The organism is Mycobacterium scrofulaceum, from assembly GCF_001667885.1.
GTDB classification, from domain to species: domain Bacteria; phylum Actinomycetota; class Actinomycetes; order Mycobacteriales; family Mycobacteriaceae; genus Mycobacterium; species Mycobacterium scrofulaceum_C.
This window is the reverse complement of sequence record NZ_LZJW01000058.1, coordinates 1-56,401: the sequence shown is the minus strand read 5'-3', so window position 1 is coordinate 56,401 and position 56,401 is coordinate 1. Positions and strand designations below refer to the sequence as shown.

56 protein-coding genes and 1 pseudogene (1 of these 57 cut by a window edge) are annotated in these 56,401 nt (G+C 67.9%); 25 read left to right on the top strand and 32 right to left on the bottom strand.

Annotated features, from left to right (window positions below; translation table 11 throughout):
- Nucleotides 1–196, top strand: the final stretch of a protein-coding gene (locus A5681_RS08080; protein WP_231996245.1) for a DUF3533 domain-containing protein. The gene continues 857 nt to the left of window position 1, outside the view; the window shows 196 of its 1,053 coding nt (coding positions 858–1,053); its start codon lies off the left edge, out of view; the stop codon is at nt 194–196.
- An 8-nt stretch (nt 197–204) separates the two neighbouring features.
- Here the strand turns inward: A5681_RS08080 and A5681_RS08075 are convergent, their stop codons facing one another.
- Nucleotides 205–1,242, bottom strand: coding sequence for an LLM class F420-dependent oxidoreductase (locus tag A5681_RS08075; protein ID WP_067271839.1), 1,038 nt, complete (start codon nt 1,240–1,242; stop codon nt 205–207).
- Between the two features lie 11 nt (nt 1,243–1,253).
- The gene (locus tag A5681_RS08070; RefSeq protein ID WP_067271836.1) at nt 1,254–1,676 is read right to left on the bottom strand and encodes a nuclear transport factor 2 family protein; all 423 of its coding nucleotides are present in this window, start codon (nt 1,674–1,676) and stop codon (nt 1,254–1,256) included.
- Between the two features lie 119 nt (nt 1,677–1,795).
- Between A5681_RS08070 and A5681_RS08065 the strand changes: the two genes are divergently transcribed.
- Nucleotides 1,796–2,446: a PadR family transcriptional regulator gene (locus A5681_RS08065; protein WP_067271833.1), complete on the top strand. Its 651-nt coding sequence runs from the start codon at nt 1,796–1,798 to the stop codon at nt 2,444–2,446.
- On the opposite strand, the gene A5681_RS08060 is transcribed toward A5681_RS08065, so the two are convergent.
- Together A5681_RS08060 and A5681_RS08055 are read right to left on the bottom strand one after the other, a co-directional pair.
- Nucleotides 2,355–5,270, bottom strand: a complete 2,916-nt coding sequence (locus tag A5681_RS08060) for an aminotransferase class I/II-fold pyridoxal phosphate-dependent enzyme (protein ID WP_067271827.1) — start codon at nt 5,268–5,270, stop codon at nt 2,355–2,357. The genes A5681_RS08065 and A5681_RS08060 overlap by 92 nt on opposite strands.
- 153 nt (nt 5,271–5,423) lie before the next feature.
- Complete coding sequence (locus A5681_RS08055; RefSeq protein WP_067271825.1) at nt 5,424–6,143, bottom strand: NUDIX hydrolase; 720 nt, start codon at nt 6,141–6,143, stop codon at nt 5,424–5,426.
- Nucleotides 6,144–6,369: 226 nt separating this feature from the next.
- Here A5681_RS08055 and A5681_RS08050 point away from each other — a divergent pair, with 226 nt between their 5' ends.
- From A5681_RS08050 to A5681_RS08020, 7 genes are all read left to right on the top strand, one after another.
- Nucleotides 6,370–7,704, top strand: coding sequence for an MFS transporter (locus A5681_RS08050; protein ID WP_231996244.1), 1,335 nt, complete (start codon nt 6,370–6,372; stop codon nt 7,702–7,704).
- 89 nt (nt 7,705–7,793) lie between these two features.
- Nucleotides 7,794–8,837, top strand: coding sequence for an amidohydrolase family protein (locus tag A5681_RS08045; protein WP_067271822.1), 1,044 nt, complete (start codon nt 7,794–7,796; stop codon nt 8,835–8,837).
- Between the two features lie 50 nt (nt 8,838–8,887).
- On the top strand, nt 8,888–11,101 hold the full coding sequence (locus tag A5681_RS08040) for a xanthine dehydrogenase family protein molybdopterin-binding subunit (protein ID WP_082968249.1): 2,214 nt from the start codon (nt 8,888–8,890) through the stop codon (nt 11,099–11,101).
- Nucleotides 11,098–11,949 (top strand): FAD binding domain-containing protein, encoded by an 852-nt coding sequence (locus A5681_RS08035; RefSeq protein WP_067271820.1) that lies wholly within the window; start codon nt 11,098–11,100, stop codon nt 11,947–11,949. Before A5681_RS08040 ends, A5681_RS08035 begins: the two co-directional genes overlap by 4 nt.
- A 4-nt stretch (nt 11,950–11,953) precedes the next feature.
- A complete protein-coding gene (locus A5681_RS08030; protein WP_067271817.1) occupies nt 11,954–12,430 on the top strand; it encodes a (2Fe-2S)-binding protein in 477 nt (158 codons plus the stop codon).
- 8 nt (nt 12,431–12,438) lie between these two features.
- Nucleotides 12,439–13,329, top strand: coding sequence for an SCO6745 family protein (locus tag A5681_RS08025; protein ID WP_067271814.1), 891 nt, complete (start codon nt 12,439–12,441; stop codon nt 13,327–13,329).
- 155 nt (nt 13,330–13,484) lie between these two features.
- Nucleotides 13,485–13,751 carry a YdeI/OmpD-associated family protein gene (locus A5681_RS08020; protein ID WP_067271811.1) on the top strand — a complete coding sequence of 89 codons (267 nt, stop codon included), beginning with the start codon at nt 13,485–13,487 and terminating at the stop codon, nt 13,749–13,751.
- Between the two features lie 6 nt (nt 13,752–13,757).
- Here the strand turns inward: A5681_RS08020 and A5681_RS08015 are convergent, their stop codons facing one another.
- The 3 genes from A5681_RS08015 to A5681_RS08005 form a co-directional block, all read right to left on the bottom strand.
- A complete protein-coding gene (locus A5681_RS08015; RefSeq protein ID WP_067271808.1) occupies nt 13,758–14,111 on the bottom strand; it encodes a VOC family protein in 354 nt (117 codons plus the stop codon).
- A gap of 122 nt (nt 14,112–14,233) precedes the next feature.
- Entirely contained in the window at nt 14,234–14,629 is a 396-nt protein-coding gene (locus A5681_RS08010) for a hypothetical protein (protein WP_231996243.1), read from the bottom strand.
- Nucleotides 14,630–14,882: 253 nt separating this feature from the next.
- Nucleotides 14,883–15,779, bottom strand: coding sequence for a cyclopropane mycolic acid synthase family methyltransferase (locus tag A5681_RS08005; protein WP_197498542.1), 897 nt, complete (start codon nt 15,777–15,779; stop codon nt 14,883–14,885).
- A 170-nt stretch (nt 15,780–15,949) separates the two neighbouring features.
- Here A5681_RS08005 and A5681_RS08000 point away from each other — a divergent pair, with 170 nt between their 5' ends.
- From A5681_RS08000 to A5681_RS07985, 4 genes are all read left to right on the top strand, one after another.
- Nucleotides 15,950–16,534 carry a hemerythrin domain-containing protein gene (locus tag A5681_RS08000; RefSeq protein WP_067271795.1) on the top strand — a complete coding sequence of 195 codons (585 nt, stop codon included), beginning with the start codon at nt 15,950–15,952 and terminating at the stop codon, nt 16,532–16,534.
- Between the two features lie 177 nt (nt 16,535–16,711).
- A complete protein-coding gene (locus A5681_RS07995) occupies nt 16,712–18,037 on the top strand; it encodes an MFS transporter (RefSeq protein ID WP_067271929.1) in 1,326 nt (441 codons plus the stop codon).
- An 87-nt stretch (nt 18,038–18,124) separates the two neighbouring features.
- Nucleotides 18,125–18,760, top strand: coding sequence for a phosphate signaling complex protein PhoU (phoU, locus tag A5681_RS07990; RefSeq protein WP_067271793.1), 636 nt, complete (start codon nt 18,125–18,127; stop codon nt 18,758–18,760).
- Between the two features lie 133 nt (nt 18,761–18,893).
- Entirely contained in the window at nt 18,894–20,879 is a 1,986-nt protein-coding gene (locus tag A5681_RS07985; RefSeq protein WP_067271790.1) for a 4-alpha-glucanotransferase, read from the top strand.
- Nucleotides 20,880–20,902: 23 nt separating this feature from the next.
- On the opposite strand, the gene A5681_RS07980 is transcribed toward A5681_RS07985, so the two are convergent.
- Both A5681_RS07980 and A5681_RS07975 read right to left on the bottom strand, forming a co-directional pair.
- Nucleotides 20,903–21,658 carry a methyltransferase domain-containing protein gene (locus A5681_RS07980; RefSeq protein ID WP_067271787.1) on the bottom strand — a complete coding sequence of 252 codons (756 nt, stop codon included), beginning with the start codon at nt 21,656–21,658 and terminating at the stop codon, nt 20,903–20,905.
- A complete protein-coding gene (locus tag A5681_RS07975) occupies nt 21,655–22,635 on the bottom strand; it encodes a methylenetetrahydrofolate reductase (protein WP_067271784.1) in 981 nt (326 codons plus the stop codon). Before A5681_RS07975 ends, A5681_RS07980 begins: the two co-directional genes overlap by 4 nt.
- Nucleotides 22,636–22,810: 175 nt before the next feature.
- On the opposite strand from A5681_RS07975, the gene A5681_RS07970 reads away from it, so the two are divergent.
- Nucleotides 22,811–24,169, top strand: coding sequence for a WS/DGAT/MGAT family O-acyltransferase (locus A5681_RS07970; RefSeq protein ID WP_067271780.1), 1,359 nt, complete (start codon nt 22,811–22,813; stop codon nt 24,167–24,169).
- Between the two features lie 7 nt (nt 24,170–24,176).
- Here the strand turns inward: A5681_RS07970 and A5681_RS07965 are convergent, their stop codons facing one another.
- Nucleotides 24,177–24,614, bottom strand: a complete 438-nt coding sequence (locus tag A5681_RS07965) for an ATP-binding protein (RefSeq protein WP_067271777.1) — start codon at nt 24,612–24,614, stop codon at nt 24,177–24,179.
- A gap of 116 nt (nt 24,615–24,730) precedes the next feature.
- Here A5681_RS07965 and A5681_RS07960 point away from each other — a divergent pair, with 116 nt between their 5' ends.
- Nucleotides 24,731–25,663, top strand: coding sequence for an LLM class F420-dependent oxidoreductase (locus tag A5681_RS07960; protein WP_067271773.1), 933 nt, complete (start codon nt 24,731–24,733; stop codon nt 25,661–25,663).
- A gap of 6 nt (nt 25,664–25,669) precedes the next feature.
- Here the strand turns inward: A5681_RS07960 and A5681_RS07955 are convergent, their stop codons facing one another.
- Together A5681_RS07955 and A5681_RS07950 are read right to left on the bottom strand one after the other, a co-directional pair.
- On the bottom strand, nt 25,670–26,488 hold the full coding sequence (locus A5681_RS07955; RefSeq protein WP_067271770.1) for a formate/nitrite transporter family protein: 819 nt from the start codon (nt 26,486–26,488) through the stop codon (nt 25,670–25,672).
- Nucleotides 26,489–26,553: 65 nt separating this feature from the next.
- Entirely contained in the window at nt 26,554–27,591 is a 1,038-nt protein-coding gene (locus tag A5681_RS07950; protein ID WP_197498541.1) for a 2-hydroxyacid dehydrogenase, read from the bottom strand.
- A gap of 129 nt (nt 27,592–27,720) precedes the next feature.
- On the opposite strand from A5681_RS07950, the gene A5681_RS07945 reads away from it, so the two are divergent.
- Nucleotides 27,721–28,578 (top strand): LLM class F420-dependent oxidoreductase, encoded by an 858-nt coding sequence (locus A5681_RS07945; protein ID WP_067271766.1) that lies wholly within the window; start codon nt 27,721–27,723, stop codon nt 28,576–28,578.
- Between the two features lie 22 nt (nt 28,579–28,600).
- On the opposite strand, the gene A5681_RS07940 is transcribed toward A5681_RS07945, so the two are convergent.
- Both A5681_RS07940 and A5681_RS07935 read right to left on the bottom strand, forming a co-directional pair.
- Complete coding sequence (locus tag A5681_RS07940) at nt 28,601–30,160, bottom strand: SulP family inorganic anion transporter (RefSeq protein ID WP_067271762.1); 1,560 nt, start codon at nt 30,158–30,160, stop codon at nt 28,601–28,603.
- 291 nt (nt 30,161–30,451) lie between these two features.
- A complete protein-coding gene (locus tag A5681_RS07935; RefSeq protein WP_067271758.1) occupies nt 30,452–30,874 on the bottom strand; it encodes a nitroreductase family deazaflavin-dependent oxidoreductase in 423 nt (140 codons plus the stop codon).
- 118 nt (nt 30,875–30,992) lie between these two features.
- Between A5681_RS07935 and A5681_RS07930 the strand changes: the two genes are divergently transcribed.
- The 3 genes from A5681_RS07930 (at nt 30,993) to A5681_RS27390 (ending at nt 32,893) form a co-directional block, all read left to right on the top strand.
- Nucleotides 30,993–31,892: a class I SAM-dependent methyltransferase gene (locus tag A5681_RS07930; RefSeq protein WP_067271755.1), complete on the top strand. Its 900-nt coding sequence runs from the start codon at nt 30,993–30,995 to the stop codon at nt 31,890–31,892.
- 59 nt (nt 31,893–31,951) lie between these two features.
- Nucleotides 31,952–32,641 (top strand): class I SAM-dependent methyltransferase, encoded by a 690-nt coding sequence (locus A5681_RS07925; RefSeq protein ID WP_067271752.1) that lies wholly within the window; start codon nt 31,952–31,954, stop codon nt 32,639–32,641.
- Between the two features lie 84 nt (nt 32,642–32,725).
- Nucleotides 32,726–32,893 (top strand): hypothetical protein, encoded by a 168-nt coding sequence (locus A5681_RS27390; protein ID WP_197498540.1) that lies wholly within the window; start codon nt 32,726–32,728, stop codon nt 32,891–32,893.
- A 171-nt stretch (nt 32,894–33,064) separates the two neighbouring features.
- Here the strand turns inward: A5681_RS27390 and A5681_RS07920 are convergent, their stop codons facing one another.
- From A5681_RS07920 to A5681_RS07910, 3 genes are all read right to left on the bottom strand, one after another.
- Nucleotides 33,065–33,289 carry a hypothetical protein gene (locus tag A5681_RS07920; protein WP_067271750.1) on the bottom strand — a complete coding sequence of 75 codons (225 nt, stop codon included), beginning with the start codon at nt 33,287–33,289 and terminating at the stop codon, nt 33,065–33,067.
- A 212-nt stretch (nt 33,290–33,501) separates the two neighbouring features.
- The gene (locus A5681_RS07915; protein ID WP_197498544.1) at nt 33,502–34,716 is read right to left on the bottom strand and encodes a TetR/AcrR family transcriptional regulator; all 1,215 of its coding nucleotides are present in this window, start codon (nt 34,714–34,716) and stop codon (nt 33,502–33,504) included.
- Between the two features lie 129 nt (nt 34,717–34,845).
- On the bottom strand, nt 34,846–35,808 hold the full coding sequence (locus tag A5681_RS07910) for a DMT family transporter (protein WP_082968253.1): 963 nt from the start codon (nt 35,806–35,808) through the stop codon (nt 34,846–34,848).
- A gap of 171 nt (nt 35,809–35,979) precedes the next feature.
- On the opposite strand from A5681_RS07910, the gene A5681_RS07905 reads away from it, so the two are divergent.
- Together A5681_RS07905 and A5681_RS07900 are read left to right on the top strand one after the other, a co-directional pair.
- Nucleotides 35,980–36,831 (top strand): LysR family transcriptional regulator, encoded by an 852-nt coding sequence (locus tag A5681_RS07905; protein ID WP_067271744.1) that lies wholly within the window; start codon nt 35,980–35,982, stop codon nt 36,829–36,831.
- Between the two features lie 148 nt (nt 36,832–36,979).
- On the top strand, nt 36,980–37,807 hold the full coding sequence (locus A5681_RS07900; RefSeq protein ID WP_067271741.1) for a mycofactocin-coupled SDR family oxidoreductase: 828 nt from the start codon (nt 36,980–36,982) through the stop codon (nt 37,805–37,807).
- A gap of 15 nt (nt 37,808–37,822) precedes the next feature.
- On the opposite strand, the gene A5681_RS07895 is transcribed toward A5681_RS07900, so the two are convergent.
- From A5681_RS07895 to A5681_RS07885, 3 genes are all read right to left on the bottom strand, one after another.
- Entirely contained in the window at nt 37,823–38,677 is an 855-nt protein-coding gene (locus tag A5681_RS07895) for a transglutaminase-like domain-containing protein (RefSeq protein ID WP_067271738.1), read from the bottom strand.
- Nucleotides 38,678–38,791: 114 nt separating this feature from the next.
- On the bottom strand, nt 38,792–39,784 hold the full coding sequence (locus A5681_RS07890) for a glycoside hydrolase family 6 protein (protein ID WP_067271922.1): 993 nt from the start codon (nt 39,782–39,784) through the stop codon (nt 38,792–38,794).
- A gap of 167 nt (nt 39,785–39,951) precedes the next feature.
- Nucleotides 39,952–40,278, bottom strand: coding sequence for a DUF1330 domain-containing protein (locus A5681_RS07885; protein ID WP_067271735.1), 327 nt, complete (start codon nt 40,276–40,278; stop codon nt 39,952–39,954).
- Nucleotides 40,279–40,393: 115 nt separating this feature from the next.
- Here A5681_RS07885 and A5681_RS07880 point away from each other — a divergent pair, with 115 nt between their 5' ends.
- The 3 genes and pseudogenes from A5681_RS07880 to A5681_RS26390 all read left to right on the top strand — a co-directional run.
- Nucleotides 40,394–41,425 carry a fused (3R)-hydroxyacyl-ACP dehydratase subunits HadA/HadB gene (locus A5681_RS07880; protein ID WP_067271732.1) on the top strand — a complete coding sequence of 344 codons (1,032 nt, stop codon included), beginning with the start codon at nt 40,394–40,396 and terminating at the stop codon, nt 41,423–41,425.
- 175 nt (nt 41,426–41,600) lie between these two features.
- Nucleotides 41,601–42,545: an NADP-dependent oxidoreductase gene (locus A5681_RS07875; protein WP_067271920.1), complete on the top strand. Its 945-nt coding sequence runs from the start codon at nt 41,601–41,603 to the stop codon at nt 42,543–42,545.
- Between the two features lie 41 nt (nt 42,546–42,586).
- Nucleotides 42,587–42,769: pseudogene (locus A5681_RS26390) on the top strand (aldo/keto reductase); the annotation flags it as partial.
- A gap of 92 nt (nt 42,770–42,861) precedes the next feature.
- Here the strand turns inward: A5681_RS26390 and A5681_RS07870 are convergent.
- The 12 genes from A5681_RS07870 to A5681_RS07815 form a co-directional block, all read right to left on the bottom strand.
- A complete protein-coding gene (locus A5681_RS07870; RefSeq protein WP_067271730.1) occupies nt 42,862–43,356 on the bottom strand; it encodes a MarR family winged helix-turn-helix transcriptional regulator in 495 nt (164 codons plus the stop codon).
- A gap of 72 nt (nt 43,357–43,428) precedes the next feature.
- Nucleotides 43,429–44,322: a helix-turn-helix domain-containing protein gene (locus A5681_RS07865; RefSeq protein ID WP_067271728.1), complete on the bottom strand. Its 894-nt coding sequence runs from the start codon at nt 44,320–44,322 to the stop codon at nt 43,429–43,431.
- Between the two features lie 102 nt (nt 44,323–44,424).
- Nucleotides 44,425–45,228, bottom strand: a complete 804-nt coding sequence (locus A5681_RS07860; RefSeq protein ID WP_067271725.1) for an SDR family oxidoreductase — start codon at nt 45,226–45,228, stop codon at nt 44,425–44,427.
- A gap of 364 nt (nt 45,229–45,592) precedes the next feature.
- Nucleotides 45,593–48,220, bottom strand: a complete 2,628-nt coding sequence (gene dnaB / locus A5681_RS07855; protein ID WP_067271722.1) for a replicative DNA helicase — start codon at nt 48,218–48,220, stop codon at nt 45,593–45,595.
- Nucleotides 48,221–48,749: 529 nt separating this feature from the next.
- Nucleotides 48,750–49,208: a 50S ribosomal protein L9 gene (gene rplI, locus A5681_RS07850; protein WP_067271719.1), complete on the bottom strand. Its 459-nt coding sequence runs from the start codon at nt 49,206–49,208 to the stop codon at nt 48,750–48,752.
- Between the two features lie 33 nt (nt 49,209–49,241).
- Nucleotides 49,242–49,496 (bottom strand): 30S ribosomal protein S18, encoded by a 255-nt coding sequence (gene rpsR, locus A5681_RS07845; protein ID WP_046182476.1) that lies wholly within the window; start codon nt 49,494–49,496, stop codon nt 49,242–49,244.
- A gap of 37 nt (nt 49,497–49,533) precedes the next feature.
- A complete protein-coding gene (locus tag A5681_RS07840) occupies nt 49,534–50,049 on the bottom strand; it encodes a single-stranded DNA-binding protein (RefSeq protein ID WP_067271716.1) in 516 nt (171 codons plus the stop codon).
- Nucleotides 50,050–50,162: 113 nt separating this feature from the next.
- The gene (rpsF, locus tag A5681_RS07835) at nt 50,163–50,453 is read right to left on the bottom strand and encodes a 30S ribosomal protein S6 (protein ID WP_067271713.1); all 291 of its coding nucleotides are present in this window, start codon (nt 50,451–50,453) and stop codon (nt 50,163–50,165) included.
- Nucleotides 50,454–50,597: 144 nt separating this feature from the next.
- Nucleotides 50,598–51,239: a DJ-1/PfpI family protein gene (locus A5681_RS07830; RefSeq protein WP_067271711.1), complete on the bottom strand. Its 642-nt coding sequence runs from the start codon at nt 51,237–51,239 to the stop codon at nt 50,598–50,600.
- Between the two features lie 52 nt (nt 51,240–51,291).
- Nucleotides 51,292–52,941, bottom strand: coding sequence for a glycosyltransferase family 87 protein (locus A5681_RS07825; protein ID WP_067271709.1), 1,650 nt, complete (start codon nt 52,939–52,941; stop codon nt 51,292–51,294).
- A complete protein-coding gene (locus A5681_RS07820; RefSeq protein ID WP_156737893.1) occupies nt 52,938–55,508 on the bottom strand; it encodes a transglycosylase domain-containing protein in 2,571 nt (856 codons plus the stop codon). The genes A5681_RS07825 and A5681_RS07820 overlap by 4 nt, the downstream gene beginning before the upstream one ends.
- Nucleotides 55,501–55,926: a DUF5318 family protein gene (locus A5681_RS07815; protein WP_067271917.1), complete on the bottom strand. Its 426-nt coding sequence runs from the start codon at nt 55,924–55,926 to the stop codon at nt 55,501–55,503. The genes A5681_RS07820 and A5681_RS07815 overlap by 8 nt, the downstream gene beginning before the upstream one ends.
- Nucleotides 55,927–56,047: 121 nt before the next feature.
- Here A5681_RS07815 and A5681_RS07810 point away from each other — a divergent pair.
- On the top strand, nt 56,048–56,401 hold a 354-nt coding region (locus A5681_RS07810; protein WP_156737892.1), incomplete at its 3' end, for a DUF1707 SHOCT-like domain-containing protein.

Here is a 56,401-nt window from a genome sequence, read left to right as displayed (position 1 = left end):
CCTGCCGCAGCCGTTCGCGTTCCTCAACCACGCCCTGCCGAGCGGCGCCACGGTCACCGCCATCCACACCGCGACCTACTTTCCGCATTATCAGCGCGCGCTGCCGTTCGTCGTTCTGGCCGCGTGGTTTTCGGTCACGTTGGTCGCGTTCGTGACGTGTTCCCGCGTGTTGGGTCGGTCACCCGCGGAGGGTTAGCCGGGCGTTCAGAGGAGTTCGCGCAGGGTCTCGATCAGCTTGACCCGCTCGCCCGTTGTGGACGCGATGGGTGCGACGTTGAGCGTGGTGACCCCCGCTTCTCGGAACGCGGCCAGCCGATCCCGGACGAACTCGCGGCTGCCGATCAGGTTCACGTCCCGCACCAGGTCGTCGGGCACGACCTTGGCGGCGCCGTCCTTGTCGCCCGCCAGGTAAAGCTCTTGGATCCGATCGGCCTGCGGGCCGTAGCCGTACTTGGTGGCCAGGGCGTGGTAGAAGTTCTTGCCCTTGGCGCCCATGCCGCCGATGTAGAGGGCCAGGTGGGGCTTGACGAATTCCCTTAGCGATTCCACGTTTTCACCGATGGCGAGCACTGGGCCGGCGTAGATGTCCAGATCACCCAGGGCGGCGTCCCGCTTGGCGCGGCCGACGGCCAGCGCCTCGCCCCACACCTCCTGCGCCTTCTCCGGCAGGTAGAAGATGGGCTGCCAGCCCTCGGCGATCTCTGCGGCGAGCTCGACATTCTTGGGGCCCAGCGCCGCGACCAGTATTGGAATGCGTTCTCGCACAGGCTGGTTGATCAGCTTGAGGGGCTTTCCGAGCCCGGTGCCCTGCCCGGCGGGCAGCGGAATCGTGTAGTACTTGCCCTGGTGTTTGACGGGCTCGCGCCGCCACACCTGGCGGCAGATGTCGATCACCTCGCGGGTCCGGCCGATCGGCGCGTCGTAAGGCACGCCGTGGAAGCCCTCGATGACTTGCGGGCCCGAAGCCCCCAGCCCGAGGGTGAACCGGCCATCGGAGACGTAGTCGAGTCCGGCGGCGGTCATCGCCGTCAGCGTGGGCGTTCGGGTGTAGAGCTGCAGGATCCCCGAAGCGAGTCCGACCCGTTGGGTGCTGGCGGCCAGATAGCCCAGCGCGCTCACCGCATCGAACGAATAAGCCTCGGGGACAAAGACGATGTCGAGCCCGGCACGCTCGAGGTCGGCCACTTCGGCGGCGACGTCCTTGAAGCCGCCCGCGTAGTTGATGCCCAATCCGATTCGCATGTTCGCTCTTCCTAAGCGGTGGTGAACTGGTCGGCCAGCTCGAGCGCCTCGCGCTGGATCCGCTCGAACTGGGCGCCCATCGCCTCGGACAACGCCTTCGCGCCCGAAAGCGGCCGCACCATCACCATGAACTCGTCGATGAGGCCGTCGTCGTTGAAATGCAGGAAGTCGCAGCCGGTGATCTTGACCCCGGGCGCTCCGGCTATTCCCGTCTCGAACACCAGCGCATGGTCGCGCCCGTTGCCGTCGTGAATCTCACGGACGTAACGGAAGTCTTCGAATATGCGCAACACGCCGCGCAGGATCGCCGCGGTGATCGGCTTGCCGACGTAGGGCTTGAACGCGACCGGGCTGGTGAACACGACGTCGTCGGCCAGCAGCGCGTGGATGCCGCTCTCGTCGCGGTCTTCGACCGCCTTGCGGAAGGGATGCATCCGACACCTCGACTTGGATTCGCTGGAGAAGTGCCGTTGACGCTATGCGGTCCGCCCGTTCGTGTCCATAGTGCGATTAATCACTTTGTTGAATACTCCTATTGTTGTACTCTTCTTCGATGTCGCTGCGTGACGCTGTCTTGGCGGCCCTCCTAGAGGGCGAGTCGTCCGGGTACGACCTGGCCAAAGACTTCGACGCCTCCGTGGCGAACTTCTGGATGGCCACCCCTCAGCAGCTGTACCGAGAGCTCGACCGCCTCGCCGAGCAGGGGCTCATCGAGGCACGCGTCGTGCAGCAGGAGCGCCGGCCCAACAAGCGCCTGTTCGCACTGACCGACGCCGGCCACGACGCGATCCGGGAATTCACCGGGAGGGCGCCGAAGCCGTCCGCTATCCGCGACGAGCTGCTGATCAAGGTCCAGGCCGCGGACGCCGGGGACACCCGCGCCGTGCGGGAGTCCATCGTCGAGCGCCTGCAGTGGGCGACGGCAAAACTGCAACGCTACGAACGCTTGCGGGCTCGCATACTCGACGGACGCGCCGAGGAGGAATTCCTGGCGCACGCCGAGCGAATCGGCCCCTATCTGACCCTGTTGCGCGGAATCGCGTTCGAGGAAGAGAACGTTCGATGGGCCGAGCGCGCGCTGGACGTCATCGACCGCCGGCTGTCCGCGCGCGCTAAGCAGACCCCGAACTCACCGCGTCGCCGGGCTGCTGTTGGCCGAGCAACTCATCCTGACCGACCTCGGGAACGTTCCCCTCGCCGCTGAGCCTCGCGCGCTTGCCCGGCTTCTTCGGCGTCTGCTTCGCCGCATCCGAAGGCCCGAGCGGGCGGTGGCCGTTGGACGACAGGCCGACGGACCGGCCGGCCATCTCGATGGCCTTCTCGGTGTACACGCGGTAGCCGAAGTTCGGTAGATAGCCGTGGATTTCGGGGGTGTCCAGGTCGCGCATGAACTGCAGGATCCCGCGACTGAACAGCTGACCGGGCACCAGCACCGGAAAGCCCGGCGGGTAGGGCGTCACGTACGTCGCCGACACGACGTCGAATCCGGCGTCGAGCCGTTCATCGATCTGGTCGCCGGTGAGGTATTCACAGTTGGTGTCGTCGTAGGAGAGGTAGAAGCCGCGGCGGACGTCCCCCTCGGGCGTCGGCTCGGCTCCGCTGTGGTCCAGGAAGGCGGGATGGAACCCGCTGAAATCGGGCAGCGGCAAGGACATTTCGGTGAGCCGGTAGACCGCCCGCTCGAAGTGCTCTCGTTCACCAAGGCTCATCTCGGAAATGTTCTGGTCGAGTTCGGTGGCGATGTTGACCAGAACCTCCACCAGGAACGCGACCGAGCTGCGCGTGGTGCCGATGTTGGTCATGAACAGCACGCTGTTGCGCGACGTCTTGTTGATCTGAATTCCGTACCGGTCCATCAACTGCTGGCGCTTGAAGGTGTCGCCGTCGTAACCGGTCGGGCCGATGAACAACGTGATCCGCGATGGGTCGAGCACGAATTCGTCCTGGTCCCAAGCCGCCATCATGTTGCGCAGGCCCGAGCGCAGGGGCTGGGCGATGGCCGAGGGCCGAAACGGCTCCGGGATCAGATCCGACGTGCGCAGGCAACGCATGTACTTGCTGAGCAACGGATGGTTGTCGATCGCGTCGCGCAACTGCATCGCGTTCTCGATCTGGCGTTGCACCAGCTCGACCCCCTCGAGCGCGACCTGCCGGCGGCCCAGGTCCAGAGACGCGAGGATCTGATAGTTGGGGGAGGTCGACGTGTGCGCCATGTAGGCCTCGTGGAACGGCTCGGCGACCTTCTGGTCGAAGTCCTGATCGAAGACGTGGATCATCGATCCCTGCCGCAGCGCGGTCAGCGTCTTGTGCGTCGACTGCGTGGCGTAGACCCGCACCCGGGCGCGCGCGGGGTCTGGGAGTAGCCGACGATCCAAAAGCTCGTCGTCGCTGGGCGTTTCGCCGCCGTCGGCCGCAAGGTATTCCTCGTAACGACGTCGGTAGCCGCTGTCCTGCAGCCGTTCGCGCATCGCGCGCGCCGCGGCCATCGCGGTGCGCGTGCGGTAGACGGGGTGGAACCGGGCGAACGCGAACCAGGCCTCGTCCCACAGGAAAACCAGGTCTCCCTTGATCGCCAGGCACTCCTCCATCACGCGCTCGACGTCGTAGACGATCCCGTCGAAGGTGCAGTTCGTCAGCGACATCATCTTGACGCGGTCGAGCTTGCCGGCCCGCTTGAGCGCCAACAACTTCGACTTGATCTCGCGCAGCGGGACCGCGCCGTACATCGAATACTCGTTGAGCGGGTAGGCCTCCAGGTACACCACGTTCGCGCCGGCCAGCATCATCCCGTAGTGGTGCGACTGGTGGCAGTTGCGGTCCAGCAGGACGATGTCGCCGGGCGCCACCAGCGCCTGCGTGACGATCTTGTTGGCCGTGGAGGTTCCGTTGGTGACGAAGTACGTGTGCCGCGAGCCGTAGGCCTGCGCGGCGAGTTGTTGGGCCTCGCGCAGCGGGCCGGTCGGTTCGAGCAACGAGTCGAGGCCACCGCACGTCGCCGACGTCTCGGCCATGAACACGTCCAGGCCGTAGAACCCCACCATGTCCCGGATCCAGTGTGAGTTGACGATCGACTTGCCCTGCGAAATCGGCAGCGCGTGAAAGACACCCGTGGGCCGGTGGCTGTATTGCTTGAGCGCGCTGAAGAACGGTGTGCGGTAGCGCGCTGCGACGCCCTGCAGGATCGACAGGTGCAGCTCCAGCATGCCCTCACGGGCGTGGAATACCCTGCGGAAGTACTGGCCCAGCCGCCCGGCGATGTCTTCGACCTCGATCTCGGTCATCAGGTAAAGGTCGAGCTCCGGCCGCAGTTCGGCCAGCGAGATCGCCAGGATCTGCGCGCGTTCCTCGGGAGTTTGATGGTCGTTCAGCTCGTCGGATACGGCCGTGTCGACGAACTCCGACAGCGCCGACAGGTCCCGCGTCGACTGGTGCGAGAAGCGGCGGCGGATCACGACCGCCTGCAGGTTGACGTTGAGCCGCGCCGCGATGAGGGCCTCGTCCCCGCTGGAGACAACCACCAGTTCGTAGACGAATTCGTCGTCCGGGCGCCGCCATTTGCGGACCTCGCTGCGCAGGGCCCGCTCCTGGTCTTCGGTCATTTTTTCGACGACGAGCACCTCGAAGTACGGGCGGTCGCGCTGCGACGCCGGCTGGTGCTCGATGAGCTGACGCGGATCGGACGGGAACATGTCCAATTCGTCGGCGCCGGCGTTGTCCACGTCCCCCGAGCGGTAGGACTCGGTGGTCAGCGCCCGGTTGACCTGCGCGACGGCCTGCGCGAACTTGTCGTAGCTGCCGGCGGCGAAAAGCCTTTGGATGCGCGCGAACTGAGGCGCCCCGGGGTACGCCCAGTAGGGCTCGAGGGTGCTCAGGCGCGTCAGCAACTCCTGGCAGGCCCCCGCCCATTTGTCCCTCAGCGTCCCGGTGGTGGTCGGCCGCGTCAGCCGGTCCGCGGCTTCTTCCAACCGGCACCACGAGTCGCTGCGGACCTGCCACAGGCTGTTGTATGCACGCAGATGTTCTGTCATGGCCGCCCTTTCTGGGATCACGGCGGCTCCTTGCGTCCCGGAGCGTCGGTCCAGGCTTGCAGAGTCAATCCGCCCGCCGGTGACCAGAAGGCGAACACCGAGCGTCCGTCGCGTGACAGCCGCCGCTCGCGCCGCGGGGTCTGTCGTCGATCGCTACCGCCAGGCGAAGACCGGTTGCTCCAACTCGTCGACCGCGTCCGGTCGGCCTTCCAGACAGAGCCACCTCAGCTGCAGCAGCACTGCGCCGGTCGGCGCGTGAATCAGGTCGTTCCCCAGCGGAATCTGCACGACCGGGCGCGGGCTCTCCGGGATGGTGATGAATCGCGGCGAGTCGTCGCGCTGCAATTGGTGCAGTCCCACCCGGTACACCGCCACCACCTCGTCGGGCGCCGGGCGGGGATCGAGGCGTCCGCCACCCCAAACCACGACCGGGGTGATGACATACCCGGACCGGGTCGGGTAATCGTCGAGGAGGCCCAACACGGTCGAATCGGTCAGGGCGATGCCCAGCTCCTCGCGCAATTCCCGCAGCGCCGCGTCGACGGCGCTTTCGCCCGGGTCCAGCCGGCCCCCGGGCAGCGCCCATTGCGCTGCGTGCGAGGTGAGCCGAGAAGCCCTGCGGCACAACAGGAACGCCGCCCCTCCGGACACGCCGACCATGCGTCCGTCCAGCCCGGGCGCTGGAATCGGGCGGTCACCGTTCCACTCTTCAACCGGTATGGGGTCCACCCGGTCCTCCCCGACGGTCGAGTCGACCAGCGCCACGGCGACCGCCGCCTGCCGCTTCTCCGGATCGGTCACGACGCGACGCCGGTATCCGGCCAGGTGGTTGCGGATTCGCTCACGCAGCGCGTCGTCATACGGGATGGTCACGGATCGAGACTATGCGGGGGTGACCCGCTCTTGGGACTCGCCGCCGAGTATGGGTGTGACGCATCGAACCGTGACTGCGGCATCCGCACCATCCCGCGTCTGGGTATAGTTTGCTATATCTAGAGGCCGCGGTCTGGCCTCGCCGGTGGATGACGGAACGCGAGGCGGGCGGGTGCGGGTGGTGATGCGGGAATCGGCGACGCGCCCAGCGGCAACGGTTCTCGTGGTGTCCAGCGCCGCCTTCCTGGCCAGCCTGGACCTGTTCATCGTCAACATCGCCTTTCCCGAGATCCGGCGGGCTTTCGATTCGGCCGACCTCGGCTCGACGTCCTGGGTCCTCAACGGCTACACCCTGGTCTTTGCGGCCTTCATGAATCCGGCCGGCCGGCTGGGCGATCGGTACGGGCATCGCCGGCTTTTCCTCTGGGGCCTCGCGGTCTTCATGCTGGCCTCGGCCGCCTGCGGGTTTGCCGCGTCTTTGGTCATGCTGATCGCGTCCCGCGTGGTTCAGGCGGTCGGCGCCGCCATGCTGATGCCGAGCTCGCTGGCGCTGTTGCTGGCCGCCGTTCCGGCTGCACGCCGCGCGGTGGCGGTCAGCACATGGTCGGCGGTGGCCGCCATGGCCGCGGCGCTGGGCCCGCCGGTTGGCGGTCTGCTTGTCGAAATGTCGTGGCGCTGGATCTTTTTCGTCAATCTTCCGTTGGGCCTGCTGGCCCTTGCCCTAGGTCCGATGGTGCTCGCCAAGACCAGCACCACCGGAGCCGGCATTCCCGATCTCTTCGGCGCGCTGAGCCTGGTGGTCGGCGTGGGGGCGCTGGTGTGGGCGCTGATCGAACTGCCCGCGGCGGGCTGGGGTGCCACGAAGATTGTCCTCGCGACGACCGGAGCCGCGTGCGCGCTCGCGCTGGCGGTGTGGCGATCCCTGCGTCATCCCTCGCCGGCATTGGACCTCGTCGTGGTCCGGCTGGTTCCAATGTGGTCGAGCTGCCTGGCGCTATTGCTGTTCGCGGCGGCCTTCGCCGCGATGCTGCTCGGCAGCGTCATGCTGCTCACCGTCGTCTGGGGTAAGGCGCCCGACGAAGCGGGGCTGTGTCTTTCCCCGGGTCCCGCCGTCGTGGTGCTCGTCTCCCTCACGCTCGCCGGCCGGCTGATCGACAAAGCAGGCGTGGGCGCCGTCGCCGCGCTCGGCGCCGGCCTGTACGTGGTGGGAATCTTGATCTGGCTGTTGCGCATCACTCCCGAGCCCAACTACCTCGCGGATTTCCTCCCCGGACAGGTGTTCACCGGCGCGGGCGTCGGCCTGGTCATGCCCAGCCTGTCGGCGGTCGCGGGCCTCGCGCTTCCGTCCCACAGGTGGGGCGCCGGGTCGGCGCTGACGAATACCGCGCGGCAACTGGGCACCGTGCTGGGCACCGCGGTGCTGACCATGCTCTACCAACCCGGCATCGACCTGACCGCGATCCGTCGGGGCTGGGGATTCGTCGTCACGGCCGCGGGCGCCGCGGCGCTCATCGCGGCCGTCCTGGCGATTCGGTGGAGGGTAGCGGGCGAAAAGGCTTAGCGGCCGCCATGGCAAACCCGCCTCCGGCCGGGTACCCGGTGAACGCCGGTCGGTCCGGATTCGTGGGTGTCATGGATGAGAGGAAACGAATGAAGGTCATCGGATTCGAAGAGCATTACAAGCTCCCTGCCATAGGCGAAGCACACCGCAACGACAGGCCGGACCCGGCGACCCAACTCCTGCAGAACGCGGACTACGGCTCACCCGGCGCGGAAGGAGAATGGCCACCCGGCATCAACGACCTGGGCGAGGGCCGGATCGCCGCGATGGACGCCGCGGGCATCGACATGCAGATCCTTTCGCACTCCGTACCGGGACCCGAGACGCTGGCCCCCTCGACGGCGGTCGAGCTGGCCAGGCGGGCCAACGACGCGGTGGTGGCCGCGATCGGCCGGCATCCTGACCGGTTCCGCGGCTTCGCCACCCTCCCGATGCGCGACCCCGGCGCGGCCGCCGCCGAACTCGAACGCACCGTCCGCGATCACGGCTTCGTGGGCGCCCTGATCAACGGCCACGTCAACGGGCGCTATCTGGACGACACCTTCTTCTGGCCGGTCTTCGAATCCGCCGAAACCCTCGGTGTGCCAATCTATTTGCATCCGACCATCCCGCCGCAGCCGGTCATCGACGCCTACTACACCGGCTTCGACCCCAAGGTCTCCGCGCGGTTGGCGGCGGCCGGTGTCGGCTGGCACATCGACACCGGGGTGCACTGCCTGCGGCTGATCCTGGGTGGGGTGTTCGACCGGTTCCCCCAGTTGCAGATCATCGTGGGTCACCACTTCGAGGCGCTCAGCTGGATGGGCTGGCGGACCGACTACTCGTTTCCGGTCGGCGCGACGGGTCTCAAGCGCACCGTCAAGGAGTACCTGCGGGAGAACTTCTATGGCGGCATCCTCGCCGGTGATTTCTTCAGTCAGGAGCCCGGTGCGACGGATCCCAGCTGGAGTCTGTCCTTCAACGCCTACCTGGCCATGGTCAACGTGATCGGCGTCGACCGCGTGGTCTTCACCGCCGACTATCCCTACGGGAACATGAAGGCGTGCCGCCAGTTCCTCGACCGGATGCCGATCAACCAAGGCGACCGGGAGAAGATCGCCCACCTCAATGCCGAGCGGCTGTTGAGGCTTTGAGCCCGAAGGTGATTCGTTTGTCAGGCCCGGTACATGGGTAATTGGGCCGGATGATCGGTGCGCGGCTGCAACGCCGCGAGGATTCGCGGCTGGTGCGCGGCGCGGGTAGCTACGTCGGTGACCTGCGCGTCCCCGGATGCCTGGACACCGCGTTCGTGCGCAGCGGCGTCGCCAACGGGGAGCTGCGCGCCGTGGACGTGGCGGCGGCCCGGTCGTTGCCGGGGGTTGCCGCCGCCTGGTCGCACGACGACCTTCCGTTCCTCCCGGACACGCCCCCGATGCTGGACCCGGGCTCCATCGAGGGCCGGCCGTGGCCGGCGCTGGCCACCGACCGGGTGCGCTACGTCGGGGAGCCGGTGGCCATCGTCGTCGCCGACGATCGGTACCTGGCGGAAGACGCCCGAGACGCGGTGCAAGTCGACATCGCGCCGCTGCCCGTCCTGCTCGACCCGACCGAGGCGGCCGTTAGTGACGTGCAGTTGTTCCCGGGCAGGGGAAATGCCGCCACCGACAAGGAGTTTGGCGATCGCATCGACGAGTCGGTGTGGCGAGACGCGGCCGTGGTGGTGACGGCCAGTTATCGCCAACAACTGGTCTCACACATGTTCATGGAGCCGCGGGCGATTCTGGTGCGCCCGGAGCCGGGCGGCGGGCTGACCGTGTGGGTTTCGCATCAGGCACCGCACCGGCTGCGCCGCGACCTGGCCGCCGGGTTCGGGTTGCGACCGGAGCAGATCCGCGTCATCGTGCCGGACGTCGGCGGCGCGTTCGGCGGCAAAAGTGAGACGTGGCCCGAGTACTTGGCGGTGGTCGCGGCGGTCGCGCGGCTGGGCCGGCCGGTGCGCTGGCTGGAGGACCGTGCCGAGTCGCTGACGGGTCCGCCGCATGGGCGGGGCCAGAACCAGCGGGTCCGCATGGCTGCGAGCGCCGACGGCCGCATCCTCGCCTACGAGCTGCACGTCGACGCCGACGTGGGCGGCTACCCGCACACCGGCTCGTTCGTCCCGACGGCGACGTCGCTGATGGCCACCGGCGCCTACGCGATTCCGCACGTGCACGTGCGGGCCCGCGCCGTGGTCACCAACACCGCGCCCACCAGCCCGTACCGCGGCGCCGGGCGCCCCGAGGCGGCGTCGGCGATCGAGCGGACGGTCGAGTTGCTGGCCCGGCGGCTCGGCATGGATCCGGTCGAGCTGCGGCGGCGGAATTTCATTGCCCCCGAGGCGTTTCCGTATGCCGCCCCGACCGGATACACCTACGACAGCGGTGACTACGCCGCGGCCCTGGACTTGGCCGTGCGCGAGGTGGACTACGAGGGATGGCGCGCAGAGCAAGCCCGCCGCCGCGCCGCCGGCGAGGCGCCGATCGGCATCGGGCTGTGCACCTACGTGGAACGTTCCGGCGCGGGTGACGAATTCGGCGCGGTCGAAGCGTGCCCGGACGGCACGTTTGTGGCGCTGTCCGGCTGCTGCTCGACGGGCCAGGGCCATGAAACGTCCTTCCCGCAGGTGGTCGCCGCCGTGCTCGACGTGGACGTGGAGCGGGTGCGGCTCATCGAGGGGGACACCGCCGTGATCCCCCAGGGCATCGGCTCATTCGCCAGCCGGTCGATGCAGACCGGCGGCGCGGCGCTGCACCGGGCGGCAGGCAAGTTGATCGAGACCGCCCGGCAGCGCATGGCGGAAGTCTGCGCCATCCCGGTCGCCGACGTGGAATACCGCAAGGGCGAGGTGCACGCCGGCGGCCGCGCGATGAGCCTGGCGGACCTGGCCGCGCAGGGGCAACTGCGCGCCGACGAGGTTTTCGCGCCGCCGGAAGGGTTTCCGTTCGGCGCGTACATCGCCGTGGTCGAGGTCGACACCGAGCTGGGGGAGATCACCGTGCTCAAGGTCGTCGCCGTGGACGACTACGGCGTCGTGGTGAATCCGTTGATCGTCGACGGGCAGGGTTACGGCTCCACGGTGCAGGGCCTCGGGCAGGCCATGTGCGAGCAGGTCCGCTACGACCCGGACGGCCGCCCGGCCACGCTGAGCCTGCTCGACTACCTGATCCCGACCATCTCGGAGCTGCCGCCGCTGCGCTTCGCCGAGACCTGCACGCCCAACCCGAACACGCCGCTGGGCGCGAAGGGCGCCGGCGAGGCGGGCTGCATCGGGACGCCCCCCGCGATCGTCAACGCCGTCGTCGACGCGCTCGGGCTCGACGACCCCTCCCGGCTACAGATGCCGCTCACCCCGTACAACTGCTGGCGGGCGGCCCGATGAAACCCGCGCCGTTCGACTACATCGCCGCGCGCAGCGTGAGTGACGTAGTGGCCGCGCTGGCCGACGGCGATGCCCACGTGTTGGCCGGCGGGCAAAGCCTGGTGCTGGAGATGAATTTTCGCGCCGCCCGTCCCCGGCGGCTGGTCGACATCAACGGCGTCGCGGGTTTCGAGCGCATGGCGCGCGACGGCACCGTGCTGCGGGTCGGCCCGCTGGTCAGGCATCGGGCCTTCGAATCCGATTGGGTGCCCGAACCATTGGGCGATCTGCTGGGCCGCGTCGCCCACCACATCGCCCACCCTCCGATCCGCGCCAGGGGGACGATGCTGGGCAGCCTCGCGTACGCCCACCCGGCGGCGGAGTGGCCGACGATCGCCGTGGCGCTGGGAGCCGAACTCGACCTGCTCGGCTCGAGCGGGCGGCGCACGGTGCGCGCGGAAGACTTCTTCACCGGCGCGTTCACCACGGTGCGGCGCCCCGACGAACTGCTCGCCGAGGTGCGCCTGCCCCTGCTTCCGGACGGCACCGCCGTCGGCTTCGTCGAACATCGGCGTACCCACGCCAGCTTCGCCGAATTGGCCGTGGCGGTGGCCGTGACCGTCGCGGACGGCCGCGTCGCCTCTGCCTCGGTGGGACTGGTCAACGCGGCGGACCGACCCGTGCGCGCGGCCGCGGCCGAGGCGGCGCTGCTCGGGCGCCCGTTCGACGACGACGCCATCGCCGCTGCCGCGCGTGCCGCCGCCGAGGAGGACGCCTCGCCGATTCCCCAGCCGCACGCGGACATCGGATACCAACGGCACGCGGTGGGCGTGCTCACGCGCCGCGCCCTCGCCCAGGCTCGAGGATGATGCCGTGCACATCGAGTTGACGGTCAACGGAAGCCAGTACGTCATCGACGTGCCGCCGCGCCGCACACTCGCCGACGCCCTGCGCGAGGACTGCGGGCTGACCGGCACCCACCTCGGCTGTGAACACGGCGTGTGCGGGGCGTGCACGGTGCTGGTGGACGGCGACGCGGTGCGCTCCTGCCTGATGTTCGCCGTCCAGTGCGACGGGCGACAGATCCGCACCGTGGAGGGTCTCGCCGCGCCGGATGGCGCCGATCATCCTTTGCAGCAAGCCTTTTCGGCCGAGCACGCGTTGCAGTGCGGTTTCTGCACTCCGGGTTTCCTGATGCTGGCGGCGGGCGCGCTGGACGCCGACCCCGGCATCGCCGACGACCCGGAGCGGCTGCGGGAGCTGCTCACCTCCAACCTCTGCCGCTGCACCGGGTACGAGGCGATCCGGCGTGCGGTCGTCAGGGCCGCCCGAAGCGGCGAGTGTGGTTAACTGCGATCGTGCAAAGGGAATCCGCGCTGGCGCGGCGCTTCTTCGACCGGTTTGAACCGGTGCATGGGGTGACGTATTTCGCCCCGGAGGCGCGGGCGGCGCTGGACGGCCTCGGCTACCGCGGCTTCTGGATGGGCTACTTCGCCGCCCGTTCGGCGCCGCTGGGCCCGGTGCCCAGGCAGGTGGTCGCCGCGATCTTCTACAACTTCGCCCCCGAACGCGTCGCCAAGGCGCTGCCGGCGGCATGGGAGGTCGCCGGCCCGGACGCGGCGTTGCGGGCCCGGCAGGAATCCGCCGTCGCGGCGCTGCGCCGCTACGGGCTGGGCGAGGACGAAACCATCCGTATCGCAGCGGAATTGGCGGGCAAGGCGGCCCGGAACGCCCCGCTGGACGCCCGTCCCCTGTTCGCCGCCAACCTGGCGTTGCCATGGCCCGACGATCCGCTGGCGGCGCTGTGGCACGCGACGACGCTGCTGCGCGAGCACCGCGGCGACGGACACGTGGCGGTGCTGGCCGCCGCCGGCATCTCGGGACGGGAGTCCAACGTGTTGCACGCCGCGGCCGGCGGAGTTCCGCGCGCGTACATCGCACGCACCCGCGACTACGACGAGGCCGCGTGGCGGCACCACGAGCAACGGCTGATCGAACGTGGACTGCTCGACGATGACGGGTCGCTGACCGCGGCCGGCCGGGAATTGAAGGACCACATCGAACGCTCGACCGATGCGCTTGCCCTGTCCGCGCTCGACGCGCTCGACGACGACGAGGTCGAGACGCTGTTCCGGGCGCTGACACCGATCACCCGTGCGGTGGTCGCCGGCGGTGACGTGCCCGCCCTCACTCCGATGGGGTTGCGCCGCGACGAATTGGACGACGACAGCGCGCATTTGAACTCTTAGCCGCGGCGCGCCGATGCCCCGCGGTGGGTCGTGTACGCGGTGTGTTCTGCCGTCCCGCGCCACGCTCCCGATCCCGGGGCCAAGCGAGGCGACAGCCGGCGCAACGAGACAGCCCGCTACTACGTGCACCCGAACCGGCGGGTTAGCCTAACCCCATGAGCAGCCAGCGGATACCCGGCGGGGTGGTGCACAAGCTTCCGGCCGACCTGCGCGAGTCGCTGATCGGCAATGCCACGGCGCTCGCCGCGTGGAAGGACATCACGCCCTTGGCCCGCAACGAATTCATCTGCTGGGTCGAGGACGCCAAGCAGGATGTCACCCGGCAGCGCCGCATCCGCCGGACGCAGGAGGAGCTGGAAGAGGGCAAGCGCCGGCCCTGCTGCTGGCCGGGGTGCAAGCACCGCGAGCGCAACGGGAAGTAGCCGCGGTCAGCGGCCCAGCGGGTGGTAGAACACCAAGCCGTTGCCCTTGTTGTCGTAGACCACGGCTCGGCGTTCGTGCGCATCGTCGTACGGCCCTTTGACAATGCCGCCGCCGCTGTCCTCCACCGCCTTCGCCGCGGCGTCGACGTCGGCGGTCTTGATACCGACGACGACCTGGCCCGGTATCGGATGGTCCACGGCGGTCGCCAACGCCAGTGTTACCGGCCCGCCGTCGAGGGCGGCGAAATGCGCCCCGTCGCGGAACTTGAGCGCCATGCCCAGCGTCTCGCTGTAGAACCGGATCGACTCCTCGAGATCGTCGGTCGACAGGATGATCATCTTTACTTCGTGCTCGCTCACGGCGCCTCCTCTGCCTGGTGGCATACAGACTAAGCGGGGGAGAGCACACGGCGAGGCGCGGCGGTAAAGACCGAACGCGAAAGGAGCTGCCGCGCACCCCGAGGATGTCGGGGCGTCGAGGATCAGCTGCGTCCGGCCGGAATGACCTGGCCGTCAAGGTAGTCCATCGGCGGTCCGTCCCCGTGTCCCGCGCCGTGGTCGGCCACCGCGGTGGCCATGGCGGTGCCATCCTGAATGGTTCCGACGATGACCACATGGTCGTTCACCGTGAAACGTGAAGTGGCAGCGGCCTGTTGGCCACCATGACCGATCAGCGTGGTGTTGGGTGTGACGAGATAGGTTTGCGTGTAGCCGTTGGCGCTGCGGGCGGTGACCGTGCCCTCCGAAACAGCGACCACCGTACCCTCCTGACGAACCGGCTGCGCCGCGGCCGGCGGCTCCTGGTTCGCCTCGATCGTCCGCTTTTCGCCGTGCGGCGCGTTGAGCACCAGCGCCGCGCACGCCGCCGCGCACAGCATCGAGCCGGAAACGACGTCACATACCGCCGCTACGCCCGTGCGCCGTCGCGGCGTTCGGTGCGCCAGAGATCTTTGCTCCAGCGATGCGGTCATCCGGTGCCTGGCACTCACGATCAATCCTCCCCTGCGGTTTCGCGCCGACGAAGGTCGGCGCGCACCGAATCAGGTTGTTGCTCGTGGAATTACCCCTGGCGTTGCCCGGATAAACCGGTGCGGGGTTGTGGTTATTGGCGCATCGCCGACTTGCGGGGGGTCAGCCCTTGACGAGGGTGAACTGCGCGACGTCGGTGTAGCCCTCGCGGAACAGGTCGGCGCAACCGGTCAGGTACTTCATGTACCGGTCGTAGACCTCTTCGGATTGAATCGCGATGGCCTCGTCGCGGCGCGCCTCGAGCGCGGCCGCCCAGGTGTCGAGGGTGCGCGCGTAATGCGGCCGCAGCGGCTGGTAGCGCTTGAGGCTGAAGCCGGCGCGGGTCGCGTGCTCTTCGACGGTCTTGGCGGCGGGCAGGTCTCCGCCCGGGAAGATCTCGTCCATGATGAATTTCATGAACCGCAGTTTGGTCATGGTGATGGGCAGGCCCCGCTCCTCGAACTCTTCGCGGCTGGGCTGGATGATCGTGTGCAGCATCATCACGCCGTCGTCGGGTAGCGCCTCGTAGGCCATCTTGAAGAAGTCGGGGTAGCGGTCGCGCCCGAAGTGCTCGAAGGCGCCGATGGACACGATGCGGTCCACCTTCTCGTCGAACTGCTCCCACCCCTGCAGCAGCGCCCGCTTGCTTCGCGGGCTGGGGTGCTCGTCGAGGCGGCGCTGCACGTGCGCCTGCTGGTTGCGGCTCAGGGTGAGGCCGACGACGTTGACGTCATACTGCTCGAGCGCCCGGATGATCGTCGTGCCCCAGCCGCAGCCGATGTCGAGCAGGGTCTGGCCCGGTTGCAGCCCGAGCTTGCCGAGCGACAGGTCGACCTTGGCCAGTTGCGCCTCTTCGAGGGTCATGTCGTCGCGCTCGAAGTAGGCGCAACTGTAGGTCCGCGTCGGGTCGAGGAACAACGCGAAGAAGTCGTCGGACAGGTCGTAGTGGGCCTGAACGTCGTCGAAATGCGGCTCCAGGCTCACGGGCTCGCTGCGGTTCTCGGGCACAAACAACCTCATGACTGTGGTGGATTTTTGCGGCGCGCGACCAAGGGCGATCGACGCGCTGGTGCCCTAGTGTATCCGGACGGTGTATGCGGCCCTTCCGGAGCGCTCCCGGGCGGTTGACTGGCCCGCCGCTATGGGACACCATGGCGCGAACCGTAGCGGTGAGGAGGTGGGGCGTCGCGGTGGCTGACATCACCATGTTGATCCTCGCCGACCACGAGTGGTTCCGCGAACAGTTCGCCAGGCTGGACTACCTGCAGGCGCAGACGCCGGTCGACCAAGCCGCCCTGGCGCGCGTATGGCGCCCCCTCGCCGACAAACTGGACGTGCACGCCTACACCGAAGAGAAGATCTTCTACCCGCAATTGCTGAAGCGGGTCGGCGAGGACGCCGAGGGTGAGACGCTCGACGCGATCGGCGACCACAACGACATCCGCGACGGGGTGCGTGACGCCAACGCCGCCGCGGTGGGCACCGACGAATGGTGGGCGGCGGTCGGCCGCACCCGCGAGGCCAACGACGACCACATGGGCGAAGAGGAGCGCGAGGGGCTGTCGGACTTCCGTCGCGCCGCTCCCATCGGCCTCCGCGAAGCGCTGGGCCGCCAATACAGCGATTTCATGGCCGAGCACCCCACCACCAAGGGTTTGCCGATCGTCGACCGGGACCCGCAGCGGTATGTCGACGAAGTGGAGACCACCCAGCCGGAAGAGCCGTCGAAGCCCAGGGACTACTCGCTGCGCATCGGCAGCCTGAAAGGTCAGTGAGTTCTTCCCGACTCAGACCGGTCGCTACGATCGGCCACCGGCCGATGCTGACGACGAGCCGGATGGGAGTGCAACTTGTTCGGCCCACGGGACTTCTGGGTACGCAATTCGTCGATGAATGCTCGACGCCGCCGCGGAAAATGGGCACGCAACGAGATCAGGGTCGCCGATCCGGCCATGCGCCAGACCATCATGGGCACCGCCATCGGCAACTTCATGGAGTGGTACGACTTCGGGGTTTACGGCTACATCGCCACCACCCTCGCCCAGGTGTTCTACCCCGGTAAGAGCGTCAGCGGCGTCCACCTGATCGCCACCTTCGGAACGCTCGCCGCGGCGTTCGTGGTGCGTCCGCTCGGTGGCTTCATCTTCGGCCCGCTCGGCGACCGGATCGGGCGGCACCGGGTTCTCGTGGTCACGATCCTGATGATGACGATCAGCACCACCGTGACCGGTCTGCTGCCCGGCTACAGCGCCATCGGCATCTGGGCGCCGATCCTGCTCGTCGTCGCGCGCATCTTCCAGGGGCTCTCGACCGGCGGTGAGTTTGTCGGCGCGATGACCTACCTGGTCGAGCAGGCCCCGGACCACAAGCGCGGCAAGATGGTCGGGTTTTTGCCGATGGGCAACCTGGTCGGGTTCGTGCTGGCCGGGATGTTGGTCACGGCGTTGCAGACCTGGCTGCCGGACGAGGACATGCTGACCTACGGCTGGCGGATCCCGCTGTTGTTGGGCGCGCCCTTCGGTCTGTTCGCGCTGTTTCTGCGGCTTCGGCTGAAGGAGTCCTCCGCCTACGAGAGTGCGGCCGAGGGCCACCAGTCCGGCGGGCGCCGCCAGCAATTCCGGCGCACGGTCGTGGACCAGTGGCGGGGGCTGCTGATCTGCGCGGCCCTGGTGCTCACGTCCCAGGTCGCCGACTTCATGCTCACCGGTTACCTGCCGACGTACCTGAAACTCTTCGTGCGCGCGGGCCACACCGCCGGTCTGGTGATGATCGTCGTGACGTTGGCGATCCTGATGGTCACGGTGGTGCTGGTCGCCGGCCTCTCCGATCGGATCGGCGTCAAGCCGATCATGTGGACGGGCTGCGGACTGCTGATCGTCGGTTCGATCCCCGCGTTCCTGCTCATCCGCTTCGGCGGGATTTACCCGGTGATCTTCCTCGGTGTGCTGCTGATCGGCTTGATGGAACTGTGCTTCGACAGCACCGCGCCTGCCATGTTGCCGGCCCTGTTCCCCACCGACGTCCGCTATGGCGCGCTTGCCATCTCGTACAACATCTCGATATCCGCCGTCGGCGGCACCACGCCGCTGATCGCCCAAGCGTTGGTGTCGGGGACCGGCAACGTCATGGCGCCCGCCTACATGCTGATCTTCGGGGGCCTGGTGGGCGCGGTCACGCTGCTGTTCACGCCCGAAGTCGCCGGAAAGCCGCTGCCGGGGTCCGGTCCCGCGGTGGAAACCGAGCAGGAGGCGCGCGAGCTGGCCGAGGGCGTCCGGTAGCCGTCGGCGGCGAAACACATAGCGGGCGGCCGCATCTCCGGACTGGCGACGACGTTTATTTCGCGGCTCCCTGCCTATCTCTAAGGGATGAGGAGCGCTTTTCACCATCAGTTGGGAACGCTCACCCAACAGCTCGGGGCGATGTGCGCGATGGCAGGCGAAGCCATCGCGCTGGCCACCGAAGCGCTGCTGAAAGCCGACCTGGTGCTGGCGGAACGGGTCATCGCCGGCCAGGCGGACATCATCGCCGTCAACACGGGTGTCGAGGAGACCGCCTTCGCGTTGCTGGCCTTACAGGCTCCGGTGGCCACCGACCTGCGTGCGGTGGTCAGCGCCATCCGGATCGCCGCGGACGCGCAGCGGATGGGTGGGCTGGCGGTGCACGTGGCCGAGATCGCCCGCATGCGCCATCCCCGCAACGCGGTGCCGGACGACGTGCGCCGCCACATCGCCGAAATGGGTGAGGTCGCCGAGCAGCTGGCCGCCTGCGCCCGCGAAGTGTTGCTGGCCCAGGATCCCGGCGGCGCGGCGCAGATTCGCCGCGACGACGATGCGATGGACGAACTGCACCATCGATTACTCGCCGCCCTGATGGACCCCGGTTGGACGCACGGCGTCGCCGCCGCGGTCGATGTCACGCTGTTGGGTCGCTTCTACGAGCGCTTCGCCGATCACGCCGTGGAGATCGCCCGCCGGGTCATCTTCCAGGCAACCGGTCGCTAGCCGAAAACGCGTGCCGGGGAACGCGTTTCGGCGGCCCGTGTGAGAACCCGCCGCTTGGGTATATAGAGCTTGTGCTTCCACGTCATCGTCGTTCCATCGCCTCCGCCGGCGCCGCACCCGGGCCGGCGGATTGATGGCGAAGCCCAAGCCGGTTCCCGATGACCTGCGCCGGGTGGCCGCCGCACACGGGGTGGCCACCTCCTACCGAAACGAACGGCGCGAGCCCGTGGAGGTCGACGCCGATGTCGTGATCCGGGTGCTCGGCCTCCTCGACGTCGACGCCTCGAGCGAGGCCGCACGCCAACGGGAGCTGGCCCGGCTCGCCGAGCGCGACCGCGCCGGCGCGCTGCCCCCCACGATGGCGGTGCGGCTGGATGGGCGGCCCAGGCCCCTGCCCGGCGCGGCCCTCTTGGTGGGCGAGGACGGCGACCGTACCGAAGTGCACGACGAGCTGCCCGGCGACCTGAGCGCGGGCTGGTACCGACTCCACCTGCGCGACGGGCAGGAGGCCACCGTCGTGGCCGCACCGCCTCAGGTGCCTCCCACACCGGCCACCTGGGGCTGGATGTTGCAGCTCTACGCCTTGCGATCCGGCCGGTCCTGGGGCATCGGCGACCTGGGCGACCTACGCGAGTTCCTGAATTGGACCGCCGCCGAACACGGCGCCGGCGCGGTGCTGCTCAACCCGCTGCACGCGCCCGGTCCGACGCACCCGGTGCAGCCCTCCCCGTACACCCCGTCCAGCCGACGATTCGCCAACCCGCTGGCGCTGCGCATCGAGGACCTCGACGCCTACGGCCGGGCCGACGCGGACACCCGCGCGGAGGTCGACGCGCTGCGGGTCTCGCCGACCACGGAGCGGATCGACTACGACCTGGTGTGGGCGGCCAAGCGTTCGGCGCTGGAGCTGCTGTGGCGCGCCGAGGGCCGGCCCAGCCCGCTGGACTCGTCGCCGGCCGGCAGCGGTCTGCGCGACTGGGCCACGTACTGCGCGCTCGCCGAGCGGCACGGCGGCCGCTGGACCCGGTGGCCCGCACCGCTACATGACGTCGCCGGGCCGGCGGTGACGGAGGCCCGCCGGGAGCTGGCGTCGCGGGTGGCCTTTCACGCCTGGGTGCAGCAACGCTGCCACGAACAGCTGACCGCGGTGCGCGACGCCGCCCGCGACGCGGGCATGGCCCTCGGCGTATTGCACGACCTCCCGGTAGGTGTGGACGCGGACGGCGCCGACGCGTGGGCGCTGGCCGACGTGCTCGCCACCGGGGTGAGCATCGGGGCGCCACCGGACAACTTCACCCCGCGCGGGCAGGACTGGGGGTTACCGCCGTGGCGGCCCGACCGCCTCGCCGCCACGGGCTACGCCGCTGTGCGGGAGATGCTGCGCGCCGTGCTGGCCCACGCCGACGGGCTGCGGATCGACCACGTCGCAGGGTTGTGGCGGCTGTGGTGGATTCCGCCGGGCGACGGCCCGGACCGCGGCACCTACGTGCACTACGACGCCGAGGTGATGCTCGCCGTCCTGGCGCTGGAAGCGCATCGGGCGGGAGCCACCGTCGTCGGCGAGGATCTGGGCACCGTCGAACCGGAGGTGACCCAGGCGCTCGCCGACAACGAGATGCTGGGCTGCGCGGTGTCGTGGTTCACCCGCGACGAGTCGGCGCCGGGCGAACCGCTGCTGCCGCCGGCGAAATGGCCATCGCGAGCCGCCGCCAGCCTGTCCACCCACGACCTGCCCACGGCGGCGGGCTTCCTGCGCGGCGAACACGTGCGGGCCCGCGCGGACCTCGGGCTCCTTGACGACGTGCCGGGTGAGCAGTCGGTGGCCGACAAGGAACGAGCCGAGTGGGTGGAGCTGTTGCGGTCCGAGGGCCTGCTTTCGGGCCCCGACGCGGACGAGCCGGCGATCATCACCGCGATGCACCGATTGCTCGCGGCGACCCCGAGCCGCCTGAAACTGATCTCGCCATACGACGTGCTGGCCGAACCCCGCCAACCCAACCTGCCGGGGACGGTCGACGAGTACCCGAACTGGCGGTTGCCCCTGCCGGAGACGCTGGAGGAACTGCGGGCCGACCCGAGGGTCGCCGAGATCACCGCCGCCTTCCGCGACGCGCAGTAACACCGGATCGCGGGGGCCGGCGGTCACGCGTGCCGCAACACCAACAGCTCCCCCGTCAGCGACCCGTCCCCGAGCAGCCGCCCGATCTTCGAGCTCTGCCGCTCGGCCAACTGCCAGGCCTCCGTGTGCCCGTGGCGGTCGCTCAGCGCCTTCGTCACGGCGTCGATGCGTTCATTCCACGTGTCGGCGATCGCCGGGAGGTCCGACGTGCCGAGCGAGTGCTCGACGCGCAACCCGGCGCGCGTCACCAGCTCGCGCAGACGATCGGGCGACGGGAAGTGGTTGCCGTCCATCGCGTCGTTCGCCGCGTCCCGGTGCGCGACGAAGACCAGCAGCCCGATGGGCCCGCCCGGCCGCACGACGCGACGCAACTCTTCGAGCAACCCGAGTTGGTCCGGCGTCGTGCACAACACGCCCAGCGACCACGCGGCGTCGAAGCTCGAGTCGACCACCGGCAGGGCCGCCCCGGCCGCGCACACCACCGGGAAATCGAACAGCTTCTTCGCCGCGCGGCAGGCACCGGTCTCGGGCTCGACGAGGACCGGGCGCAGCGGACGGGAGCGCGCGGCATACGCGGCGGGGCCGCCGACGCCCGCCCCGGAGTCCAGCAAAGTGGCACCGGCGGCCAGGCCCATCCGGTCGATGAGCCAATCCAGGGCGGGCGGACTGCCGCTGCCGCGGCATCCGGCCGGCACGTGGTAGTCCGGCCCCAGCTCCTCGGCGACCTGGGCCGTCCATTCGGCGACGGTATCGAATTCCGCCTCCATCGCTTCCGTCATTTCCCCTCCGCCCTGATCCGACGACCGACCTCGCCCTTGATCTCCGCGCCGACGCGGGGACCCGATGCGGACGCGAGGCCCGACACGTTGACGCCCTCGACGCCTTCGATCGAGAGCAGCGCCCGGGCCTCGGACACCGCCGCCGCGATCCCCTCGGCCACGGGGTCCGGCGCGCCCAGCACCCGCTCGGTCGCGTCGCGATCGAGTTCCAGGCCGGGCAGCCCTTGAAGGACCGACGCGGAAACGCTGTCAGTGAACACGGCGACCGCCGCGATCACCGGAATGGTCAGGCCCTTCGCCCGCGCCGCGGTCATGAAGTCGGCGACCAGCTCGGGGGACGGCACATGGTTCAGGACGGCCAGGCTGGCCCCGGCCCGCTGCTTCTCCACCAACCGGGCGGGCCGGGCGGGCACCGGCGGGGCGGTGGGCGTCTCGGGTGCCGCCGCGACGACTCCGGTCGAGGCGGCCAGCGAAACGAGGCGGGGCCCGTCGAGATCGAACGTCTGCGTGACGTCCGGGCGCACGTCGTATCCGCGTCCGTCGCCGGTCACGCACAGCACCGTTTCGACGCCGACGCTGACCAGGCCCCGCAGCTCCTGCTCGAGCACCACCCGGTTGCGGTCGCGGCAGGACAGCGTGATCCACGGCGTCACCCCCGCGTCGAGGAGCAGCGACCCCATCACTGTGGGCGGGAAGTCAGGCTTGTTCTGGTGCTCTCCGACCAGGACGGCGTCGCATCCGGGCGCCAGGGCCGCGGCCGTCGCAACGATGTCGTCCCGGTCGAACGGCGTGCTGCTGAAGTCGGTGAGCACCAGCGGCGCGCGCACGGGACGCGGCGTGGCCTGCGGCCCCGACCACACCACCACATCGTCGAACGCGCACGGACCGGGCCGCATCTCGCACTGGCCGTCGGGGCGCACCCCGCCGCACGGCCCGAACACCATCCGTTTCGGACACCCCAAACCCGCCGACATCATGACTCCTCGAGCGCCAGTGTTCGCATGCATGTACCCGAACGGCCGCGGGCGCAAGCGCTTTAGGGCGCACCGCCGATTCGCAGCTCGAAGACGATTAGCAAACGCTCGCCGCGGCTACTAAGAGATGGGTCTGTGCCGCGCGGACGGCGCAGCGTGAAAGGAACGGGGTACAAGCATGGAACCGATATCTCCGACGGATGCGCTGTTCCTCATCGGCGAGTCACGCGAGCACCCGATGCATGTGGGGTCGCTGCAACTCTTCGAGCCGCCCAAGGACGCCGGGCCACACTTCGTCCGCGAGTCCTATCAGGCCATGCTCGAGTGCACGGACATCCAGCCGACGTTCCGCAAGCACCCGGCCTTCTTCGGCGGCGTGACCAACCTCGCGTGGTCGTTCGACAAGGACGTCGAGCTCGACTACCACCTGCGCCGCTCGGCGCTGCCCGAGCCGGGGCGGGTCCGCGACCTGCTGGAGCTGGTTTCCCGGCTGCACGGCAGCCTGCTCGACCGCCACCGCCCGATGTGGGAGGCCCACCTGGTCGAGGGGCTGCAGGACGGCCGGTACGCCGTCTACACCAAGTACCACCACTCGCTGATGGACGGCGTGTCCGCGATGCGGCTGGTGCAGCGCGCCTTCACGTCCGACCCCGACGACGACGAGGCGCGCGTGCCGTGGAGCCTCGGGCCGCGCAAGCGCGCCGGCGGCCAGAAACGGCAATCGCTGCTGGAGCGGGCGGGGCGGACCGCGGGGTCCGCGCTCGCATTGGCGCCGTCCTCGCTCAAACTGGCCCGCGCCGCGCTGCTCGAACAACAGCTGACCCTGCCGTTCCAGGCGCCGCGCAGCATGTTCAACGTCCGGATCGGCGGAGCCCGGCGGGTGGCCGCGCAGTCCTGGTCGCTGGACCGGATCAAAGCGGTCAAGTCGGCGGCCGGCGTGACCGTCAACGACGTCGTGCTCGCCATGTGCTCCGGCGCCCTGCGCGCCTACCTGCAAGAGCAGAGCGCGCTACCCGACGCCCCGCTGACCGCGATGGTGCCGGTCAACCTCCGCAAGGCCGACGACGATCGGGGAGGCAACCTGGTCGGCACGTTCCTGTGCAACCTGGCGACCGATCTGGACGACCCGGCGAGGCGCCTCGAGATCGTCAGCACGTCGATCCGCGACACCAAGGAGATCTTCCAACAGCTGCCGTCGGTGCAGCAGCTCGCGCTGTCGGCCTTCAACATCGGCGGCCTGTTCTTCGGGCTGATTCCCGGCTACCTGTCGGCGGCGTCGCCACCGTTCAACATCGTCATCTCCAACGTCTCGGCCGGCCCGTCGGAGCCGCTGTACTGGCGTGGCGCCCGGCTGGACGGCAACTACCCGCTGTCCATCCCGCTCGACGGCCAGGCGGTCAACATCACCGTGACCAACAACGCCGACAACCTCGACTTCGGGCTCGTGGGCTGTCGCCGCAGCGTCCCGCACCTGCAGCGGCTGCTGGGCCACCTGGAGACCTCGCTGAAGGACCTGGAACGCGCCGTCGGGGTGTGAGCCGCGGCTACGGCCTGGTGGTGTAGTCCAGGCACACGGTCGTGCCGTTGGGACGCGCATTGATGGTGCAGTGATCCGCGAGCGCGTGCATCAGTGCGATGCCGCGGGACCGCCGCGGGTCGCTGAGTCGTTGCGGAGAGGGATGGACCCAGGATCCGCGGTCGCTGACGCAGACGCTGATCGATTGGGCGGCCGGGTCGTGGCTTGCCTGCAGTTTCATCGTGCCGGTCGTGCGGTGGTCGCGGTACGCGTGCTCCACACAGTTGGCCAGCGCCTCGTTGACGCCCAGAATGATGTCGTCGCGAATCTGCGGCGGAGCCTCGGTCACCTCCTCGAGCCACCGCCGCAGGGCGCGGCGCATTTCCGCCGCGGTAACCGCGTCGGCGGCACCTGCGCAGGTCAATCGCGCGGGCGTGACAACGGTTGGTGGCAGCAGTGAAGTCATGCAGGAGGCATACCCCGTTGCGGCCGGTCCGCTAACCCGCCGTCCGTATCGCTTTGGCCACAGGCGGGTACAGGTTCGGAATCGGGTTGTCCTACAACGAGATACAGAGGGATCCTATGGACTTTCGTGCATTCATCGAGCCGCAGCAGGGCGCCAGCTACGCCGACCAGGTGGCGGTCGCCCAGACCGCCGAGCAGCTGGGTTTCGGGGCCTTCTTCCGGTCCGACCACTACCTGGCGATGAGCGGCGACGGCCTGCCGGGTCCCACCGACTCGTGGGTGACGCTGGGTGCGATCGCGCGGGAGACGTCGACCATCCGGCTGGGCACCCTGGTGACTTCCGCAACATTCCGCCACCCCGGTCCGCTGGCCATCGCGGTGGCGCAAGTGGACGACATGAGTGGCGGACGCGTCGAATTCGGGCTGGGCAGCGGCTGGTTCGAAAAGGAGCACCAGGCGTACGGCATCCCCTTCCCTGGGCTGCGGGAGCGGTTCGACCGGCTCGAGGAACAGCTGGCCGTCATCACGGGCCTGTGGACGACGCAGCCCGGTGCAACCTTCGACTATGCCGGCGAGTACTACACCATCACCGGGTCGCCGGCGCTGCCCAAACCGGCGCAGGCCCCGCACCCCCCGATCGTCGTCGGCGGGCTGGGCGCCAACCGCACGCCGCGACTGGCGGCGAAGTACGCGGCCGAGTTCAATGTTCCGTTCGCGCCGATCGACGTGGCCGAGAAGCAGTACCAGCGAGTGGCGCGAGCCGTCGCCGCGGCCGGCAGGCCCGAGGACTCGATGATCTACTCGAGCGCATTCGTGCTCTGCGCCGGCCGCAACAATCGCGAACTGGCCCGGCGCGCCGCGGCGATCGGTCGCGATCTGGACGAAATGCGTTCGAACAGCCCACTGGTCGGCTCCCCCACCGAGATCGTCGACAAGTTGGGCGCCTGGAAACGGATCGGGGTGCAGCGCGTCTACACCCAGCTTTTGGACCTGACCGACCTCGCGCACCTGGAGTTGTTGGCGAGCGAGGTTATGCCCCAACTGCTTTGACCGCTGTCACGGGGTTTCGGCGTCCGCGCGCTCCTCTTCGAGCCGGTCCTTGCTGCGCAGCAGCCGCAGCAGCGTCACGAACAGCAGCCCACCGATCATGTTGCCGACCACGGTGTAACCGAACCAACCCAGCCAGGTCAGATAGCCGAACGGGGCGTCGCCTGTGACGAGCGCGCCGAAGATCAGCAGCGAATCCAGGATCGAGTGGAACAGCCGCAGGCCGGCGAGCAGGAACGCGGCGGCCACCGCGGCGGCGATCTTGGCGGGCACCGAATCGGTGCCGTGTTGCATCCGGGTCATCAGCGTGATGACCATGCCGCCCAGGATCGCCAGCACCATGCTCTGGCCGGACAGCGGCGCGGTGGCGAAGTGGGTCCCGGACTCGATGGTCTGCGCGTGCAGCTCGGGAAAGCCGGTCATGATCAGCCACATGATCACCCAGCCGCCGACCAGGTTCGCGAACAGGGTGCCGCCCCACAGCTTGGCCAGCTGGCGCAGGCTGGCGCGCTTGGCGGCCACGGTCACTACGGGAATGATGAAACCTTCGGTGAACAGCTCGCTGCGGCCGAGCAGCAGGGCCAGGAAGCCGATCGAAAAGGCAAGCCCCGCCAGCAGGGGGCGGTGGGTGGCGTCCAGCACAGCGAGGTAGGCGAGCACCCCGATCCCCACCTCGGTGCCGCCGAAGAAGCCGGTCACCAGCACGCCGCGCCAGGTGCGGTGCAGGCGCTGGGTGCCCTCGCTCAGCATCCTGCTGAACGCGTCCTCGAGCTCGTCCTCGATCGGGCTGTCGGTCTGCCCGAGCTGGCGTTGGGTGGTGTCACTCATGGTGGATGGGCTGATACCCGTTATTCGCCGGTTGGATCATTCTGTGTGAGGGATCTGACAGCCCGTCACCTGCGTGGGCGCACCACCGGTGTGACCAGCTCACCGGTGTTGAGGTAACTCTCCAGGTTCCGGATGGCCAGTAAGGCCATCGCCCTGCGGGTCCGCGCGGTGGCGCTGCCGATGTGCGGAAACAACACCACGTTGTCGAGCTGTAAAAGCTCGGTCGGTACCTGCGGTTCGTCGGCGAAGACGTCCAGCCCCGCCCCGGCCAAACCGCCGCCGACCAGCAATTCCACCAGCGCGTCCTGGTCGACGACGCTGCCGCGGGCGATGTTGACCAGGTAACCCTCGGGGCCCAGTGCCTCGAGGACGGAGCGGTCGACCAGGTGGCGAGCGTGCGGATCACCCGTGGTGGCCACGACGAGGACATCGACCGACTCGGCCAGCTCGAACGGCGACGGGGCGTAGCGGTACGGCGATCCGTCGATGCGGTGGCGGTTGTGATACGCGATGGCGCAGTCGAATCCGAGCAGTCTGGTCGCGATCGCCGAGCCGATACGACCCAGACCGAGGATCCCGACCTGCAGGCCACTGACGTCCCGGGCGTACGGGAATGGGCCGTCGCGCACCCATCGGCCCGCCCGAACGTAGCGGTCGGCGGCGCCGAAACGGCGCAGTGTCATCAGGATGAGGCCCAGCGCGGTGTCGGCCACCGTGTCCGAAAGGACGTCGGGTGTGTTGCTGACGCCGATGCCGCGGTGCCGCGCCGCCGGCAGATCGATGAGGTCCACCCCGGCGCCGTTGTTGACGATCACCTCGAGGTTGGGCAGGGCGGCGATCGTGTCGGCGTCAACAGCGGCCGTGCCCGACGTGATCACGATGCGAACGTCGGCCGCATGTTCGGCTAAGAAGTCGGCCCGCGCCGGACCGTCGGGGAGCTTGGGGATCTCGTACCGCGCGGTCAGCTCGGCTTCGAATGTCCGCTCGAAGCGACCGATCCGCAGCGCGTTTCCAATCTTTTTTGTCGTCACCCGTCCATCATCGAGCGTCGGTGAAATATTCGGGCGGCCGCCGTCGTTGTGAGGCTCGACGGTGTCGGGCATTCCCCCGGGTACCACCTTGAGAACCGTCGCTTCGAGCGACCACTTGCCGAGAGGCGCGAAGACGGCACCGTCCCCAACTTTTTCCCATTGCACGGGAAGCAATCCCGCGGCGGCTTGGTTGCACGGCGAATGCGCATCGGAGTTGTGTTCCCGCAAACCGAACTTGGCGGCGACCCCGCGGTCGTCCGTGCATACGGGGAGGGCGTGCAAGAGCTGGGATTCACCCACATCCTGGCCTACGACCATGTCGTGGGCGCCGACCCCCAGGTGCACCACGGCTGGGACGGTCCTTACGACATCGACTCGACGTTTCATGAGCCGTTCGTGATGTTCGGCTATCTCGCCGCGATCACCTCACTCGAGCTGGTCAGCGGCGTCATCATCCTGCCGCAGCGACAGACGGCGTTGGTCGCCAAGCAGGCCGCCGAGGTGGATCTGCTGACCGGCGGACGTTTCCGGCTCGGTGTCGGATTGGGCTGGAACGCGGTCGAATACGAGGCGCTGGGCGAGAGCTTCACCAATCGCGGCAAGCGCTCCGAGGAACAGGTCGAGCTGTTGCGCCGGCTGTGGACCGAACGCTCGGTCACCTTCGCCGGCAAGTACCACACCGTGACCGCGGCTGGGCTGGCCCCGCTGCCCGTCCAACGCCCGATCCCCGTGTGGATCGGCGCGGCATCCGACCGCGGATTGGAGCGCGCGGGGCGGATCGCGGACGGCTGGTTCCCGATGACCGCTCCCGGGCCCGGTCTGGACCCCGCCCGCGAGCTGGTGCAGCGCGCGGCCGCCGCCGCGGGCCGCGACGCGGACAGCCTCGGCATGGAGGACCGGGTCAGCTGGACGGGCGACCGGGACCGGACGGCCCGCCAGATAGCGGGATGGCGCGACGCCGGCGCCACCCACGTGTCGGTCAACACGATGAACGCCGGGCTGGGCACCGTCGACGACCACCTCGCCGTGCTCGGGCGGGTCGCCGCGGACCTGAAGTGACGACGCGTCGCGGCGCGCTGGGCTAGCCGGCGTCGGCTTCGACCAAGCTGAGGTGAATCGCGCGCCGCTCGGCCGTTGATGACTTCCCCCCGTGCCCATACGGTTCCAGCCGTCGGTTGTGCACTTTGACGTCTCCGCCCGTCGCGCAATGCCGGCGCTGCCAGTCGCTGATGGCTTGGTGGGCAGCATGATCGAGGTAGTTGGCCATCAGGTGGATGGTGACCGTGGTGTGCTCGGGGATGGTGGCGAGCACCCCGGTGAGCTTGGGCAGCGCCAGGAAGGTGCACGCCCCTTCGATGATGAGATGCCACTCATCGCCCACAGGTTCTGCTTCCACCCTGGCCCGAACCACCCGCCACCCCGTCACGGTGACTGCCACGGCGAGCCCGATCAGCACGCCATGCAGCAGATTGAGAAAAACGACGGAGACTATGGTCACCAGATAGACGGCGAGATCACCGTTTCGGAGCGCGGTTTCGATGTGTGCGGGCTTCAGCAGCTCGATGCCGATGACGATCAGCAAGCCGGCGAGCGCCGCGGTCGGGATCTGTTCGACCAAACCCGCGAAGGGCACGGCGAACACCAGGATCCAGAACCCGTGCATGATCGTCGATGCCCGAGTCCTGGCCCCCGCGTTGACATTGGCCGCGCTGCGCACGATTACGCCCGCGATGGGAAGACCGCCGATCGCGCCCGACGCCATGTTCGCCGCGCCCTGTCCGATCAGCTCGCGGTTGAAATCGGTGCGCGCCCCGGTGTGCATCCGGTCGATCGCGACCGCCGTCAGCAGGCTCTGCACGCTGGTGATCAGGGTGACCGTGATCACCGCGATCACGACCGCCAGCCAGTTCCCATCCGGGAGCTCGGGCAGCTGCAGCGCCTCGAGCACCGAGCCCTCCAATCGGATGCGGGACACGTTGAACGGCAACATGACCGAGATGACCGTCACGGCGACGATCGCGACCAGCGGACCGGGGATCTTGGCCACCCGCGACGGCGCCCAGCGCCACGCGATCAGGATGGCGATGACGAGCAGCCCCAGCACGAGGCCGGGCCGGTGCGCACCGGCAATCTGCGCGGGCAGGCCGACGACGTTCGTCCAGGCCGAGCTCTGCGATTCCCCGCCCAGCAATACGTGCACCTGCTGCAAGGCGATGGTGATTCCGATGCCGGCGAGCATGGCGTGCACAACAACCGGAGAGATCGCCAGAGCGGCCCGCGCAATCCGGCTGATACCCAACACGACTTGCAGGGCTCCGGCAATGACCGTGATCAAACATGTTACGGCCCAGCCAAATTGGGATACCAGGTCGGCGACGATCACGGTCAGTCCGGCCGCCGGCCCGCTGACCTGCAACGGCGACCCACCAAAACATCCGGCGACGATTCCGCCGACGATGGCCGCGATCAAGCCGGAAAGCACCGGGGCGCCGGAGGCGAGCGCGATCCCCAACGACAATGGAAGAGCCACCAGGAATACCACCAAGGACGCCGGGAAGTCGTACTTGATGGTCGCGCGAAAACCGGTCGCCGCGAGTGCCTGCCTCGGCGGCGCGTACCCCGGTTGATCGGCGTGTTGCATGGGCCCTCCCGGGTTACGCGTAGGGGCACGTTCGGACCTCCGCCCATAACGCGGACGAATCGTGCAATATAAAGCCCTGAAGCACAGGCGATTACATTCGCCTAGAACAGCATTGTTCTGCTGAGCCTGTGACGGCTTATGCGTACCGAAGGTATGGGCCGACCAGGCGGGTCGCAACCCGACGGGCCACGCGCATATCGAATGCAAATCTTTTGCCGCACAAAATCGTCGGAGCCGTGAGAATTGCGGTTGGCGGCGGTCGGAAGCGAAAACGGCTGGGCGGCGGCCCATTTACTCCAGGACGAAGACCGGAATCTGGCGCGTCGTCTTCGTCTGGTATTCGGCGTACGGCGGATACGCTTCGATCGCCCGCTGCCACCATTGTTCGCGCTCGGCACCCTGCAGCTCGCGCGCTCTCAGCGTGACGACCCTGTCCCCGTCCTGCAGCGTCACCTCGGGGTTGGCCTGCAGGTTGAAGTACCACAACGGATGCTCGGGCGCGCCGCCCTTCGACGCGACTATGGCGTAACGGCCGTCGCTTTCGACGCGCATCAGCGGCACATAGCGTTTCTTGCCGGATTTCGCTCCGGTCACGGTCAGCAGGACCACGGGCCGATCGAAGATTTCGACCCCGTCGGTAGTGCCTTGTTTCAGGATCTGTTCGGTCTGCTCGCGCACCCAGTCCCGCGGGCTCAGTTCGATGTCGTCGGCCATACCCGATCTCAACATGTCGTCGGGCGTTAGTCATCCCTGAAGACGATCGGTTCCTCGAGCGCGTACAGTGGTCGATATCGCTTAAATGAGCTAACTAACCGCAGTGAGGAGCCTGGTAGTGGCCCGTACCGAGAACGACACCTGGGATCTGGCCTCCAGCGTCGGAGCCACCGCAACGGCGGTCGCCGCGCAGCGGGCGATCGCGTCCAAAGGGCCCGATCCCCTGCTGCACGATCCCTTCGCCGAGCCCCTCGTTCGCGCGGTGGGCACCGAGATGTTCGTCAAGCTCCTCGACAACGAGGTCGACCGGTCGGACGATCCCCTGTTGAACCGGCAGGCCGTCAATGAGCAGATCACAGTGCGCACGCGCTTCTTCGACGACTTCTTCCTTCGGGCAACCCAATCCGGTGTCCGGCAGGCGGTGATCCTGGCGTCTGGGCTCGACACGCGCGCCTACCGGCTGCCCTGGCCCGACGGCACGGTGGTTTACGAGATCGACCAACCCGAGGTCATCGAGTTCAAGACGCGGGTGCTGGCCGATCTGGGCGCTCGGCCCACCGCCGAGCGCCGCACGGTGGCGATCGATCTGCGTGAGGACTGGCCGGCCGCGCTGGTCGAGGCGGGATTCGACGCGAACGCGCCGACGGCGTGGAGCGCCGAAGGACTGCTCATCTACCTGCCACCCGACGCGCAGGACCGGCTGTTCGACAACATCGCCGCGTTGTCGGCGCCGGGCAGCCAGGTCGCGACCGAGCACATGGACATGCGCAACATCCCGTCGGATTGGGCGCAGAAGCTGACCGAACGGTCCCAACGCCTCGGCTCCACCATCAACCTGGCCGAGCTCTTCTACACCGGCGACCGCAACACCGCGGCCGAATACCTGGCCGCACACGGCTGGCGTGTCGACATCCGGACGACCGAGCAGGCCTTTGCCGCGCACGGGTTCGAGGTACCCGACGACGAGCTGGCGTCGTTCGGCGCAGACTCCGGTTACTTGACGGCGAGCCTCGAGTAGCGCGCGCGGTCCATATCAATTCCATTGACATATATCAGCGCGGTTGATATAACTGGTGCATGTCTCAGCCGACTCAGGAAATGTTTGAATCCGCCTATCGGGGCGAGGCCCCCGAGATGGGCGAGGGTAATCGGCCGCCGTGGAGCATCGGCGAGCCGCAGCCGGAGATCGCGGCCCTCATCGAGGCCGGGAAGTTCCACGGTGACGTGCTCGATGCCGGTTGCGGTGAGGCGGCGGTGTCGCTGTTTCTCGCCGAACGTGGCTTCACCACGGTGGGCCTCGACCAGTCGCCGACCGCCATCAAGTTGGCGCGCGAGAAGGCCGCCCGGCGCGGCCTTACCAATGCGACCTTCGACGTCGCCGACATCAGCTCGTTCGGCGGCTACGACGGCCGCTTCGGGACCATCGTCGACTCCACGCTTTTCCACTCCATGCCCGTCGAACTGCGCGAGGGTTATCAGCAGTCCATCGTGCGGGCCGCCGCCCCCGGCGCCTCGTACTTTGTGCTCGTGTTCGACCGCGCGGGGATGCCGACCGACGGCCCGGTCAACGCGGTCACCGAGGACGAGCTGCGGGACGTGGTGTCCAAGTACTGGGTGATCGACGAGATCCGGCCGGCGCGCATTCACGCCAACGTGCCCGACGCCGTCGCGGAAGGTTTCCAGGCTTTCGGTGGTGCCGACATCCGCGACGAAGGCAACGGCCGCAAGTCGATCGGTGCCTGGCTGCTCTCCGCGCATCTGCGCTAGCCGGCACGAACGGCCGGCCAGGTTTCGATGCCTGGCATTCGGGAGATCCTGACTGGAGCATCGCAGACGGTCAGAGGAGATCACGTGGACCAGCAGGTAAATTTCGACCCGCCATCCGCGCCCGAGGACGCCCGGCAGGCGACCGAAGAACAGCGCAAGTTGCAAGAGCAATTGGAGCACCAGAACGAAGACCCGGACGCGCCGGGGCTACACCAGTCCCGGCGTGACCTACCCGACGAGAGCACACGCTAGCCGGGCGGCGACGGTCGGTGCGGGGCGCACCGAAAGGGGTTGTGCGCCAACATTCTACGAGCCGTGATCTGCGTGTAACTTTCGGCGGTCGTGCGCCAGGACTACCGCCGCCAGCCCCACCAGCATCAGGCCGCCCAGCGCCGCCGTAGGAATGTTTGATCATCTGCGCGCCTACGTCATGCACACGTTGGCGAAAATCAACACCGGCCAGGACACGATCGAGCCGAGAAACGAGACCACCAGGTCAATACCGTGCATGTCGTGCAGGTGGCTGGTGTGGGTGGATGACCAGATCACCCCGACGATCAGGTAAGGCGTGCCCAGTAGCACGGCCAAGCCCAGCAGCTCGGCGATCGTCAATTGGTAGTCCAGCAGTTGACGGAGCTTATGAAGCATTGGCGTGCCTTTCGCGGGGCGCTACGTACCGGCGACCCCGTATGTTAATGGCGATTCAAGCTGGTGGATAGCATCTATCCAGGATGCGCGGGGTCCACTCAGGGAGATTTCGCTGTGCTTGAGGGCGTTTCGAGTCGACCGGCGCGGCCGGTCGAATGCCCGCGTAAACGCAAGTGCAGTAAGATTCGGGAGCCGGCGCGGGGCCCGAGCCGTTACCGGCGACGCACCGTCCCGGAAGGTGGGGCGGAGTCGCCGAGGATAGTGGTGGCCATCAATCGGCGCAGTGTCGCGCGGGCGGACTGGCTGGGACCGGGGATGACGAGCTGCCCGACGTCGACGGCCAGCGCGAAGGCGGCGTGAACGGCGTACCGCGCCCGGCCCAGCGAAAGCCCGGGGCGCGCAGCCACCGCCAGCCGGGCCCATGACTCGACCGTGGAGCGGTGAATGTTGTAGAGGAGCACCGCTTCCGCGTCCGGCACGTTGTGGCGCTCCGTGTAATAAACGCGGGCCAGTTCGGGGTTGGCGAGCAACCGGTTGATGAACGCGTCGATCAGCTGCTGTAGGGACTGCTTCGGATCGCCCCCCGCGGCCAAGATGGTGGACAGGTCGCCGGAGAGCTGGTCGGCGCCGCGGCGATACGAGACGGCCAGTATCGCGGCCTTGCTGGGGAAGTACTGGTAGATGCTCGCCACCGGTATGCCGACGGCCGCCGCGATGTCCTCCATGCCGGTTTCGCGATACCCACGCTCGTTGAACAATCGGATCGATTCGTGCAACAGCAGTTCATAGCTGCCGACCGCGCTCGGCATCGTCACTACCTGAGCGGATTCCGGCTCACTCGGCCGTTGCACGGGGACGTCCGCCTTCAGCACCGCAGCCACGATGTCGGCCAGCGTGACCCGGATTTCGTCATTGCTCAGCCGGGAGCGGTGGTCGGTGATGCTGCCGATGACGCTCAACACCGCCGCCGAGAGCACCCACCGTTGTCTCGACTGCAGTTTGGGCCGGAGTCTGATCAATGGCCGCTGCAGGCGCCGGTTGACCAGCCTCACCTGCCCGGTGAGCACGTCCTCGTCTTCGCCGTGCAGGTATCGGCCCTCCCATCGATAGAGCCCGCCGGCGGTGCGGTTGATGATCGCGGTGTCGATCAGCGCGCCGGTCAGTGCGCGCAACGTTTCCTGCGGGTCCGCGTCATCAGGCAGGTGATCGGCGAACTCGGTGGCGTCCACAAGCAGCTGACCGAGTGACAGAACCGCGGAGCGGAACAAGTCGTATTTGCCCTGCGAATGCCGATACAGCGCCGCCGCCGAGATCCCGACCCGGGACGCGATGTTCTCCATGCTCACCGCGTGGTAGCCGAGCTCGCTGAAGGCGTCGCCGGCGGCCCTGGCGATCTGCGCTTTGCGGTCCCTCGGTCGCCGCTTCACTGGGTTTGCGGACGAGCCGCCGGCCGGCGTCATAGAGATCACCGTAGCCGCAGCGGCGTTGTTGGGAAGCCGCGCGGCCGACCGGTTTTTCGGGGCGCCGCCGTGGCCGGTTGAGAACTCGATCGAGAGCTACCCTCGCACACTCGAGGGGGGTCCGCACGGCACTTCCATCCGCTGGTCGGCCGAGGCCGCAGCCATCAGTTCGGGCCGCCGGCCCGCGTTCGCGGCGGCCGTGCGGCGCGCCCGGGCTCCCCGGCCGCTCAGCCAGCAGGCCAAGCCGCCCAGAACCAAGCCGACCCCGACACCTACGTCGGGACGCTGGCCCAGTATGAGCCAGGACATCAGCCCCGCGACCGCGGGAATGACGGCGAACAGCATCGCCACCGCCGCCGCGCCGTGGGCGTTGATGGCGCGCACATAGAGGCTCACCGCGAGGGTCGCGTTCAACAGCACCATGCCGCCGATCGCGATCGCCGCCTGCCGGACGTCATGCACGGTGAACGGCGTCAGCAGCGCAAGCACCGCCGCGGGAATCAGCGCGACCGCATTCTGCATCGCGCTCATCGTGCGGAAGTCGACGCCCGCGCAGAAGCGCTGTTGGTAAACACCGCCGGCCGAAAGCCCAAGTAGGGCAACACCAAGCAGCACGATGACGGGGTCCAGGCCGTGGGTGCTCGTCAGCCTTCTGGCACACGCCGCGAGCACCGCGACAACACCGAGGGCGAGCGCGGCCACCCGTTGCCGGCCGAGCGGCTCACCCAGGAACACCGCGGCCATAATGGCCGTGGCGACCGGGTTCATCGCGATCACCACCGCGCACAGCACCGCCGGCGACCCGAGCTGAAAGGCCTCGTAACAGCAGCAGAACTGCACGGCTTGGATCAGCAGACCGACCACCACGACGTGGCCCAACTGCGCCCCCCGCGGCCAGGGCGCCTTGGCGACCACCGCCCAGACAGCCAAAATTGTTGCGGCCAAAGCAAATCGCAACACCAAAGCGGCCATGGGTGCCATGGCGGTCACCGCCAACACACCGATGGGGTATCCGAGCGCGTAAAAGAACGTCACCGCCGACGCGGTGGTCAGCGGCATGCGCGGCAAGTCCATGAGACCCATGCTCGCCCAGGCCGCCCTCCACAGTCCAACGAATATTGCTGATCGCGATTGATCGCGTTGTCTTATCGGTAGGCCGGGCACAGGGCCGAGATTGGCGTATCCGCCGCGACAATTGATTCTGATGACTGATCAGACTATGGTGCCGCTATGGCCCAGGTGCTCGACATCGCACCGCTGCGCAGCCTCGTCGCCGTCGCCGACTGTGGCGGGTTTCACCGCGCGGCCGCCGCGCTGCACCTGAGCCAGTCCGCGGTCAGCCAGCACTTGCGCCGAGTCGAAGCCGTCGTCGGCGAGCCGCTGATCCAGCGCTCCGGCCGCGGCATCGTCTTCACCGAAATCGGTTTGAAGGCTCTGCGGCATGCCCGGACGATCTTGGCCGCCCACGACACGGCGCTTGACGACCTGGGGGCCACAGAGCCCAAACTCCTGACCGTCGGGGCCACGGAGCACGGTGCTGACGTGATGCTTGCCGGACTGACGAGCATCCTGCGCGAGCGGCTTCCCGACCGGCGGGTGCGTTTCCGGCTCGACCGCAACGTGTCGCTGGCCGACTCGATCGAACGCGGGCTGGTCGACTTGGCCATCATGCTCGACGGCTCTGGATTGGATCGCGCCAACGCATCAGGACTCGTACGGCTGCAATGGATTTCGGCGCGCACGCTGGCCGTCCTCCCTCGCGAGCCCCTGCCGCTGGTGGTCTTTTCCGAACCGTGCACCTTGCGCGAACCGGCCTTCGCGATCCTCGAAAACCACGGCATCGCCTACGAGATCGCCGCCGAGTGTGGCGACCTGTCCGGCCTGTACGCGGCGGTACGGTCCGGCCTCGGGGTGGCATTGCTGCCGCTGATCGGCAAACTGCCCGACGGGCTGTGTCCCGCCGAGGGGCTGCCGCCGGCCAACAACGCATCGGTGCTGGTTCGTGGGCGCACCGGCATTGACCCGGAGTTGCTGGCCACGGTCGACGACGCGGTGCGTGACGTGCTGGCCGCCTCGGGCTGAGCGCCTGCGATTGAGGCCTTTCGTCTATTTTCCGGACTGACGAAACGCCACTGTCTATCATCGGCCGCAAACCGATACCGGACTACCGATTTCGCTATCAGACTGCCGGCCATCCCGAGCCAGCGCCGCAAGCAGAGGAGTTACCGGAATGACCGATCCTGTCGCCCCGTTGGCCGGCAAAGTCGCCTACGTGACCGGGGCCGCCCGCGGCCAGGGTCGCTCCCATTGCATCCGGCTGGCCAGGGCCGGCGCCGACATCGTCGCTATCGATGCCTGCGCGCCCGTCGCCGAACACAACGGCTATCCGCCCGCCCTGCCCGAAGACCTTGCCGAGACCGTCAACCTGGTGGAGGGTGAGGGCCGCAAGATCCTCGCCGACGAGGTCGACGTCCGAGACCTTGCCGGTCAACAGCGGGTGGTGGCGAACGCCATCGAACAGTTCGGCCGGCTCGACATCGTCGTCGCCAACGCCGGTGTGCTGAATTGGGGCCGCATATGGGAGATTTCGCCCCAGCAGTGGCAGGAGACAATCGATATCAACCTCACCGGACTGTGGAACACCATGAAAGCTGTGGTGCCCGCGATGATCGCCGCCGGAAACGGCGGGTCGATCATCAACATCAGCTCCGCGGCCGGAATCAAAGCCGTCCCGGGCTGTGGGCATTACTGCGCAAGTAAATTCGGTGTCGTCGGGCTCACCAACTCGTTGGCCGTCGAGCTCGGCGAGTTCGGCATCCGCGTGAACTCCGTGCATCCGTACGGCACCGACACCCCGATGGGCAACGACCTGTCGATGTACCAAACCTTCCAAGACCATCCGCATTACATCCACAGCTTCTCGCCCGGGGCGCTCCCCACCGATTCCCTGGCACCGCCGGACACGATCTCCGACATCGTGGTGTGGCTTGCCGGCGATGCGTCGTCATTGGTCACCGCCGCCCAAATTCCGGCTGACAAGGGCTATCTCAAGATCTGAGCGCGGCCCAGCGTCTCACCGCAGGCTGACGAGCTGCTCCACCGAGTCCTTGGGCAGCTCCCCGTCGACGACCGCCGTGACCGTCATGTTCTGCATGGTGATGGCGCCCCCATGGTTGTCGAGGAACGCGGTGTCGGCCGCGTCCCGGCCCGTGGCGATGCGGAGCATCGACTGCCGGGGGGCCAGGCACGTGGCATCGACGACTCGCCAGACACCGTCTATCAACGCCTCAGCGACGGCGTGGAAATCCATCGGCTGGCATCCAGGTGCGTACACCGCCGCCAATCGGGCCGGAACGTTCACCGCACGCAACAGCGCGATGACCAGGTGGGCGTAGTCGCGGCACACGCCCGCACCCGCGAGCAATGTGTCGGTGGCCCCGTCGATCGGATCGCTGGATCCCGGGACATAGTTGAGCCGGGTGCCCACCCACGACGAGACCTTCTCCAGCAACGTGGCCGACGTGGCGTACTGCTCGAATTCGGTTGCGGCGAAACCGAAGAACTTGTCGGCTTCGGCGTATCTGCTCGGACGCAGATACGTGATTGCGTCGATGTCGTTCACCGGTGCGGGGTCCGCCTGACCGCTGACCGTCGCCGAGTACGACAGGCTGACCGTTCCTTTGTCGGCCGCCACGACATGAATGCGCGACTGATGCGGACCGATGATCTCGCGCGGTTCGACCGCCTTGCCGTTTCGCTTGATCGTCAGGGATTCGCTGACATCGATGCCTGGCTGTCGGCTGACCGCGACCTGGAAATCCAGCACCGCCGGTTCGGTGACCTCGACTTCGATTTCTACACCGACGCTGCGGCCGGCGCCGGTCGTGTTGCTCTCGGTTGTCGCGCTGCGATGTCTCCATGCGGGCATAACTGCGCCCTCTCGTCGAAGCCAGTCGAATCCCGCTCACTTCTTGGCAGGGCTTTCGTGTACGCACTTTCTACAGCACCAGTGCCTCTGGCGCTCGCCGGCAGCATGCCTCGGCTAGTGGCCCGCTCTCTGGGCCAGGTCGATGGCGTACTGGCTGACGAAGGTGCCCGCCGGCGGATCGCCCTTGCCGCATGTCCCGTCGGATTCACCGGGTCGTTTGATCCACAGGTAGGCGTCGGCGTGCGCTCCGGCGGTCGCCGTGGTCGGCGGGGTGCCCAGCGCTCGGCCGCCCGGGTTGCACCAGTTGAGTCCGGAGTCGGGCGCCGGCCCGGCCCCGTTGCGGGACGTGTCGACGACGTAGTGCGAACCGTTCGTCAGCCCCGAAATGGCTTCCCCATAACCGATTTCGTCCTCGGTGGTGAAGAAGTTCGCCGTGTTGACGCTGAAACCACGGGCGTGGCCCACACCGGCCTGGTTGAGCCTGCCCGCCATGTCCTCGGCGCTGTGCCAACGCAAGTGCCCCGCGTCGACGTAGACGGCCGCGGCCGGGTCTCGGGTGAGCGTGTCGACTGCGTACCGAACCAGGTCGTAGCGTTCCTGACGCTGATCCGCCGACAAGCAGTCGGCCATCGCAAGCGCGTCGGGCTCGACGATGATCGCCACCCGCGATGCGCCCACACCGGAGGCGATGCCGTCGATCCAACCGCGGTAATCGGCGCCCGACCCCATGCCGCCCGCGGCGAAGCTGCCGCAGTCGCGGTGCGGGATGCCGTAAATCGTCAGCACCGGGATGGCGCCGGCGGCGTTCGCGTCGCCGACGTACTTCCCGACCGTCCCCGCCGACGAACCCGGGACAATCCAGTAGGCCTGCGGCGTGTTGGCGATCGCGGTCAACTCGGCACTGGGCGGATCGGCACTCTGCGCGGCGCGCATGGCGGCCGAATTCGGATTGACGTAGAACGGCGCACCGGCCAACGGGTTGCCATCGCTGGCCAAGCGCACGGCCGGGTCGTGTGGCGCGCTAGTGGACACACCCACCCAGGCAATGGCCGCAACGGACAAGAAGGGGGCGACACACCGCGCGAGGGAACTGACAGCTGACGAGATCACGATAGGAAAAGTAGTGCCTCGGCGCGTTGACCGCGAATCGCTGTCCCAGAAGGCGACGTGTCGGTGTGTGGCGCGAAATGGCAGCGCCCCGGAACTATCGTGACCCAGCGACAGAGGCGCTCATGGCCTTCGGCGGACGACCACTGGATGCGGTCCGGCTTCGGCTAATGAGCCGCTTTCAGGATCGGCCTGAGATCGTCGAGGCGGTCGAACAGGTGCCAAATGTAGTTGGATGATCCGTTCTCACGATGTGGATGCAGATCGGCGATATCCGGGTCGTTGCAATAGCCGTCGAACGCCTCTCGTGACTCCCACTCCACCAGGATCAGCACCTGGCGCGGCTCGATGTCGCCGATGACGGCATGCTGGAAACTTCCCAGCGCGACGACGCGACCGCCGTGCTTCGCCACCTCGGCGGGCGACCGGCGTGAGTATGCGCGGTACTCGTCGGCGTCGGCGATATCGAAGAGGTTCAGGGCATAAACAGTCATGGGCGCAGACGTTACGTGGCCAGACACTGCGCCGGTGCCCGGCGGCGGAGTGTCGGCGCGTTAGTGTGCCTTGGTCGGCCGCCGCGAACCGGTCGATAGAAAAGTTGAGCAATTCATGACCGCAGCAACGGAAAAGTCAACGCTCGAGTCACGCGTCGGCCACTACTACCGACTCGACGAGCCCTATCGGGTCTCCGCTGAGAAGGTGCGCGAATACGCCCGCGCGGTGCAGGACTATCACCCCGCGCACTGGGATGTCGCGGCCGCGGCCAAGCTCGGATATTCGGGCCTCGTGGCGCCGCTGACCTTCACGTCGATCCCCGGCATGGTCGCCAACCGCCACCTGTTCGAATCGGTGGTCGTCGGTTACGACATGTACCTGCAAACCGAAGAAGTCTTCGAGCAGCACCGGCCGATCGTGGCCGGCGACGAACTGCACACTGACGTCGAGCTGTCATCGGTGCGACGGATCGCCGGCAGGGATCTGATCACCGTGACCAACACCTTCACGGACTCGGCCGGCGAACGCGTGCACACCATGCACACCACCGTCGTCGGAGTCACCGCGGACGACGTCGATCCAGCGATGCTGGCTGCCGCGGAGAACGTGGTCATGCACGACGTGAATCTCGCCGGAATCGACACCTCCGAAGCGGCCTACCGCAAGACCACGCGTCCCGAGGACGACGTGCGGATAGCCCAGGGTGGCACGCAACGCGTCCCGGGCACCCCCTCCTTCGATGACCTCCACGTCGGCGACGAGCTGCCGGTGCACCACGCCCGGCTGTCGCGCGGCGACCTGGTGAACTATGCCGGCGTGGCCGGCGACGCCAACCCGCTGCACTGGGACGAGAACGTCGCCAGGCTGGCGGGCCAGCCCGATGTGATCGCCCACGGCATGCTCACCATGGGGTTGGGCGCCGCGTTCGCCTCCGCGTGGTCGGGCGACCCCGGTGCGGTCACCCGCTACGCGGTGCGCTTGTCGCAGCCCGCCGTCGTGTCGGCCGCGGGCGGTGCAGACATCGAGTACAGCGGCCGGATCAAGTCGTTGGACCCGGGGACCCGCACCGGTGTGGTCATCGTCGGCGCCAAGTCCGGTGGCCGGAAAATCTTCGGCCTGGCGACGTTGAACATCCGCTTCCGCTGACGGTCGCTTCGCGTCGGTAGACGGCGACCAGCGCCTTCGGGGCGCACCGATGCTCTGGCGCCATCTGTCTCCTATGACCGCCGTCACATCGGGCTACGGAATTGCTTCGACACCGAAGCGAGTTGTATGCGCCGTAGCTGCTTCGAGATCGAAGCAATCGATGGAGGAGGACATCATGAAGGCAGTTCGGTACCACGAATACGGCGCCAGCGACGTGCTGCGCTACGAGGACGCTCCGCTCCCCGTGCCGGGCCCCCAGCAGGTGCTGGTCAGGGTCGCCGCCACCTCGTTCAACCCGGTCGACGCCGGCATTCGCGGCGGCTACCTCGCCGAGATCTACCAGGTCGCTTTCCCCCACATCCCCGGAGTCGACGTCGCCGGCACCATCGCGGAACTCGGCGAGGGCGTAAAGGGCTGGAACGTCGGTGATGCCGTCGTGGCGTTCCTGCCGCTGGACGCCGACGGCGCTGCCGCTGAATATGCCCTGGTGCCGGCCGAGTCGCTGGCCGCCGCCCCGACTTCGGTGCCGCTGGCCGACGCCGCCGCCTTGCCTGAGCCGGCACTGACGGCCTGGCAGGCCCTGTTCGAGATCGCGGGGCTCACCGCGGGGCAGTCGGTGCTCATCAACGGCGCCTCCGGCGCGGTCGGCGGCTACGCCATCCAGCTGGCCAAGCAGGCCGGCGCCGAGGTGACCGCCACCGCTAGGGACCGCGACGCGCAGCGACTGCGCGACCTGGGCGCCGATCGGATCGTCGACTACATCGACTACGACCGGTCCCCGATCGAGGTGCACGGCGCCCCGTTCGACGTGGTGCTCAACCTGGTCTCCACCACCGACGAGCAGACCGAAGCGCTGATCGGTGTGGTCGCCGACGGCGGCTTCCACGTCGGCACCATGGTCTTCGGCCCGCAGGACCCGCCCCGCGGTGTCCGCTCCCAGCGGGTGTTCGTCCGCAGCGACGCCGCGCAATTGGCCGGGCTGGTCGAACGCGTCGACGATGGCCGGCTGCGCATCGAGATCGCCGACCGCCGACCACTCAGCCACGCCGCGGCGATCCATGACGACGCCGACAACGGCCGCCTGCACGGCAAAACGCTGCTCGTCCCCTCTGAGCAGTAGCCCAGCGCCACAACCACTTTCACCCGTCCGGCACCCTCGACGCGGTCGCCGAACGGCTGGGCGCCTCGGCCAAGGCCGTGGCCATCGCCTGGCTACTGCACCGCTCACCCAATATCGTGGTCATCCCCGGAACCTCGAAAGTCGCTCACCTGCAAGAGAATCTGGCGGCGGGCGACCTGGAGCTGCCCGCCGATGCGCTGGCAGAACTGGACCGCATGGGATGAGCGCACCGGGCGACGGCCGGTCGTTCAGTTCACCGGACTGGGCGACCCCGCCGCGAATCGCGCGCCCGCACCCTGCCGCATGATCGGTCATGTCAGGCGGCGCCGGCGCGGCGCTTGCGCGGGGCGGCCGACCGCGGAGGCCGGGCGCGCATGTGGTCGCGGGCCTTGCTCATCATGTCCCCAAGCGTGCGCACGTCATCCTCGGACAGCGAATCGAACAGCAGATCTTGCACGACCTGGATGTGACCGGGCAGCACCGCGGCCACCCGGGCGCGCCCCTGTTCGGTGATCTCGACGACGGTGGCGCGTTGATCGTCCGTGGATGCCGTGCGTCGGATGAGGCCTTGGCGTTCGAGCAGGCCGGCCTGATGGGTCAACCCCGAACGGCTGTAGACCACGCCATCGGCGAGGTCGGTCATGGTGAGCCGTTGATCGCTGTCGGCCAGCTTGGCCAGGATCTCGAACTGCACGTAGCTCAGGGCGCCGTCGTCATGCAATTGCTGGCGCACCGCGTACTGCAGCAGGCTGACCGCCTCCATCAACGCGAAGTACGCCCGCAGTTGGGTCGGGTTCAGGGTGTCGGCCACGCCCCCACGATAGTGCTTCGATATCAAAGCGACCCGGTGCGCCGCGGGTTAACACGCGCACCACGAGATCGACTATTCGTTGGTCGCGAGAACCTCAGTCGCGAGGGTCTTTTGACTGGCCGCCCACGACGCCAGGACGGCTAGACCGTCAGCGGCCGGCGTGCCCGCGGCGGCGGTGTAGACGTTGAGGTGCAGATCGGGTTCGGCGGCCAGTTCCATGGACTCGTAGTCCAGGTCGAGCCGGCCGACGATGGGGTGGTGCACACGCTTGCGTCCGGACCGCAGCACCCGCACGTCATGAGATGCCCACCGCTGCCGGAATACCTCACTGCACGTTGATAATTCGCCGACTAGCGCGATCAACTCGTCGTCGTGCGGATTTCGGCCGGCTTCCATGCGTAGCTTCGCGGCGACGTCACGAACGATCTGGTCGTAATCGACGAAGAGAGCTCTTGCCCTCTCGGGGTCGAGGTACACGAACCTCGCGATGTTCGCGGGACGTCGCGGACTGGCCAGCACCGGTGAATACAGCGCGCGGGCAAGTTGATTCATGGCGAGCACGTCGAAGCGGCCATTGCGGATCCATGCTGGTGCATCGGTGATCGCGTCAAGCACCTGTTGTAGCGCCGGGCGCACCGTGACGTCGGCCTTACGACGGCGCGTGCCGCCGGGATTCCCAGATTGCCGTGCGAGATGAAACAGGTGAAGACGCTCCGCCTCGTCGAGTTGCAAGGCGGAGGCCACCGCATCGAGCACGCCGCGGGAGGCACCCGCGAGGCCGCCGCGCTCGATCCGCACGTAGTAATCGACCGATATCCCCGCCAGCAGAGCTACCTCCTCCCGCCGCAGACCATTGACCCGGCGGTTGCCGCCGTAAGCGGGCAGGGTCGTCTGTTCGGGTGCGATCCGGGCGCGACGTGAGCTGAGAAACTCCCGGATCTCGGTGCGCAAATCCGTCGTGGCCATCTCCTCACCGTAGGGCTGTCCCGCACACGAGGGGAGGTCCTGCTGGTACCCCGATGACTGTGTTACCCGTTGCTCCGCTGTCTACGGTTCGCGCGTGCACGCCTAAGTGCCCGACGCGGTTGTGGCTACGCCACCATCGACCGGGACGATAGCGCCCGTCAGATACGCCCCGGCTCTGCTGGCGAGGAAGACGGCAACACCTGCCATGTCGTCGCCGCGGCCGAGCCGCCGCAAAGGGGCCGACGCCGCGATCGCGTCGCCCATCGCATCGAGTGTGGTCGCCATCATCTGAGAGGGGAACACTCCTGGCGCTACCGCATTCACCGTCACGTGCTGCGGGCCCAGTTCCCTGGCGAGCACTCTGGTGAGCTGATGCAGTGCTGCTTTGCTGCTGGCGTACGAGTAGTTGGGCGACTGCGCGACGTGGATGGCAGCGATGCTGCCGATGTTGATGATCCGCGCGGGGTCGTCGGCGGTGCCGGCCCTGCGAAGCGCGGGGAGCAGCGCCTGCACCAGCCAGAACGGCGATTTGAGGTTGAGGTCGATGACGGTGTCCCACGCCTCGTCGGGGAATGTCGCCAGCGGCCCACGCCAGATCGCTCCCGCATTGTTGATGAGGATGTCAAGGCGGCCGGAGCCGACGGTGACCAAGTCGGCGAGACGCTGACACTCGTCGTGTCTGGACAGGTCGGCGGGTATCGCCTGCACCTCGCCGAACTGGGACAGCTGAAGCTGTGCCTCCGCGCAAGCGTCTGCCTTGCGTGAGCTGATGATCACGCGGGCTCCTGCTTGGAGAAGGCCGCGGGCTATCATTCTTCCGATCCCACTGGTGCCACCGGTGACGAGCGCGTACTTCCCGGTCAGGTCGAAAAGCTCTGTATGCGTGCTGAATTGGTTATCGGGCATGCGCAGCCTTCCCCGTTCCGTTGTGCGGCTCGACGTTCCGTGCCGAACCGGTCACAGCAGGTTAGGCCGCCGTTCCTGGCAGCCGGAAGACCTTGGTGGTACAGGTACTGCCCGGGCCACTTTGCACGCCGAGCGACACGCAATTGCCCCCACGCCGCCGGCGGTCCGTGAATGTTTTCGCATGGGCTGTCGGCTCCTGCCGAGACGCCGGTAGAGGCGCTCGACCGAGCGCTTCAACGCCAACACGCGCCTGAGCCGACGTCGCCGACGTGTCTCTGCTAACTCGGCTTGCCGGTGTAGCCGAGCCCGGCTTGAATCACTTCAGCTCGCGGCGAGTCAGATCTGGTCTCACGGCCGCGGCGCGTCACCGCGCCATGTTGGCGAACCGCGACAAGTGCAGCTGGTGCGCGACGGTGACCGTCTTGGTCGGGCCGTTACGGTGCTTGGCCAGAATGAAATCCGCCTCTCCACCGCGCGGGTCGTCCCGCTCGAACGCGTCGGGGCGGTTCAGCAGGATCACCATGTCGGCGTCCTGCTCCAGCGATCCCGACTCACGAAGGTCGGACAGCATCGGTTTCTTGTCGGTGCGCTGCTCGGGGCCACGGTTCAGCTGGCTGATCGCGACCACGGGAACCTCGAGCTCCTTGGCCAACAGCTTGAGTTGGCGCGAGAATTCGGACACCTCGAGTTGCCGTGACTCAACCTTCTTTCCCGACGACATCAGCTGCAGATAGTCGACGACCACCAGCCGCAGGTCGGCCTTCTGCTTCAGCCGGCGCGCCTTGGCGCGGATCTCCATCATGGTGAGGTTCGGCGAGTCGTCGATATACAGTGGCGCCTCACTGATTTCGCTCATCCGGCGCGCCAACCGCGTCCAGTCGTCGTCGCTCATGCGCCCGGAACGCATGTCGGCGAGTTTGATCTTCGCCTCCGCCGAGAGCAGCCGCATGACGATCTCGGACTTGCTCATTTCCAGCGAGAAGATGACACTGGCCAGCCGGTGCTTGATCGAGCAGGACCGCAAAAAATCCAATCCAAGCGTCGAGTTATGGGTGGGAACCATGGCGTTGCTCGCCAAGTACATGTGGCTGTCGTTGTCCACTTCGACGCACCGCACGGGAACACTGTCGATCGGGCGGACATCCACGATGAAGCGTGATCCGGTGCGGGCGGTTCCGGTCGCGGCCCGGCGCTCCTTGTGCAGCATAGCCTTTCGCGGTAGCGCGAACACCGCGTCGTCGGTGGAGAACGTCAGCGTGTAAGCGATGCTGGACGATTCGCTGCGGCCCCGCACTCGCTTGGTCGAAGTCTGGCAACGATAGCCAAGGCTCACGATCAGCTCCGCGACATCGCACGCGAGCCGCTGGTTGGTCACAGCAAACTGAACGGCCCCGCCACCTGTCACGGTCCCATCGGTATCGAGTAGGCCGGCAAGCAGCGCGCGCCGCTGGGCCTCGGATGCCCGCAGGTAGTCCATCGGAATGTGCTTGTTCCCGAGCACTCCGAGCGTCCGCAGCCGCGCCTGCAACGTCCCCACGCCGTTGTGGCAGCCCTGGCACAACCGCAACCCGCAGGACGGCCCGCCGCAGCGCACGCACGTGGGAGCCGGCACCGGAGTGGAGATAAACCGTGCGCGGCCACCGCATGAGCGTCCGCAAGTCCGCACCTGGCTGGTGTGGGGGGTGAAATCGTTGCCGCATACCACGCACTGCCGAGGAGCCGGCTCGGCATCAGCGGGCAGGCGCAGTTGGTAACGGTACTTAGCGGAGCTCGATGGGACCGCGACGAAGCCGTCGGCTTCGATCCGCATAATGAGCTCGGGATCGGCCGTGGTGATCTGGGCCGCGGCGCTGGTTCCGTCGCCGAGCCAGGCCCCGAGAGTGTATGCGGGAACCAACAATTCCCGGTCCGGCAGGTCGAGTGCGCGCGCGTTGACCACGCTGTGGTTCAGCCGCCGGTCCAGCGTGTTGCAGCGCACGGTGTCGGCGATCTCCGCCGTCGTTCGCACCGCCGCGAAGGTGCGCTGATTCTTATACCGGTTGTAGCCCACTGCCGCGGCTTGCGCCGACTTCCGGGATGCCCGCGTTTCGGTCAGCCACTGATGCTCCGCGTCGGCGACGATGACCGTCCCGTCGGAGAACTCCACCTCGTAACAGGGCCGGCCCAGCATCACCTCGGTGGCGGCCACCACCCGGGTTGGCAGTCCGTCGGCGCCGAGCAGCTCGTCACCGACCGCGACATCGCGCATCGTCGTCCAGCCGGTCGGTGTGGGCAACGGCGTGTCCAAGGCGAGTGCCTTGCCCACGCCAGGCCTGGCCGCCACGATGATCATCTGGCCGGCGTGCAGACCGTTGGTCACCTCGTCGAGTTCGGTGAATCCGGTCGGCACCCCGCGCGCCACGCCGCCGTTGGAGGCGATGGCGTCGATCTCGTCCATCGTCGGCTGCAGCAGATCCTCCAGCGGGACGAAATCCTCCGTCGTCCGCCGGTCGGCAACCTCGTAGATCTCCGCCTGCGCGCGATCCACCACCTCGGCCACGTCGGCGCCCTCGGCCCCGGCGTAGCCGTACTGCACGACCCGCGTCCCCGCCTCCACCAGGCGGCGCAGCAGCGCCTTCTCGGCGACGATGGTCGCGTAGTAGCCCGCGTTGGCGGCGGTGGGCACGGTCGAGATCAGGGTGTGGAGATAGGGGGCGCCGCCGATTCGGCGCAGCATCCCGCGGCGGTCCAGCTCCGCGGCCACCGTCACGGCGTCGGCCGGCTCACCGCGGCCATAGAGGTCCAAGATCGCGTCGTAGACGTTCTGATGCGCGGGGCGGTAGAAGTCGCCGGGCCGCAGGCGTTCCAGCACATCGGCGATGGCGTCCTTGCTGAGCAGCATGCCGCCGAGCACCGCCTGCTCCGCGGCAAGATCCTGCGGTGGCTGGCGGCCGAAGTCCTCGCTGGGCGCCGATGAATCCATGCCCGCCGACACGTCATCGACGACCGCCATGGATCCCTCCTCCCCTGCCACGCGACCGAACGTACATTCGAAAACCGGTTTCTTCAGCGTAAGTCAATGGGCCGACACTTTCGTTGCACAGCACTCGCACGCCTCGCGCCGGGACGACGTTAGACGTTGCTGGCTAGTAGGTGAAAGTGCGGCTGTTCATGAACCTGTGCATCGTGTGTGCATATCCGTCGACACCTGTGTTGAGTGGGGTGTGGAGAACCTGTGTATGGATTCAAGGGGCTACGACATCGCTGCTGTTAAGGGCCATGTAACGCGACGAATTTCGTGTGGACAAGAATCTCTACGGCGTGTCGTCGCAGGTTACTGCTCCGGGCGTGTTGGCTTTCAGCCACATTTTCGCAGCGTTACGGCAGGGTAAAGAGGACCCCCGGCGTACACCGCAGCAATAGTTCGCTAGGGCGCGCGTCCGCGACGACGGCCCGTATTGCCGCGGACTGTGTCGGCTGCACAACTGAGCCCGGCGGCGGCCGAAGCTGGCCGCCGCCGGGTGAGGGCAAAGGTTGCCGAGTTAGCTCTCTGCGACAACCTCGAGAGCGACCTCGACGTCGACCTCGGGGTGCAGATGCACGGAAACCGGATGGGTGCCGACTGCCTTGATGTGCGACTTGGGCAGGCGAACGATTCGCTTGTCCAGGTTGGGGCCGCCGGCCTTCTTGATGGCCGCGACGACATCCCCCGACGTCACCGAGCCGAACAGCTTTCCGGAATCGGCCGCGGTGCGCACCGGCAGCTGAACGGGGCCCAGGGCCTCGATCGCCGTCTTGAGTTCGTTGGCGTGCCCGAGGTCGCGCACCGCCTTGCTTTCGCGGGACCGACGGATCTCGTCGGCCTGCTTCTGCGCGCCGCGGGACGCGAGGATCGCCAGGCCGCGCGGGAGCAGGAAGTTGCGGCCGTAGCCGTCCTTGACCTCGACCGTGTCGCCGACCGTACCGAGGTGGTCGACGTCAGCCGTCAATATCAGCTTCATCGTTGTTCGTAACTTTCGCTCGAGCTTCGGCGGTTATCGCGCCGAGGAGGTGAAGGGCAGCAAAGCCACCTCGCGGGCATTCTTCACCGCGATCGCGATGTCACGCTGGTGCTGCACGCAGTTGCCGGTGACCCGACGCGCCCGGATCTTGCCGCGCTCACTGATGTAGGTGCGCAACAACGCGGTGTCCTTGTAATCGATCGATTGGCCCTTCTTGGCGCAGAAGACACACTTCCGCGTCTTGACCGGCTTTTCCGGAGCCGGACGTCGCTTGCTGGACTTCGCCATGACTGTCTTTCTTTCCGTTTCTTACTGTTGAAGTTCTTTAGAACGGCGGTTCGTCGTCGCCGCCGCCGAAGGACCCGGACGCCGGGGCGCTGCCCCATGGGTCGTCGGCCGGTGCGCTGCTCGCCGGTGGCGCCGACCCCTGCCGGGACCCGCCTCCGCCGCCGAAGCCGCCACCGCCGCCGCCGCTGCGGCTGGCCTTGTTCACCTTGGCGGTCGCGTAGCGCAGCGAGGGCCCGATCTCGTCGACCTCCACCTCGACGACGGTGCGCTTCTCGCCTTCGCGCGTCTCGAAGGACCGCTGCTTGAGCCGCCCCGTCACGATGACGCGTGCGCCCCGGGTGAGGCTCTCGGCTACGTTCTCGGCGGCTTCCCGCCAGATGTTGCAGCGCAGGAAGAGGGCCTCGCCGTCTTTCCATTCCCCGCTCTGGCGGTCGTAGATCCGCGGTGTCGACGCCACGGTGAAATTCGCGACGGCGGCACCGGACGGGGTGAACCGCAGTTCGGGGTCGGCGGTCAGGTTTCCGACGACGGTGATGGTGGTGTCACCAGCCACAATTTCCTCCTAGGTCCGCCCTGCTGCTCGCATCTTGAGACGGTGGATGGCACGTATCCTCGCTGAGCCTACGCAAGTCCACCGACGGTGGGCCCGCGACTCAGCCACAGGTGTTAGTGCTTGTCGATGCGCATCACCTTGGTGCGCAATACCGACTCGTTGAGGCTCAGCTGGCGGTCGAGCTCGGAGACCGTCGCCGGCTCCGCCTTCAGGTCAACCACGACATAGATGCCTTCGGCGTGCTTGGCGATCTCGTAGGCCAGCCGGCGCCGGCCCCAGATGTCGACCTTCTCTACGGTTCCGCCGTCTTTGCGGACGACGTTCAGGAACGTCTCCAGGGACGGAGCTACAGTGCGCTCGTCGAGCGTGGGGTCAAGAATGACCATGATTTCGTATGGACGCATGGAAACCTCACCACCTCCTCTGGTCTGTACGGCCACGGTCGTTCCGTGGCAGGAGGGTCGCCTGCGTCGGCAACCGCACCAGGCTACCGGATGGGCGGGGTGGCCTCCAAAATCCCGGCCGATCCGGGCGCCAGAGCAATCCGCCTACTGCCGGGCATCCAGGTATTCGGTGGCCCGCGTGATCGTCGCCTGATCGGCCTTGGCGAGGGAACCCGTGTCGAACGGCGGCTGGGGGTCGTATTCGATAAGCAGCTGCGCGGCCTGCGCGGCCCGCCGATCGACCAGCAGCTCGACCAGCCGCAGGGCCATGTCGATGCCGCTGGACACCCCGGCGGCGGTGATGATCCGCTGTGGGAGGTGCTCGACGACGCGGTCCGGTACGTATTCGGCGCCCAGCTCGTTGAGCAGGTCGCTGGCCCGCCAGTGCGTCGTGGCGGTGAGCCCGTCGAGCAGGCCCGCCGCCGCCAACAGCAGCGCACCGGTGCACACCGAGGTGGTGAACGTCGTGGTCGGATGTACCGCTTGCAGCCAGGTCCGGATGGTCTCGTCGTGAATCAGCCGCCGGGTGCCGATCCCGCCGGGAACCAGCACCACATCCGGCGAGGTGACCTCGTCGAATCGCGCGTCGCAGCACAGGCCGAGCATCCCGTTCTCGGTCCGCACCTCGCCCCGGCGGTGACCGATGAACACCACCTCGACCGACGGAACGCGTTGCAACACCTCGTAGGGCCCCACCGCGTCGAGCGCGGTCACCCGGGGGAACAACGGGACGGCGACGAGAGTCATGGCGCCACTCCTCCTATCCCGCCTACGCCGGCATCATCGTCGTCGGCGCGCGTCATGGCGCCACCCCGGCCGGCACCGCCGATTCGGCGTCGGGGTCGGGCGCCGGCGCGCGCCGCAGGCCGGCCGGCCGCAGCCAGCCCGGCAGCCATCCGGGCGGGGCGTCGGGGGCGCGGTCGAAGGGGCCGCCAGACGGGTCGTCCACCCGGCCGCCCCAGCGCACCAGGTCTTCGTCGGGCCGGTAGATCTGGCGAATCACCAAAGCGCACAGCACGACGACGGCGATGTCGCGCAACAGCACTGTCGTGGTGAAGAACTGCTCGGGCAGCGAGCGGTTCGGATTGCCATACAGGTAGTACATCCGCGGTACCCACACCACCGCGTCGATGGTCATCCACGCCAGCAGGATCCGGCGATGCGGCAAGGCCAGCACCGCCAGCGGCACCAGCCACAGCGAGAACTGGGGGCTCCACACCTTATTGGTCAACAGGAACACCGCCACCACCAGGAACAGCAGCTGCGCCAGCCGGGGCCGCTGGGGGGCGGTCAGCACCACGTATGCGATTGCGGCGCAACCGATTACGAACAGCACCGTGACCACGGCATTCAGCACGGTGGGCGGCTCCCAGAACCCGAGCTTGGGGTCGAATCCGTGCCAGCCGGTAAATGTCTTGACGACGTTGTACAGCGAATCCATGTCGTCCCCGCGCCGGGTGTTGAGCCGGAAGAATTCCGACCACCCTCGGGGAAACAGCACCATGATCGGCAGATTCACCAACAACCACGTCAGCGCCGCCATGCCCGCGGTGCGCGTCACCGCGCGGAAGCGTCCCGTCCGGATCGCCAGGGCCACCATCGGGCCGAGGAACAAAAGCGGATACAGCTTGGCCGCGGCGCCCAATCCGATCAGCACGCCGGCCAGCACCGGTTTACGCCGGGCCCACGCCAGCACCCCGGCCATGGCCAATCCCGTTGCCAGCGCGTCGAAATTGGTGAAGATCTGAAAAATCAGCAACGGCGACGCGGCGACGAGGGCCGCATCCCATATTCGGCGCCCCGCCAGGCCCGCGGTCGCCCAAACGGTGGCCAACCACGCCAGCGCCAGCCCGAACGCCGCGAAGTTGAAGAACATCACCACCTCGGCGACCACCGGGAGCGGGGCGAGCTTGCTCAACGCGGTGTAGGTCTTGGCCAGTGCCATGGACACGTACTGGTACATCCCGGTCAGCACGGGATACTCCATGTAGCGCACCGCGGGGCGGCCGTCGTAGCGGGTCTGCGGGGTGCCGCTGCCGTCGGTCTCAATCCAGCTCGACTTGTACGGAAACTTGCCCTGACTCAACAGCTCCGCCCCGTAGAGCGGCACCGTATCGGAGTAACAGAGCTCGTAGTACGCGCGTTGGTTCTCCCAGTTGGCCACCCGCTGATCGCCGGTCCCGGTTCCGGTGCTCTGCAGGCAAGCCGCCTTCGTCGACCAGCCGAGCGCCAGAAACACCAGCCCGATCAAGAACATCACTCGCAGCGGCGTCATCACCCGCGTCCGGCCGATCAGCGCGTGCCCGCCCACCGGCCCCCCGACGACCTCCGCCAGCGCGGCGCCCAACGAGTCGGTGCGGCTGGGGCAATCGCGGTTGTCGACGCTGCGCAGATCGCCGGCCAACCGCGCCGGAGAAATGGTGGCGCTGCGCTGCTCGGCGTCGGTCACGGCGGCGGTTGCGGCGCGGGAGCTTGCGGGCCGCCCGGCGGGACGCCCGGCTCGGGTCCGCCTGGGCCGCCTGGGCCGCCCCCGCCCGGGCCTGGCGGCGCGTTGGTGATCGTGGTGGGCGGGCCGACCGGGATCGTGATGCCCGGCGCTACCTCAATAGTGGGTTGTATGACGGTCACCGACGGCGCCGGCGGCGGAGGCGGCGGTGCCGGGACGCCCGCGTAACCACCGATCTCGGTCGGCTTGGGGAACGACTCGTTCGACGTGCCCTTCAACGCGCCGTCCATCGTGGACTTCCAAATGTCCGACGGTAGCCCCGAGCCGTAAACCGGTGCGCCCGAAGCTGTTACGAGGGGCACGTCGCCTTTCGCGGTGCCGACCCACACGGCCGTCGATAGAGACGGCGTGTAGCCGACCATCCAGGCGTCCTTGTCGGCGGTCGTGTCGCCGAGCTGCGTGGTGCCCGTCTTGGCCGCCGACGGACGGCCGCCGGCCAGGGCGTGCCCTCGCGAGTAACTGGCGATCGGCTCCATGGCGGCGGTGACGTTGTCGGCGACGGCCTTCGGAATCCGCTGCTCGCCGTTGTTGTCCGACTTGCTCGCGTCGAAGAGAACCTGCCCGTCGGAGCTGACCACCTTCTGGACGAAGTGCGGCCGGTGGTAGAGACCCGAGGCCGCCAGCGTGGCGTACGCGGAGGCCATGTCGATCACCCGAGTCTGGTACTGCCCCAGCACAACCCCGTTGTTGGGTGGTCCGCCCTTGCCGTCCTCGGACAGGGTGTGCTCCACACCCGGGAAGCTGGTGGCGATGCCCGCCTGGTGCGCGGCGTCGGCGACGGCCTGCGGCCCGCCCTTGAGCTTGAGCATCAGCCGGTAGTAGGAGGTGTTCAGCGATTGCTTGAGGGCCTGGGCGATGTTGCACGTGCCGCAGCCCTCACCGTCGACGTTGGTGATCTTGATGCCGTCGACCGTCAGCGGCGAGCTGTCGACCTGGTAGCCCAGCCCGATCCCCTGCTCAAGCGCGGCGACAAGCGCGAATACCTTGAACGACGAGCCGGTTTGCAGCCCAGCCTGCGCGAAGTCAAAACCCTGGGCGTCCGTACCGCCGTAATAGGCGCGTATCGCCCCGTCGTGCGGGTCGATCGACACCACGGCTGACCGCATGTCCGGGTCTTGTCCGTCAAGGTATTTCGACACCGCCTTCTCCGCGGCCTGCTGGGCTTTCGGGTCGATAGTGGTGGTGACCTGCAACCCCTGGGTATTCAGGGTCCGCTCGTCGATGTTGAACAGTTCCATCAACTCTTTGGTGACCTGACGCTCGATCAGGCCGTTGGGCCCCGTCGTCTGGTTCTCCGCGCGCGCCTGGTCCGGCGGTACCGTCTGCGGAAACTCCTGCGCGGCGCGGTCACTGGGCGACAGCGCCTTGGTCTCCACCATGCCGTCGAGGACCCAGTTCCATCGGGCCCGGGCACCCTGCGGGTCGACGGCCGGGTCCAGCGACGAGGGCCGGCGAATCAGCGCGGCCAGCAGTGCGCCCTCCGAGACGGTCAGCTGCTCGACGGGCTTGTTGAAGTAGGCCTTGGCGGCGGCGGAGATGCCGTAGGCGCCGCGGCCGAAGTAGATGATGTTCAGGTAGGCCTGCAGCACATCGTCTTTCGACCACTCCCCCGACATCTTGGTGGCGATCACGAGTTCCTTGGCCTTGCGCATCAGACCGCTGAGGCCGTGCTGAGCCGAACCCACCAGCGCGTTCTTCACGTATTGCTGAGTGATCGTCGACCCGCCCTGCAGGTCGCCGTTGCCGAACAGGTTGTTGTTCACCGCCCGCGCGAAGCCGGTGAAGTCGAAACCGGGGTTCGAATAGAAATTGCGGTCCTCGGCGGCGATCACCGCCTGCCGCACGTGCACCGGCACCTGGCTGATGTTCACATCGACCCGATTGCCTTCGGGCGGGATGATTTTGGCGATCTCGGATCCGTCGCTGGCCAGGATGGTGGACACCTGGTTCGTGCGCAGGTCGCCCGGCTTGGGAATGTCGACGATGAAATACGCCATCGTGAACGTGACGATCGGCAGCAGCACCAGCACCGCCGCCGACAGGTAGGCCGCTCGCCGCACCCACAGCCAATTGATCTGTTGCGTCCAGTGGACGTCGCCTCGCGGCCGGCGGCCGAAGCCGTCGGGGCCGCCGGGCCGTCGCGGTCCCGGCGGCGGCGGTGGTCCCTCCGGTGGACCTCCCGCGCTCGACCGGTGGCGCCGCGGCGGCGTCCGGCTGTCCAATGCGGCCTTGACTTCCTCGAGCGCATCCCGCTGCAACGGCGTGGACGGGGGACCTTCCAGCGCGGCTTTAACTTCCTCGATGCTGGGATCGGGGCGCCGGGGTGACCGGTCGTCGACGACCGGCGGCAGGATCGTGGTCATCCGGTCGTCCGGGGGAACCCCGCGCCGTTGACCGGGCGCCGACGGCGCGTTACGCGGGCGCTCGCCGCTTCCGTGTTTGCCCACGCGTTCAGTCGCCGGCCCATCCGCGTTGTTGGACGACTGGTCGTGGCGTCCGTCGTTATTCAATGGCCGTGCGCGCGCCGTTTCGCGCCGTCCGCGTGGTGCGGGTGCCCTTCGGTGGGCGCGCCGCGCCGAGCACGTACGACTTGACCAGATGATTCCAACTGCAGGTTCGGCACACCTCCACCACGTGGACGGCGAACTCCTCGAAACGAGTCGCCAGCAGGACCAACTCTTCGGCCGTGCGGGCCGATCCGGACACCGCGCCCAGGTGTTCGCCGAACACCCATGACACCAGCGTCAGCTGTTCCTTGCGGCAGATCGGGCACATGACCTGGCTCGGTTTCCCGTGAAACTTGGCGGCGCGCAGCAGATAAGGGTTCGCGTCACACACCTCGGACACGCCGGTGCGGCCCGAGTACACCTCGGCCAGCAGGGCTCGCCGCCGGAGCGCGTAGTCCACCACTTGTCGCTGCAGTCGCACGCCCACCAGAGTACGTCTCCATCCGGACGGCCGATACGCAACCAAAACTGTGGCGCCCGGAGCCGGGTGATCGTTCGGTCCTTTCCCTGCCCAACCGCGGCGGGACTCTACGATCATCCCCGTGGCGAAATGGCTCGGGACATCGCTCGGCGGTGGCGCGGCGGCGAGCACCCGCGCCAAAGACGTCAACCGGCAGGACGCCTGCAAGATCCTCGACAACGCCCTCAACGACGGCGAGCTTTCCATGGAGGAGCATCGGGAACGGGTGAGCGCGGCCACCAAGGCCGTCACGCTCGGCGACCTGCAGGATCTGGTAAGCGACCTGCAGACCGACAGCAGTGCCCTGCCGACGACCGCCGCCAAGAGCCGGCCGGTGCCGCCGAGGCTCGGGGGCTGGGGGGTGCTCGCCGCCGCATTCGTCGTGTCGGTGCTGCTGGGCATCGGCATCGGGTGGGGCATGTACGGCAACACCGAG

Bases quoted from the DNA above. Each gene is read 5' to 3' on its own strand.
- A5681_RS07960 (WP_067271773.1), top strand. From the start codon at position 24,731: ATGGACTTTCGTGCATTCATCGAGCCGCAGCAGGGCGCCAGCTACGCC.
- A5681_RS07875 (WP_067271920.1), top strand. From the start codon at position 41,601: ATGAAGGCAGTTCGGTACCACGAATACGGCGCCAGCGACGTGCTGCGC.
- A5681_RS07955 (WP_067271770.1), bottom strand. From the start codon at position 26,488: ATGAGTGACACCACCCAACGCCAGCTCGGGCAGACCGACAGCCCGATC.
- dnaB (WP_067271722.1), bottom strand. From the start codon at position 48,220: ATGGCGGTCGTCGATGACGTGTCGGCGGGCATGGATTCATCGGCGCCC.
- A5681_RS07935 (WP_067271758.1), bottom strand. From the start codon at position 30,874: ATGGCCGACGACATCGAACTGAGCCCGCGGGACTGGGTGCGCGAGCAG.
- rplI (WP_067271719.1), bottom strand. From the start codon at position 49,208: ATGAAGCTGATATTGACGGCTGACGTCGACCACCTCGGTACGGTCGGC.
- A5681_RS08070 (WP_067271836.1), bottom strand. From the start codon at position 1,676: ATGCATCCCTTCCGCAAGGCGGTCGAAGACCGCGACGAGAGCGGCATC.
- A5681_RS07980 (WP_067271787.1), bottom strand. From the start codon at position 21,658: ATGACGGAAGCGATGGAGGCGGAATTCGATACCGTCGCCGAATGGACG.
- A5681_RS07880 (WP_067271732.1), top strand. From the start codon at position 40,394: ATGACCGCAGCAACGGAAAAGTCAACGCTCGAGTCACGCGTCGGCCAC.
- phoU (WP_067271793.1), top strand. From the start codon at position 18,125: ATGAGGAGCGCTTTTCACCATCAGTTGGGAACGCTCACCCAACAGCTC.
- rpsR (WP_046182476.1), bottom strand. From the start codon at position 49,496: ATGGCGAAGTCCAGCAAGCGACGTCCGGCTCCGGAAAAGCCGGTCAAG.
- A5681_RS08005 (WP_197498542.1), bottom strand. From the start codon at position 15,779: ATGAGGTTGTTTGTGCCCGAGAACCGCAGCGAGCCCGTGAGCCTGGAG.
- A5681_RS08075 (WP_067271839.1), bottom strand. From the start codon at position 1,242: ATGCGAATCGGATTGGGCATCAACTACGCGGGCGGCTTCAAGGACGTC.
- A5681_RS08020 (WP_067271811.1), top strand. From the start codon at position 13,485: ATGAGCAGCCAGCGGATACCCGGCGGGGTGGTGCACAAGCTTCCGGCC.
- rpsF (WP_067271713.1), bottom strand. From the start codon at position 50,453: ATGCGTCCATACGAAATCATGGTCATTCTTGACCCCACGCTCGACGAG.
- A5681_RS08035 (WP_067271820.1), top strand. From the start codon at position 11,098: ATGAAACCCGCGCCGTTCGACTACATCGCCGCGCGCAGCGTGAGTGAC.
- A5681_RS07910 (WP_082968253.1), bottom strand. From the start codon at position 35,808: ATGCCGCTGACCACCGCGTCGGCGGTGACGTTCTTTTACGCGCTCGGA.
- A5681_RS07970 (WP_067271780.1), top strand. From the start codon at position 22,811: ATGGAACCGATATCTCCGACGGATGCGCTGTTCCTCATCGGCGAGTCA.
- A5681_RS08040 (WP_082968249.1), top strand. From the start codon at position 8,888: ATGATCGGTGCGCGGCTGCAACGCCGCGAGGATTCGCGGCTGGTGCGC.
- A5681_RS07975 (WP_067271784.1), bottom strand. From the start codon at position 22,635: ATGATGTCGGCGGGTTTGGGGTGTCCGAAACGGATGGTGTTCGGGCCG.
- A5681_RS07950 (WP_197498541.1), bottom strand. From the start codon at position 27,591: ATGCCCGACACCGTCGAGCCTCACAACGACGGCGGCCGCCCGAATATT.
- A5681_RS07995 (WP_067271929.1), top strand. From the start codon at position 16,712: ATGCGCCAGACCATCATGGGCACCGCCATCGGCAACTTCATGGAGTGG.
- A5681_RS07895 (WP_067271738.1), bottom strand. From the start codon at position 38,677: ATGCCCGCATGGAGACATCGCAGCGCGACAACCGAGAGCAACACGACC.
- A5681_RS07965 (WP_067271777.1), bottom strand. From the start codon at position 24,614: ATGACTTCACTGCTGCCACCAACCGTTGTCACGCCCGCGCGATTGACC.
- A5681_RS07830 (WP_067271711.1), bottom strand. From the start codon at position 51,239: ATGACTCTCGTCGCCGTCCCGTTGTTCCCCCGGGTGACCGCGCTCGAC.
- A5681_RS08010 (WP_231996243.1), bottom strand. From the start codon at position 14,629: ATGCTGTGCGCGGCGGCGTGCGCGGCGCTGGTGCTCAACGCGCCGCAC.
- A5681_RS07905 (WP_067271744.1), top strand. From the start codon at position 35,980: ATGGCCCAGGTGCTCGACATCGCACCGCTGCGCAGCCTCGTCGCCGTC.
- A5681_RS07900 (WP_067271741.1), top strand. From the start codon at position 36,980: ATGACCGATCCTGTCGCCCCGTTGGCCGGCAAAGTCGCCTACGTGACC.
- A5681_RS08065 (WP_067271833.1), top strand. From the start codon at position 1,796: ATGTCGCTGCGTGACGCTGTCTTGGCGGCCCTCCTAGAGGGCGAGTCG.
- A5681_RS07940 (WP_067271762.1), bottom strand. From the start codon at position 30,160: ATGCAACACGCCGATCAACCGGGGTACGCGCCGCCGAGGCAGGCACTC.
- A5681_RS07945 (WP_067271766.1), top strand. From the start codon at position 27,721: ATGCGCATCGGAGTTGTGTTCCCGCAAACCGAACTTGGCGGCGACCCC.
- A5681_RS07865 (WP_067271728.1), bottom strand. From the start codon at position 44,322: ATGGCCACGACGGATTTGCGCACCGAGATCCGGGAGTTTCTCAGCTCA.
- A5681_RS07860 (WP_067271725.1), bottom strand. From the start codon at position 45,228: ATGCCCGATAACCAATTCAGCACGCATACAGAGCTTTTCGACCTGACC.
- A5681_RS07920 (WP_067271750.1), bottom strand. From the start codon at position 33,289: ATGCTTCATAAGCTCCGTCAACTGCTGGACTACCAATTGACGATCGCC.
- A5681_RS07925 (WP_067271752.1), top strand. From the start codon at position 31,952: ATGTCTCAGCCGACTCAGGAAATGTTTGAATCCGCCTATCGGGGCGAG.
- A5681_RS07885 (WP_067271735.1), bottom strand. From the start codon at position 40,278: ATGACTGTTTATGCCCTGAACCTCTTCGATATCGCCGACGCCGACGAG.
- A5681_RS07985 (WP_067271790.1), top strand. From the start codon at position 18,894: ATGGCGAAGCCCAAGCCGGTTCCCGATGACCTGCGCCGGGTGGCCGCC.
- A5681_RS08045 (WP_067271822.1), top strand. From the start codon at position 7,794: ATGAAGGTCATCGGATTCGAAGAGCATTACAAGCTCCCTGCCATAGGC.
- A5681_RS08060 (WP_067271827.1), bottom strand. From the start codon at position 5,270: ATGACAGAACATCTGCGTGCATACAACAGCCTGTGGCAGGTCCGCAGC.